The sequence below is a fragment of the Variovorax gracilis genome (assembly GCF_030317115.1).
Taxonomy (GTDB): Bacteria; Pseudomonadota; Gammaproteobacteria; order Burkholderiales; family Burkholderiaceae_C; genus Variovorax; species Variovorax gracilis.
The window spans coordinates 171,620-227,116 of the sequence record NZ_JASZYF010000004.1 but is presented as its reverse complement, the minus strand read 5'-3'; the positions used below and the strand labels follow the sequence as shown (position 1 = coordinate 227,116).

Here is a 55,497-nt window from a genome sequence, read left to right as displayed (position 1 = left end):
TGACTTCCCAACCGCTGATCGAGAACGCCGTCGGCGTCTGCAGCAGTTCGCGGCGTGTGTCCCCCTCGGCGTCACGCAGGTTGACCGCCACCACATGGATTTCCGCATCCGCCGCGAAGGCGTCGGAGCCGTCGCCGCGGTGGGTCTTGAGGTCCGCGCGCCACTGGCGCGTGATGTCTGTGAGGAACTCCTGCGTCTCGATGGTCGCGCGCGAGCCGGTACCGAAGAGCAGCGCGTCGCTGACCTGTGCGAGGCCGGGCACCTTGTCGTCCGCGTCGATGTTGTTGGCGGGGTCCCGCTCGGAGTTGACGGTGACCAGCACCAGCTTGCGGATGCTGCCGGGCGGCAGGCCCGCGTTGGACAGGCTCCGGCGCAGGCCGCCGCCGGCGAGCGCGCGATCGAGCATCCGGCGCACACCGAGGTTGTCCGCCAGGCCACCGTCGACCAGGTGGATATAGGGGCGCCGCTTCGCATCGAGGTAGCTCTTGGACTGCGAGCGGTACATGCGCGCGCGATAGTCGGTACCGGCTCCGAAGACCTCCGGTGTCCGCACGCCTTGATCGAGGCACTCGCCCGCGTAGTTCTTCAGCCCCATCGGGCTCAGCACGATCGGCACCGCCGAGGAGGCCGCCACCGCAAAAGCCAGCGGCACGCTGCGCAGGTCGGAGCAGATCAGAGCGAACTGCTCCCGCGTGAATTCGAAGGTGGTGCCCAGGGACATGTCGGTCGCCGCGATGATGAGTTGCGTGCGCGGCGGGTTGTCCTCGACGTCGGCGAAGGTGCGGCCCTCGTAGAGCTCGTCCAGCCGCTCCGCGAGAACGTTGCTGCGCCCGTACCAGGGCGAGGTCATCTTGTAGAGATGCACCGGGCGCAGCGTCTGGGTGATAAGGCCGTTCTGGAAGTTCTGCCGCAGGAAGTCGCGCTCGAAATCAGGCAGCCTCTCGACGCCGAAGGCCGCGTAGTACGCCGCCAGGATGCTGCCGCCCGACACGCCGGTGATGACGTCGGCCGTCGTCAGCAGGTCGGTTTCCCGGCCGTTCCAGCGGAAGGTGGTGCGATGCAGTTCCGTCAGCACCCCATAGCCGAAGGCAGCGGCTCGCGCGCCACCACCGGAGAGCGTCACCGCGACGACGATGCTCGGATCGGCCGAGGCGGCGATGGGTGGCGTGGTCGCACTATCGACGACCAGCGGCGCATTGATCCACGGCCGCACCGAGGAGCAGCCCGCCAGGCACGCGGCGATCAGCACGCCGCAGAGGACGGTGCGGATCGCGGCCAAGCGCTCAGCTCACGGGGCGCGGCCCGCGCTCATTGCGGCAGGACGCGGGCGCCCTCGCCGCTGCCTTCGATGTAGACGCGCTGCCCGACGCGCAGGCCCGGGTTGATCGGCTGGGTCACCGTCACCAGCACGCCGCTCTTGGTGCGGACGATGATCTGCTGGCCCGGCTGCGGGCGGTCATAGCGCTTGGCGACCTGCGCCCCGGCGATGGTGCCGCCGATGGTGCCGAGGACCATCGCAACGTCGCGGCCGGTGCCGCCCCCGATCAAGCTGCCGATACCCAGGCCGGTGAGGCCGCCGACGACGGCGCCCACGCCCGTGTGCGCATCACTCTGTATGTCCGCCGGCATGATCTGCTCGATCACGCCCTGGCGCACCTCCATCGACCCGGATTGGGAACCGGGCGCCGCGCAGGCTGCCAGCACGAGGGCCAAAGCGATGGCTGCGATGCGAGAGAAAAGTTGGCTCATGATGAGTTCGCTCCTTTTGAAGTTGTTGAATCAGCCAATGGGTTCATGGGCGTTTCAGCCGCAGACCCGTCACCAGGAACGTCAGCCCCAACGCCAGGGCGAAGATGCCGACGAGCATTCGTCGACCGTCGACGGTCGAGAATCCGAACATCAGGGCGACGCCGAAGGCCAGCGTGCATGCGCTCGCGATGGCAGCGGGCGTGGCCCCCGAGCGCGGCCCCTCGGGCGAGGCGCCGCGGTTCATCAGCACGAAGACCAATCCGACGATGCCCAGCGCAATGCAGACCGTGATGAGCGTGCCGAAGAATGCGACGGCGCCGACGATGCGCGCCTCGAGGTTCGGATAGGCGAAGAGCACCACGCCGACCACGACGCGCATCAGGGCGTCGGCCAGCACCAGGGCGAAGAGCCATCTCGCGGGTGGGTACCGGTTCAGGGCGAAGGCCAGCAACAGGCCGATGATGCCGTCGACGAGGCCATAGACGCCGTTGCGTCCGAGCAGGTGCTGCAACTGCGCCGATGCGGGCGCCGCCAACAGATACAGCGCGAAGAGCACGCCGAGGGCTCCCCGGGCCAGCAGGACGGATCGCACGTTCATGATGGCTCCCGCTCAGCCGGCATACGGCCCGACCACCTTCCAGGGCGTGGTCTTGACGGTGCTCTTGTCCGTGTTCCTGCAGAAGATGTATCCGCCCGCGTTGTGCATGGAGCCGTGGCGGTTCTCGATGCGCGCCAGCCTGCATCCGGCGCGAGCCTGCGGGTCCTTCTCCGGCGTGACGCTGCCGCTGTTGGGCGTGCCGGGGTTCTCCCATTTGACCGTGACGCCGTCCTGGCCGGTCTCCAGGGTGCGGTTGATCGTCTTCGTCATCAGGTCGATGTCGGCCTGCTTGAACTGGACGATCGGCGTGTCGCGCAACCCGTTGTAGATGGTCCACGGCCTGGCCGCGGACGGCACCGGGGCAACCGTCGCCGCAGCGGCAGCCGCGACGATGACCGCCCACTTCATTCCCTCGTTGACTCGCATGATGGGCTCCTCATTTCGGCAGAATGAAATTGATCTGGAAGCGCACGAACCAATCCGAGGCATTGTCCGGCCGGATGACGTTGTAGCCGGCACCGGCCACGAAATTCATCGGAACGAAGGTCTCGGGCTTGACCAGTAGCGAATACGACACGCCCAGCGGCACTGTCCAGCGTTGGCTCGATCGTTTTTCATCCCAGTTCGACGTGATGATGCCGATGTACCCGATCGACTGCTTCGAGTCCAGCCTGTAGCTGACGATTGGCTGCAGCGAGAAGGCGTTGACGTCGGGCCGGTTGCCGTCGCCCGCGAAGGACCACACCTGCGTCACCAGTGCGCCGACGCTCCATGGACCGGACTCCTTCAGCGCAACCACGGCCGGCCCGATGGACCACTTGCCCTGGCCCAGGCGATCGTCGGAGGCCGTGGGCATGACCAGGGCGGGCCCCACGCCCCAGATCAGCCCGCCCGCGCCTGGCGGCGGCGCCAGGAACCCCTCGTACGTGATGTCTCCCAGCCCGTTCACACGGTCCTGCCCCGTCAGCACGGCCGGATTCGACAGCAGCGGCACGATGGCGCGGTTGATCAGCGACCAGCCACCGTCGAGCTTGACGGGATAGACCGGCTGGATGTTGAGCGTGTGCTGCGGCCTGCTGAACGGCCCGGTGTTGAAATTGGTCGTCCACTGGAACGGCAGCGTGACGATGTCGGCGACCGGATTGACGAGTTGCTTTTGAAGCTCGTCGTCGCTCTGCTGGGCCCATGCACCGCAGCCGGCGACGAGCGATGCCATTGGCACGGCCATCCGCAAGCGGCGACCGGCGAGCGGCACGGCATTCTTCACGGCGAGGACAGTGTTCGATGCATGACAGACCCATCTTGGGGTGTGCCCGCGAAAGCTGCAAATTGGCCCGATGGGCAAGCGCTTCTGCACCTTGGGGCAACTCCTGCACGGTTTGCCGGACGCCGGAAGGCGGCATCTCCTTCGTGCAATCGCGACGCCTTGAATCGAAAGGCGAGCCTCGTCCGCAATAGTTCACATGGCCGATGGCGCGCCAGGCGGACGCCCGCTTAGGATGAAGCGCGCGAGCAAAGAGAGTTATCGGATTCAGGGGTCATATGAGAGCGCATCTCGAAATCGGAGCCTTCGTTGCAGTGTGGGCCATCGCCGTCCCGTTGACGGCCAACGCCCAGCCGGCGGGTGGCATGGTGCCCGTGCTTTCCGGCGAACAACAGGAGGCCGACTACCGCGTCATAGCCGCGCGCTGCGGCACGCCGGCGTACGAGAAGGCCTTCTTCAAGCAGTCGAAGGCTGCTGTCGCCGCCGGCCTGGTCTCGAAGAACCGCAACCCGGCGGAAGTCGAGAAGACCATCACGGCGCTCCGGCGCAGTCCCTTTGTCCTCGTCGCGGCGCCGGCCGATTGCGGCGATCAACTGAAGATGCTCGCGGAACTCCGCACGAGCCGCAGCAGCCTTCTCAAGACAAGACGCGCCCAGTGAGCCGGCCTCCGGCGGACCTGCACGCGAAGTCCGTGATGTAAGCCGCCGTGCGCGGCACGGATCGGCCACTTCCTACGCCCGAGATTCCCGCACCGGCGCATCAAGCTCCTGGCGCCAGGCACGTCGTCCGGCGCATCGGAAATCAGGAGGCATCCATGCGCATATCTCGCGGACTCGAATCTCGGGCAGGAACAACGCACACCTGGGCCTGGCTTGCGGCGGGCATCGCCATCGCCGGTGGACTCGCCGCCTGTGGCGGCGGAGGGCACGGGGGCGGCGGCTTCCCGATCGTTCCCCCGGGACAGGCCAAGCTCAGCTGCGACGATTCGATCAAGACGCGCTTCACGCCGGATCCGCTCACGCAGGTCCTGCTCGTCAAGTCGTTCAAGACGGGCGATCCGCTGCTGCTGTCGGGCACGGCCACGGCCAACACCCCCGTGGCGACGAGCGACGTATGCGTCGTGAAGCTCCTGGTCGGCCCCGGCAATCCGGGACCCTCGGATGCGCCCTCGACCTCGCAGGGCATCGGCATCGAGGTCTGGCTTCCCAGCGAGAGCAAATGGAACCAACGCATCCACGTGAAGGGCGGCGGCGGCTGGGCCGGCGGCGTGCACACGTCGCTGACAGCGCTCGCGGGCATCTCGGGCGGCACCTCCGGCGCACCGGCGACGACCGCGATGGTCGAAGGCGCAGTCTCCGCGAGCACCGACACCGGCCACGCCAACACGGCCAACGGCGGCTCGTTCGCCATGAACCCGGACGGCTCGATCAACACCGTGCTCTGGAACGACTTCGCGCAGCGCGGCATCCACGAGATGGCGGTCAAGACCAAGGCACTGACGCAGGCCTACTACGGAACGGCGGCGAAGCGCGCCTACTGGAACGGCTTCTCGACGGGCGGCCGACAGGGCCACATGGAGGCACAGGCCAATCCGGCGGACTTCGACGGCATCCTGGCCGGCGCGCCCGCCATCAACTGGACCAAGTTCATCACCTCGGAGCTGTATCCGCAGATCGTCTACCAGCGCGACCTCGGCGGCGTGGCCCTGACCAGCGGGCAGGCAGCCGCACTGGGCAACGCGGCGATCAACGCCTGCGACGCGGTGGGCAACCGGCATCTGGGCTACATCCCCGATCCGTTCCAGTGCCGCTACGACCCGACGCAGGACCTCAATGTGATCTGCCAGTCGAGCGGCGGCAACGCGCCGTCGGGCGACTGCGTCACGCAGGTGCAGGCCGTGGCCATGAACAAGATCTGGTACGGACAGACGGCCGACGGCTCGGTGCCCTCGCCTTCGACCGACAACGGCACCGCCCTCGAACCGCTGGGACCTCAGCGCTGGTACGGCCTCACGCGCGGGACGAACGTCGCCGGCCTCGCCGGACCGACGCCCTTCACCATCGCGAGCGACCTGGTTGCGCTGGAACTGCAGGACGCCAGCTACGCGTCGACCAACTTCATCAATGCCACCCGCAACGGCGTGGACCGCTGGAAGACGCTGTCGTACCTCGACCTGTCGAATGCCTACGACCGGGGCGTGGCGCTGCAGACCTCGTTCGCCAACATCAACACGGACGACAACAACCTGGCGGCGTTCGCGGCGCGTGGCGGCAAGATGCTCGTCTATCACGGCCTGTCGGACACGCTCATTCCGCCGCAGGGCACGCTCAACTATTACCACCGGCTGACGGGGCAGATGGGCGGCGATGCAGTGGTCAAGAACTTCTACAGGCTGTTCTTCGTCCCCGGCATGGCGCACGGCTTCTCGAACGGCACCACCAATCCGGCTGCGAATCCGCCGCTGCCGACCATCGACCAGCTCTACCTGGCCCTCACGACCTGGGTGGAACAGGACCAGCCGCCGAGCCGGATCGACATCTCGTCCCCGGTGAACGCTGCCAATCCGACCGCCACCTCACGGCCCATCTGCATGCATCCGCAGAAGGCCGTCTTCGTGGGCACGGACCCGCTGGTCGCGAGTTCGTACAACTGCACCTGAGGGCCGTGTCTTCGCGAACCGGCTAGAGCCCGCCGTAGACGCTTTCGTCGGGCTCGGCCCGGTCGTGTTGCTTGGCCGCCGTCCGCAGGCTCATGACCCACAGCCGCGCGTGGCGCTGCTCGCGGCTCTCGAAGCGTTCGGTGAAGCGCCGTATGCCCGGTCGCTCGATGGCGGCGATGGTCATCCAGTCCGTACCGCCGAACGAGTCGGCATCGCTGCTTCGTTCGACCAGCGCCGGCCGCAACGACATCACCCATTCCGTGGGAACGCGCGGATCGCGGTCCAGCATTCGCAATGCGATCTTTGCGGCCTTGGGGCTGAGCGCCTGTACCTTGTGCAGGTGGAAATCGACATCCATGGGGCACCGTCCTTTTGAGACACACTAGGATACATGTGTATCAAAATGACGCAATAGGGTGCCAACTAGGATCCGCCACCTTCCATGCGCTTGTATTCGTTGCGCTTCATCGTGAGGTAGTCATTCCGCTCTACCTCGTGGAGCTGACGAGCGTAGCGCTCGGTGCTGTCGAACCAGGTCGCGAGCCGCGCCGGCAGCTGCTTGGCATCCGGTGCGCCCAGGTAGGCATCGATCGCGAGGTAGTAGCGCATCGTGTTGCGCTCCACCACGCCGCGCACGCCGCCGACGTAGTCCTGCTCGCCCGACGCATTGGTGCCGGTGGTGGTGAAGCCGACCTTGTCGCTGCCGATCGTCGCGAGATAGCCCTGCATGGCGATGCGCGCCGCCGTGCCGTACGCATAGCTGTACCCGAGGTGGATGAAGGTCTTGCCGCCGTCCAGCGGGGTCGCCTCCAACTCGATGCGGTAGTCGCGGGTGGAGAGCGGGCCCTTGTCGGCGCTCAGGCGAGCGCTGAAGTAGTCCGGCGACACGGTCGCCGGCTGCCAGACGAAGTCGACCTTCTGCGCCTCCGACAACGGCTGGTCGAACTTGCGGCCGACCGCCACCGCCACGGTCTTGGCGCTGTCCGTCTCGCGCACCGCGCAGTGCTTGGTGTTCAGGTGCAGCATGAGCACTTCGCACCATCCGGCGGGCTTGCTGAGTGCGCCACTGACCTGGTCAAAGGGATAGGCCACCACGGCGAAGATGTTGCCGCTCAACTGGCCGGACGCCTCGGTGGATTCGAGTACCAGCGGGCGACCGAAGATGTTCTTCTCGAGCTGGCTCTTCACCGAGGCATGCTTGGCCTGCATGGCCGCGGCGCTTCCCAGTTGCGTCTGCGCCAGCGCCAGGGCCGGCAGCAGCAGCAACCAGACCCAGAGCACGGCCCGGCGAATCGTCGCGTGATTCATGATGCCGCGCATTGTCACGCGGTATCGCGCATCTGGCTAGCGGAACCTCGCGGACGACCGCCCGCCGTCAGACCGCCATGATCGACACGGCCTTGGTGACGAGGTACGCCTCCATGGCTTCCGGTCCGCCTTCGGAGCCGTAGCCCGAGTCCTTCACGCCGCCGAAGGGCATCTCGGGCGACGGGGCGGCCGGCTGGTTGATCCACAGCATGCCGACTTCCATCTGCTGCGACAGCAGGTGCGCGTTTTTGATCGACTGGGTGAAGGCGTAGCCGGCCAGGCCGTAGGGCAGGCGGTTCGCTTCCTTGATCGCTTCCTCGAGCGTGTCGAAGCCGCGGATGGCCGCGATCGGGCCGAAGGGCTCATTGTTGAACACGTCGGCTTCCAGCGAGACATCCGTGAGCACGGTGGGCGCGAAGAAGTTGCCGTCCGTTCCCACGCGCTCGCCGCCGGTGGCGACCTTGGCCCCGGTGGCGCGCGCATCGTCGAGCACCTTTGCCATCGCGCTGAGGCGCCGGGCGTTGGCCAGCGGGCCGAGCGTCGTGCCTTCGGCAAGGCCATCGCCGAGCTTCAGGCCTTCTGCGTGCTTGACCATCGCGCGCGCGAATTCGTCGCGGATGCTGTTGTGCACCAGGAAGCGCGTGGGCGAGATGCAGACCTGCCCCGCGTTGCGGAACTTGGCGCCGCCTGCCGCCTTGGCAGCGAGGGCGACGTCGGCATCGGCGGCGACGATCACCGGGGCATGGCCGCCGAGTTCCATCGTCGCGCGCTTCATGTGCGCGCCCGCCAGCGCAGCGAGTTGCTTGCCCACTGGCGTGGAGCCGGTGAAGGTCACCTTGCGGATGATTGGATGCGGAATCAGGTAGCTGGAGATTTCGGCCGGATCGCCGAACACCAGGCCGACCGTGCCCTTGGGCACGCCGGCGTCGACAAAGGCCTGCAGCAGCGCGGCAGGCGAAGCCGGGGTTTCCTCCGGCGCCTTGACGAGGAAGGAGCAGCCGCTCGCCAGCGCGGCGCCCAGCTTGCGCACGATCTGGTTGATCGGGAAGTTCCACGGCGTGAAGGCGGCGACCGGACCCAGCGGCTCCTTGATCACCAGCTGCTGTGCCGAGAGATTGCGCGAGGGCACGATCCGCCCGTAGACGCGGCGGCCTTCGTCGGCGAACCACTCGATGATGTCGGCGCCGGCCAGCACTTCGCCGCGCGCTTCGACGAAGGGCTTGCCCTGCTCCTGCGTGAGGATGCGGCCGATGTCGGCGGCGCGTTCGCGCAGCAGGCTGGCGGCCTTGCGCATGGTCGTTGCGCGCTCGTTGGCCGGGATCCGGCGCCAGGCTTCGAAGCCGCGCTGCGCAGCGTCGAGGGCGCGGTCCAGGTCGGGGATGCCGGCGTGCGCGACCTTGCCGATGGGCTTGCCGGTCGCGGGATTGATCACGTTCTGGGTCTTGCCGCTCGCGGCGTCGCACCACTCGCCGTCGATCAGGAGGCGGGTGTCGGGATAGCTGGGGGTCGTCATGCGAGGTCCTTGAATGCTCTGAGGGTGGATCGAATCGCACGATCCTAGCGCCCTTTCTCGAACGACCCGCCCGACCCGGACTAGCTGGGCCTGCGCCTTGCCTCGGCCGCCTGAGCCTCCGCCCGCACCCAATAGAACTGCCGCGGCACAGGCATGGACGGCGCCCTCATGCGCCGCGTCGGAGTGAGGCGGATCGAGCCCTCCACCGAGCAGTAGAGCGGCTCGCCTTCCGGAAGCGTCCGGTGGGCGTCGAGCATCGAGCGCAGCGAGATCTCGGCGCTGTCGCACCAGGGGTCCATCGACCGGACGATGAACAACTCGCGCGTGGCGATCAACTGGCTGGGAAAGGCCGAATCGGCTTCCAGGCCCGGCGAGCCGATGCCCTTCCACGTCGCATCGACGTCGAAGGCCAGCATCACCGCGTCGGGCGTCTCCATCCCATGGAGCGATCCGCTCTGGGCGGCGGCAAGCCACCCCAGCAACTGCGGGGTGAGGTCGAAGCGCACCGAGGCCGAAGCCTTGGCCCCGGGCACGTCAACGAACACGCTGCGCGACGTGCGCAGCGCGGCCTCGGCCTTGAGTTGCTGCCTCCGCCTCCGCGACGAGCGCACGTGGGCGACCGCCACCAGCCCGGCCACGGGGCCGGCTGCGGCGAGCACCTTGAGCGCGTCGATGCCATAGCCGGACAGCGTCATGCCAATGGTCCCGCCTGAATACCGACATGCCTCTTTCCGACTCTCACGCTCACTCCTCACGGGGCAGGCTCGTCCGATACGACGAGTTGCTTGCACGCGATGGGTATATCGGCGGGGTTTGCGGAAACTTGAGGCGAGACCGAACGGTGGCAGCGGCGACGCGGCGCGGGTCATTCCGCGATGAAGGCCACGGGCCGCGGCGTGATGGAATCCGCGATGTCCACCCAGCCGCCGCCCATCGCCTGGTAGACATTGACGACCTGCGTGTAGCGGTCGGTCGTCAACGCCACCGATGCGAGTTCGGCGGCGAAGAGTTCGGTCTCGGCCACCAGCACTTCGAGATAGCCGATCAGGCCGCTCTCGAACTTCAGCCGTGACAGCCGGGCGAACTCCCGCAGCGCACGCACCCGTTCGCGCTGCAGGGCCACGCCCTCGATCGTCTTCTGCGAGCCGGTGAGCGCGTCGTTGGTGTCGCGGAACGCGTTCAGGATGGTCTGCCGGTAGACCAGTTCCGCCTGCTCCTTCTGCGCCTCGGCCGACTTCACCTGCCCTTCGATCGCCCCGAAGGTGAAGATCGGACCGGTCAGGCCCGCTGCCACCTGCCACGCGGTTGCGGGGCCCGACAGGAAGTTGCCGGCAGCGGTGCTGGTCGATCCGTAGGCGCCGGTCAGCGAGATGCTCGGGTAATAGAGCGCACGGGCCGCACCGATGCTGGCATTGGCGGCCACGAGGTTCTGCTCGGCCTGCAGGATGTCGGGCCGCCGCCGCAGCAGCGTCGAAGGCAGATCGGCAGGAATGAGCGGCGCGGCGAGTTGTTCGATAGTCCTGCCGCGCGGAATCGGGCCCGGATTGCGGCCGAGCAGGATCGAGATCCGGTTCTCCACCGCGGCAATCTGCTGCTCGATGGCCGGGATGGCAGTGAGCGCCTGCTGGTACTGCGAGCGCACCTGGGCCACTTCGGTCTTCGACACCACGCCGGATTTGAAGCGCAGGTCGAAGATGCGCACCGTCTCGCCGAAATTCGCGGCAGTGGCGGCGGCGATCTCGCGCTGCCGGTCCAGGCCGCGCAATGCCAGGTAGCTGGTCGCGACGCCCGCCACCAGCGTAAGCACCACGCCGCGCTGCGCCTGCTCGCTCGCGTAGACCTGCGCCTGCGCGGCTTCGCTCAGGCGCCGCACGCGGCCGAAGAGATCGATCTGCCAGGTGGCGCCCAGGGCAGCCTGGTAGAGCGAGAAGTAGGGGTCGGCCCCGGCGGGGATCGGCGGCTGCCCTTCCCGGCTCGCCCGGGTGCGGCTCGCCGCGCCGCTGTAGCCGATCTGCGGGTAGGCCTGCGAGTTGGTCACGCCGAGCGTGCCGATGAACTGGTCGACCCGCGCCGCCGCGACACGCACGTCGAGATTTTCGCGCAGCGCCGTTTCGATCAGTTCGTTCAGCACGGGGTCGCCGAACTGCTCCCACCACTTCGTGTTCGCAACCTCGGCCGCCTTGGGGTAGTCGATGCGCCACGCCGTCGGCGGCTCCACCGTGGGTCGCACGTAGTTCGGGCCGACGGTGCAGCCGGTGAAGGAGAGAGCGGCGGCGACCAGCGCTGCGACCGTGTACGTCCTCATGGCGTTTTCCTCGATGAATCAGGGATGGTGGGCATGTCAGGCCAGGAGCGCCCAGCCGAACAGCAATGACACTGCCAGCAACGCGATGCTGGCGACGGGCCAGCGCCGAAGGAAGGTGTCGCTGCGTTCGAACTGCGCAGCCGTCGCGCCGCATGCCCCTTGCAGATGGCCCAGTGCGACGCCCAGGTCGCCGGCCGGAATTCGCGGCAGATGCCGGCCCACCCGGTCCAAGACGACGGCCAGCGCGGCACCGATCAGTACCGGCCACAGCGCCGACCAGAGCGCGGCCGGGGCCAGCGCGTCGGGCCGCACGTCGCCCGGGATCGCCAGGTAGAACGCCCACGGCAGCGCCACCGAAACCACCGCCATCGCAAGCCACGACACGATGAACACGGCCGGCGCACGCGCATCGGGGACCGGTGCCGCATCGGCGATCAGGCGGCGAACGAAATGGATCATCAGCAGCGCGGAGGCCACCGAGGAAACGATGGCCACGGTGCCGGCAAGGCCGTCGCCCAGGATGTCCTTCGCCGCGTACTTGGTCAAGGCGCCGCCGGTCAACGTCAAGCCGGCCAGCCCCAGCCCGATCACCGCGGCAGGAACGAGCATCGGCCACAGGCGCCGGCGGCCCGTGAGGGCAACCACGCCGACGGCCAGGAACAAGGCCCCCTTCACCAGCAGATGGTGCGCGGCGTAGAAGGCCGCGATCATCGGGGTCGAACCGTCGCCCACGGCCAGGCCCATGCCGATCAGCGCGACGACGAACCCCATCTGGCTCACGCTGGAGTACGCGAGCACGACCTTCGGGCGCGTCTGCGTGATGCCGATCGCGACGCCGTAGAGCGCGCCCACCATGCCGATCGCCGCGAGCGGAAAGCCAAAATCCGGAAGCGCGACGTCGAGCGGCAAGAAGCGGATCAACGCGATGACGCTGGCCTTGACCACGGCGCCGCTCATCACCGCGGCGCCCGGAATGGGCGCGGCGCCGTACGCCACCGGCATCCAGAAGTGCAGCGGCACCAGCCCCGCCTTCATGCCCAGGCCGATGAGCAGCAGCACGAGCGTAACGTCCCGCGTGGGTGACGTAGGCAATGCGGCTGCGGCATCGCGAATCAGCAGGCTCCCCTCCGGCGTGGCTTGCGCCAGGAGGATGAGGCCCGCGAGCAGGAATGCCTCCGCCAGCAAGGCGAGTCCCAGGTACAGCGCGCTGGCACGCAAGGCATCCGGCCCCTCGCCTTGCAGCACGAGCCCGCTCGCGCCCACACTCAGCACGGCCAGCAAAAAGTAGAAGGCGATCAGGTCGGCCGCCAGGAACACGCCGACGCAGCCGGTCAGCGTCATCAGCCAGCAGACGATGAACCCGTTGCCGTCCGGCCGGTCGCGCAGATAGCGCGCCGCGTAAAGCCCCGCCAGACTCCACAGCACCGCCGCGACGGCAAGCAGCATCGCGCCCGGGGCATCGAGCGTGAACGTCATCGCGTAGCCCGGGTTGCCGATGATCAGCGCGGAATCGTCGCCCGCGAAGAAGGCGGCCACCAGCGCGGGGAGCGGAGCCAGCGGCAAGAGCGCGGGCATCCGGCGGCGCAGGCCCGGCATCGCGCAGGCCAGCAGCAGCACCAGCGGAACGGCGATGGCGGCGGCCAGCAACCCCGCGGCACCGAGGAAGATGACGAGCAGGCTGGCAGACCCGATGATCATCGCGCCCCCGCCAGCGGCATGTAGGAACGGCCGATCTGCGTCATGTCGACCGGGCTCAGCGCTGCCACGCCGAGCAGGAATGAACACAGCGCCAACGCCAGCACGGCCAGTTGCTGGTAGCGCGGAACGCGCACCTTCGGCACCCAGCCGGCCTCCGCCGGCGTCATCGCGCGCACGACGACGAGGAACACGTAGGCGCTCGTCAACAGCCCCCCCGCGAGCATCACCAGCACCCACCACCATTGCGCGGTCGCGATCGCCGCCGACAGCAGCAGCCACTTCGCGAGAAAGCCACCCGAGGGCGGCAGCCCGATCAGCGACGCGCCGCCGAGCGCGAAGGCGACTATCGTCATCGGCAGCGCGCGCCCTGCCCCGCGCAGGTCCGCGACACGGTCGTGCCCGAGCGTCGAGTAGATGAGCCCGGCGGCCATGAACATCGCGGCCTTCGCCGTCGCGTGCGAGATGGCCTGCAGCATGCCGCCGCTGACGGTCGACGCGCTGTCGAGCTGCGCGGCGTCCATGCCGAAGACCAGCGGGAACATCAGGAAGAGATAGCCGATCTGCGCAACGGTCGAATAGGCGATCAGCAGCTTGAGGCGGGCCTGCCGCAATGCCACGACATTGCCGACCAGGATCGCCGCGCCGCCCAGCGCGGCCAGCAGCTGCGCGGAGGGCCAGGTCACGACATTGGCGAAGACGTCGAGCCACAGGCGCACCACCAGGAACCACGCGCCCTTGATCACCAGCGCGGAAAGCACGGCGCTTGCCGCAGCGGGTGCGCCGGCATGCGCGGGCGGCAGCCACAGGTGCAGGGGGAAGAGCGCGGTCTTCGCGAGCAGGCCGGCCGTCATCAGCGCGGCGGCGGCCCATGTCAGCGGCTCGGGGCGGACGCTCGCGGCCAGGAGCGAGATGTCCAGCGTGCCGTAGGCGCCATACAGCAGGAAGGCCCCCAGCAGATACAGCATGGAACCCAGCAGCGCATACACCAGGTAGCGCAGCGCGGCCTGCAGGGTCTCGCCCCGGCCATCGAGGCTGACCAGCGGAACGCCGGCGAAGGTCAGCAGTTCGAGCGCGACATAAAGCGTGAACACGTCGCCGCTCACGAAGACCAGGTTGAGCGAACCCCACACCGCGAGCAGCAGCAGCCAGAACATGAACGGCGCCCGCGCCTCGCGGACGCCCTTCGGTGTGCCGAGATCGCCGCAGGCATAGATGCCGATCACGCCGATCACGACCGCGACGGCCACCAGCATGACGACCGACAGCCCGTCCGCGCGCAGCGCCACGCCGAGCGGCGGCGTCCAGCCGCCAAGCAGGTAGACGAGCGCATCGCCGGTCTGAAGCAGTGCGTGGGCGATTCCGAACGCGATGCCGAGCCCGAGCAAGAGCGTGACCATGGCGACCCGCTGTGCATTGCGCCCCCCCAGGACCAGCCCGACGAGCACGCCCACGAACGGCACCAGCACCGCCAGCACGAGCCAGAGGCCGCCGGGTGTCGTCAGGTCCATCGACGCGGAAGCGGGCACCTAGACCTCCCCATCGGCAGCTTTCGCCTGGGGTGGCAGATCGCCGGACAACGTGACCGAACCCGCTTCCTCGAACAGCCGCAACAGCAGCGCCACGGCGAGCGCGGAGGCGGCGAAGGCAACGACGATGGCCGTGATCAGCAGCGCCTGCGGCACCGGATCGCCATTCATCCCGGCGGCCGCGCCCCGGCGCGCGATCACGGCGCACACGACGAAGATGCCGTTGCCGATCAGGTTGAAGGCGAGGATCTTGCGTAGCGGCTGCGGGTTGACGATGAGGCCGTACACGCCGAGACCGACGAGCACCGCGGCGCACAGTCCGAACAGCGTGGTCGGGCTCATTGCGCGACCTCCATGCTCGGCACTGCGGCGCGAGCTTGCCTGGAGCGGTCCGGCGCTGCGCTCATGGCGGTGTCGACCGTTGCGGCGCGCCGGCCAGCAGCAGGGCCAGCGTCATCGCCAGCGAGGGCATCAGCGCCACTTCGATGACCACGATGAGCGGCTTGGCGTAGCCTTCCGGATAGGCGAGGAACGCACCCGCGATGGCAACGCCCGTGAAGCCGATGGCGATGAACACCGCCGGCCCGGCCACCAGCACCGTGCGCAGCCAGGTGCGGCTGACGGGCGGCGCATCGGCCAGCCCCGCCATCATCACCAGCAGCCACATCGCCGCGAGAATCGTCGCGCCCTGGAATTTGCCGCCCGGATCATCGGCACCCACCCAGAGGATGTAGATGGCGACGACGATGCCGATGGGAGGCAGCACGCGTGCGAAGTACGCGAGGATGCCGTTGGGGTCCGCCGGCTGCGCAGGGCCGGGACGACCGCCCCACGCGCGGTCCGGCGCCAGCGACCACACGCCCACCAGCGCGAACAGCAGCACGACGGCTTCGAGCAATGTATCCATCGCGCGGAACGACAGCAGCACTGCGGTGATCGGATTGCCGACGCCGGTCGAGGCGATGTTGGCCGCCACCTGCGGTGCGAGCGTCGGCGAAGGCTCGGGCAGCGCGAGCACGCAGACTGCGATCACGCCGGCCACGGTGATGGCAGCCAACGCGGCCAGCACGCGCGTGGGCAGCCCCGGGAGATCGGCGCGCGCCGTGGCCTCCGTCCGGCGCAGCCGCGACGCGGCGCCGACCAGCAGCGCACCGGTCAGGCCGGCGCCGATCGCGGCTTCGGTCATCGCCACGTCGATCGCCGACAACTGGAGCCACACCAGCGTGAGGAGCAGTCCATAGGGAATGAATCCGGCAACCGCCGCGAAGGTGTCGCGCGCGAAGACGGTCCACGCCGCCAGCCCGAGGAACAGCAGTGCCAGCGCGGTGTTCAGGGTCAGGCTCATGGCTTGGGCCCCTCGCGGCGCACGGCGCGCGCAATGAGTTGGGACACCGTCGCCGACCCCAGGAGGACGAGGAACCAGACGAGCACCAGCTTGCAGGCGGTCGAGAGGCTGTCCACCTGCGGGAGCAACCCCAGCACGACGAGACCGAGCCCCAGGTTGTCGGCCTTGGTCAGCGCATGAAGCCGCGTGAAGGTGTCGGGAAAACGCAGCAGGCCCACACTGCCGGCAAGAAAGAAGAACGCCCCCGCGCAGATCGCGACGATGGTGAAGATATCGGCGACGACGTTCGTGGTCATCCGTCGCTCCCCGCATCGTCCCGCACGGTGGTGGCCCCGGCTTTCACGAAGGCGATGGCGGCGAAGGCCGCGAGGATCGACAGCGTCAGCACCACGTCGATGACCGCGTCCATGTCGATCGCCGCGCCCGCAAGCAGCAGGGCCGCGATGCCCCCGGTGCCGAAGAGCTGCACGGCCATCATGCGATCGACGTTGCCCGGCCCGCGCAGGATGCAGACCAGGCCCAGCGCGACCATCGCCAGCACGAAGGCAGTCGCGCCGATCAGGAAGCTAGTCATGGCCCTCCCCCACCACCAGCGCCTTGGTCAGCAACTGTTCCTCTTCGGCCATGTGCTGCGCGAGCGGCTGGTCCATGTCCAGGCAGTGATAGACGATGGCCGTTTCGGTCTCGCCGACCGGCACGGAGCCCGGCAGCAGGCTCATGATCGAGGCGAACTCGTTGCGTGCCAGCCCCGGCGGAAAGCCCACCGGCGCCGAGACGAATCCCGGCCGCATCGGCATGCCCGGATCGAGCGCGCGGCGGGCCACGTCAATGCCGGCCAGCACCGACTGCCACAGGAAATGCGGCACGAACCCCAGCAGCGCGCGGAAGCGCACGTGGCCCGCCTCGCGCGGGAGAAGGTGCAGGCTCGTCCAGGTCGCGGCGACGGTGGACAGCACGCCGAAACCGAGGTCGGCCGGCTTCACGCTCGGCATCAGCACGAGCCACAGCGCCAGGAACATCAGGCCACGCGTCAGCACGGTGCCGGCCAATGAGGGCGTGCGCGTCATGAGGGCCCTCCTTCGGCGCCTGCGCAGACCAGATGCACGTCCATGCGGCTCAGCCGCTCGTACAGCCGCGTCTCCTCGCGGATCGGCCACCAGTCGTACAGGAAGATCTCCATCGGCCGCCACAAGGCGACCCAGCCGCCGATCACGAGGCTCTCCTGCACGAGCCGCGTGTAGCGCTCCTTGTCGAAAAGGCCCGCGATGAACTCGCCGACGAAGAAGGCGATCGCCAGGAACACGAGCCCGATCAGCAGGCTGATTCGGCCCAGCCGCAGCAGTCGCCGCATCTGGCGCCGGGTGGACAGTGCGCGCTGGCGGAAGTATTCGCCCACCGCATCGCGCAGCATCGAGGCCGACTCGGGCGTCGCGGTCCGGCCGTCAATGCGAACCACCAGCGCCATCGGCCGTGGCGCCGGCACCTCGCGGGCCCAGTCGACGATGTAGTCCTGCGCCTTGGGATCGAGGTCGCGCTCCCGGAACGGCGCGGGGTCCATCGAGTTGAAGAGTTGCCGCAGTTCCGCAACATGCAGTTCGAGCACCGCACGCCCTTCTGCGGCCGGGCTCCCCCCGGAGGGCAGTCCACTGGTCGCGGCGGATGCGGGAGTCGGAATCAAGCGAATGCTCCTCGTCCGTCACGCCGGATCGGTCGCGGGATCGAAGGCCTCGTCGCGCGGCGGCGGTTTCTCCTTGCCGAACACCGCCACGTACACCGTCGGCAGGAACACCAGCGTCAGCAGCGTGGCCACCAGCAGCCCGCCCATGATGGCGAAAGCCATCGAACCCCAGAACACGGTCGGCGCGATCGGGATCAGCCCCAGCACGGTCGATATCGACGTCAGCATCATCGGGCGCATGCGCGATGTGCCGGAGGCCATCACCGCATCGAGGACGCTCTGGCCCTCGGCGCGGTAGGTCTCGATCTGCACGATCAGGATCACCGCGTTCTTCGCGATCATCCCGATCAGCGCCAGGATGCCGAGGATCGCGACGAAGCCCAGCGGCCGGTTGAACAGCAGCAGCGTGAGAACCACGCCAATGAGCCCCAGCGGCATGATGCAGACCACCATCGCCAGCCGCCGGAAGCTCACCAGCAGCACCATCATGCTCACGAGCATCAGCACGATCATCAGCGGGACGACGGCATACACCGAGGCGCTCGACGCGGCGCTTTCCTCGAACAGACCGCCGGTCTCGACCTTGTAGCCCTTCGGCAGCCTGGCGTTGAACTCCACCATCCTCGGCGCGAGCTTCTCGACCACCTCGTCCGGCAGCACGCCGTGCACGACGTCGGCGCGGACGGTCAGCGTAGGCAAGCGGTTGCGCCGCCAGATGAGCGGAAGCTCCTGCTCCTCGGTGAAGGTCGCGAACTGGCTCAGCGGCACCATGCGCCCGGTCGGCGTGGGCACCTGCAGCGAACTCAGCGTCTGGAAGGACACGCGCTGATCGTCCGTGGCGCGGGCCACGACGTTGATGAGGTAGATGTCGTCGCGCACCTGCGTCACCGGCGATCCCGTGACTGCCGCGTTCAGGATGCCCGACAGCGTGCGCGTGCTCACGCCCAGCTGCCGCGCCTCGTCCTGGTTGATGTGCACCCGGACCTGCCGCGCGGGCTCCATCCAGTCGTAGTTGACGTGGCGCACGCGCGCATCCGAGCCCAGGACATCGGCCAGTTCGAGCGCGTACTTGCGCACCTGGTTCGCGTCCGGCCCGGTCACCCGGTATTGCAGCGGCCAGCCCACCGGCGGCCCCAGCTCGAGCGGAGACACGCGCGCCACCACGTCGGGGAACTGCTCCGCCAGCGCCTTCTCCAGCTTGAGCTGAAGCCTGTCGCGCGCATCGAGGTCCTTGGCGACCACGACGAACTGCGCGAAGAAGGGGTTGGCGAGCTGCACGTTGAGCGTGAGGATGAAGCGGATCGCGCCGCGCCCGACATAGGTGCTGAAGTGGTCCACGTCGGCGTCTTCCTTCAGCAGCGCCTCGAAGCGCTCCGCCTGGGCCTGCGTCGCATGGATCGAGGCGTTCTGCCGCAGGGTCATGTCGATCGTCAGTTCGGGACGGTCCGACGCAGGGAAGAATTGCCGCGGCACGAACTGCAGCAGGAAGATCGTCACCGCGAAGGCGGCGATGGTCAGCCCGATGGTCAGCCACTTCGCACGGATCGCGCCTCGCAGGAAGCTCCCGTAGATCTTGACCACCTTGCTCGGCTCGGGCGGCTCGGCATCGGGCTTGGGCGCCTTCAGGATCGCCTTGCCGACCAGCGGCGAGAAGATCACGGCGCCGAGCCACGACACGATGAGAGCGATGGCGACGACGGCGAAAATCGAGAAGGTGTATTCGCCCGCGGAACTCCGAGCGAAGCCGATGGGAACGAAGCTCGAGATGGACACCAGCGTGCCGATCAGCATCGGCGCGGCGAGCGTGCGGTAGGCGAAGGTCGCGGCCTGGTCCTTGGTATCGCCGGCTGCGAGGCGATTGATCATCGCGTCGACAGTGGTCATCGCGTCGTCCACCAGCAGGGTCAGCGCGATGATCAGCGCGCCCAGCGAGACGCGGTGCAGGTCGATGTTCAGCACGTCCATGATGGCAAACACGATCGCCAGCGTGAGCGGGATCGACAGCGCCACCACCGTGCCGGGCCGCACGCCCAGGCTCACGAAGCTGCACACCAGGATGATGATGATGGCCTGCCACAACGAGGCCATGAAGTCGTTGATGGCGACGTCGACCGTGACCGCCTGGTCCGCGACCAGCGTGGGCTGGATGCCGTGCGGCAGGTTCGCCGTGATGTCGACCATCTCGGCGCGGATGTTGTTGCCGAGCGCCAGGATGTCCCCGGCATCGCGCATCGCGATCGCCAGCCCGATCGCCGGCTTTCCGTTGACGCGGAACATCGGCTGCGGCGGATCGACGAAGCCGCGCCGTACGGTCGCGATGTCGCCCAGGCGGATGATGCGGTTGCCGACGACGAGGTTGACGGCCTCGATGTCGCGCTCCGAATCGAAGGCGCCGGTGACGCGCATGAACACGCGCTCCTGCTCGGTCTGGATGGTGCCGGCCGGTCGCACGATGTTCTGCGCCTGCAGCGCGCCGACGATGGTCGGATAGTCGAGGCGCAGGCCCGCGAGGCGCTCGGTCGAGAACTCGATGTAGATCTGCTCGTCCTGCGCGCCCATGACCTCGATCTTCGAGACGTCGGGCACCTGCAGCAGGCGCGAGCGGGCGGACTCGACGTAGTCGCGAAGCTCGCGGAAAGTGAAGCCGTCCGCCGTGAACGCGTAGATGATCCCGAAGGTGCTGCCGAAGTCGTCGTTGAAGAAGGGCCCGACCACGCCGGCCGGCAAGGTCTGCCGCATGTCGCCGATGTTCCTGCGCACCTGGTACCAGATGTCCGGCACCTCGCCTGGCGGCGTCGACTGCTTCAGGTCGACGAATATCGTCGTCTGGCCGGCCACCGTGTAGCTGCGCACGCGGTCGAGATGGTTGGTCTCCTGCAGCGTACGTTCGAGCCGCTCGGTGACCTGCTGCAGTGTTTCGTCCACGGTGGCGCCGGGCCAGCCTGCCGCCACCACCATAGTGCGGAAGGTGAAGACCGGGTCCTCCGCGCGCCCCAGGCGGATGAAGGACAGCGTGCCCGCGATCACCGCGATGATCATCAGGAAGATCACCAGCGAGCGCTTGGAGAGCGCCCACTCCGACAGGTTCGGGCCGATCACTGCGCGGCCTCGAGCATCCGGACCTTCTGGCCGGGCCGCAGCGCCTGCACGCCCGCGGTCACGACCACATCGCCGGGCGCCAGCCCCGAGGTGACCTGGACCCGCGCGGCGTCATAGGCCCGCACCTCGATCGCGCGGGCCGAGACCGTGCCCGCCTTCGGATCGACCACCCACACGGAGGCGCTCTTGCCCGATCGCGTCAGCGCCGAGGCAGGTATGTCGATGGCGGGAGCGCTGTCGAGCTTCATGCGCCCGTTCACCGTCGTTCCCAGGCGCATCGCGGTGGGCGCGTTGATCAGCCGGACCCTGACGCTGAACGTGCCGGTCACCGGATCGGCGCGGGGCGAGACCTCGCGCACCTGGCCCTTGGCAATGATGTTCGGATCGCTCACCAGCGAGACGGTGATCTCGGGATCCGAAGGCGCGCTGTTCTTGACTTGCGCGGGCACGTCGAAGACCGCATCGCGCGCGCCCTCGCGCGCCACCTGGATGATCATCCGCCCCGCCTGCACCACCTCTCCCGGTTCGGGTCCGCGTGCCGTCACGATGCCGGACACGTCGGAGACCAGCCGTGTGTAGCTCAGCCGGTTCTGGGCGAGCGTGACCAGCGACTGGGCGGACTCGACCTGCGACTGCGCCACCTTCAGCAGCGCCTCGGCCTGCTCGAACGACGCGCGCGAAACCGCGTCCTCCTTGAGCAGATCCCGCAGCCGCCTGTGGTTGTTGCGGGCCTCCACGCTCTGCGCCTGCGCCGCCGTCAGTTGCGCCCTCGCGGATTGCAGGCTGCTTTCCTCATTCAGCGGATCGAGGCGAGCCAGCACCTGGCCGGGCTTCACCCGGTCGCCGATCTCGACGTTGCGCTCGACCAGCCTTCCATCGATGCGAAACGACTGGTTGATCTCGGTCTGCGCCTGCACGGTGCCCGTGAGGGTCACGATGTCACCGATCGAGCGCGTCTCGATCGTCATCACGCGGACTGGCCGGATCTCCGCCACCGGCGCCTCTTCGCCGCGCTTGCACGCCGAGAGCAGCGCCAGCGCCGCGAGTGCGAGGACGGTTGTCGTTCTGTGCAGATGGCCAACTCGCTGAACAGTGGATTTCACAGACACGGAGGTCGTCCTATCAATAAATGAACAGGGGCGGCTGCTTCCTGCCGCCCGGCAATCAGAAGTCCACCGGATCCCGGATGATCGGGCAGGTCATGCAATGGCCGCCGCCACGACCGCGCCCGAGCTCGGCGCCGACGATGGTCACCACTTCGATCCCCTGCTTGCGCAGCAGCGTGTTGGTGTAGGTGTTGCGGTCGTACGCATAAACCACGCCCGGCGAGGCGCACACCAGGTTCGCGCCACTGTCCCATTGGGTGCGTTCGCGCTGGTAGTCGCTGCCGCCGGCCTCCACGACGCGCAGCTTCTTGAAGCCCAGCGCCTGTGCGACCACGTCGACAAAGGGCTTGTTCTCGGCATGCAGCTCGACACCGCTCGGATGGCTGCTCGGACGGTAGGAGTAGGTCCGCGTCTGGTTCATGAAGTCGGGCGCGAGCAGCACGCAGTCGCGGTCGGCGAAGGTGAAGACCGTGTCCAGGTGCATCGCCGCACGGATCTTGGGCATGGCCGCGACGATCACGCGCTCGGCCGCGCCTTTCTTGAACAGCGTGGCCGCGAGCTGGCTGATGGCCTGGCGCGAAGTGCGCTCGCTCATGCCGATCAGGACGTTGCCCTTGCCGATGGGCATGACGTCGCCGCCTTCGAGCGTGGCGAGGCCATGGTCTTCGGTCGGGTCGCCCCACCATACGTTCACCTTGCCGGAAAAGTCGGGGTGGAACTTGTAGATGGCAGTGGTGAGGATGGTCTCCTCGTGGCGTGCCGGCCAGTACAGGGGGTTGAGGGTGACACCGCCGTAGATCCAGCAGGTCGTGTCGCGCGTGTAGAGGGTGTTGGGCAGCGGCGGCAGAAGGTACTCGGTGGCGCCCGCCGCTTCACGCACGACTTCGAGTGCCTTGCCGCCGTGGGCTTCCGGGAAATCGTTGGTCGACAGGCCGCCGATCAGGGTCTCGGCCAGCGTGCGGTTGTCGAGTCCTTCGAGGTAGCTGCGCAGCTCGTCGATGAAGCCCAGGCCGACCTGGTTGGGCACGACCTGGTTGTCGAGAATCCATTTCTTGCCCTCCGGCACCGCGACGGTTTCGGCGAGCAGGTTGTGCATCTCGACGACCTCGACGCCGCGATCGCGCATCTTGGTGACGAAGTCGAAGTGGTCGCGCTTGGCGTTTTCCACCCACAGCACGTCGTCGAACAGGAGTTGGTCGCAGTTGCTGGGCGTGAGGCGCGAATGCGCCAGGCCCGGCGCGCACACCATCACCTTGCGCAGTTGGCCGACTTCGGAGTGGACACCGAATGCGGCGGGCTTTGTCTCTGTTGCCATGACGTTCTCCTGTGTGAGTACCCAGCCGGAGTGGCTAGATGGTGATGTAACCCGTGGCGAGCCAGTACAGGCCGATGACGGCACCGATCACCGCGACGATGAAGATGATCCAGTCGATGGCCGTGAAGACCTGCTTGCCCTGTTCGCGGCGCGCCCAGATGTAGAGGATGGTTCCGGGCGCGTAGAGCACGGCGGACAGCAGCAGGAACTTGAGGCCGCCGGCATAGATCATGAAGACCGTGTAGACGCAGGCAATGCCCGCCATGATGAGGTCGCGCTTGCGTTCGCCGGGGCGCATCTGATAGGTCTCGCCGCGCTTCGACAGCATGAAGCCGTAGGCGGCCACGAAGAGGTACGGAATCAGCGCCATTGCGCTGGTGAGATTCAGCATCAGCGAGAACGCATCCCTCGACCAGTAAGTGGTGATGACGATGAGCTGCACGATGATGTTCGACAGCCAGAGCGCATTGGCAGGCACCTTGTTGGCGTTCTCCTTCGCGAAGAGCGCCGGCATGTCCTTCGTCTTCGCGGCAGTGAACAGCACTTCGGCGCAGATGAGCGACCACGCGAGATAGGCGCCCAGCACGGAAATGATGAGCCCGATGCTCACGAAGATCGCGCCCCAGGGCCCCACCACGGCCTCGAGCACCGTGGCCATGGAGGGCTGGCGCATGCCGGCGATCTCGGGCCGGTCCAGCACCGCGTAGGGCAGCATCGTGACGAGCACCATCAGGCCGGTGACACCGATGAAGCCGAGGATCGTGGCCTTGCCGACGTCCGCGCGTTCCTTGGCATAACGCGAATAGACGCTCGCGCCCTCGATACCCAGGAAGACGAAGACGGTGACGAGCATCGTCGCCCGCACCTGCTCGAAGATGCCGCCTTCCAGCCCGCCGCCGTAGAAGTTGCCGCGGAACAGGTCCATCTTGAAGGAGAAGATGAGGATCACGATGAAGACCAGGATCGGGATGATCTTGGCCACCGTGACCACGCTGTTGATGAAGGCTGCCTGTTGCACGCCCTTCAGGATCATGAAGTGGAAGAGCCAGATGCCGATCGATGCCACCACGATCGCGACCACGGTGTTGCCATCACCGAAGACGGGGAAGAACGCGCCCAGCGTGGACTTGATCAGCACCCAATAGGAGACGTTGCCGATGCAGCTTCCGATCCAGTAGCCGAAGGCGGAGAGAAAACCCGGGTAGTCGCCGAATCCGGCCTTGGCATAGGCGAAGACGCCGGCATCGAGATCGGGCTTGCGCTCGGCAAGAGATTGAAAGACTCGCGCCAGCATGTACATGCCCGTGCCGGCGATGAGCCATGCAATGACCGCGCCGAAGGGGCCGGTCGCATTAGCGAAGGTGCGCGGCAACGAGAAGATCCCCGCGCCGACCATGCCGCCCACCACCATCGCGGTGAGTTGCATTCGCGACATTTTCTGTTCAGTCGAAGCCATGGAATTTCCTCACTCGTTTGAATTGATTCGAACTTCAATCCCTGAAGGCCCACGTCGCGCTGGAGCACTGATGAAATGCCGCTTTCAGGGGAAGCAGCAACGGCTTTGCGCGCTCACGACTCATACCTCATACCCGGTGCAAATGAGCATCAGTGGCTCATGCACCTTTGTCAATAGCACCATCGGGCACCGCGCAGCACCCGCCTAGAAGGCCTTGCGCACGTTGATCCACACCTCGGTGGAGCTGTAGTTGAAGCCGACCGAATTGCTCTGGTCCCGGATCCAGAGAATCTCCGGGCGCAGTGTCCATGTCGGCACGAACTCCCAGACCAGATACGCGCCGACTTCGTACAGGTTGTCCCTGCGCCGCAGGATGACGGTGTTGTCGAGCGTGTCGGGATGGAAGTGAACGTTGTCGGCGTTGAAGGAGTCACGCTCCCACCACGCGAAAGTGCCCCAGCTCAGCTTGTTGTTCACGGTGAAGTCCAGGGATACCGTCGCACCATAGACGTCCGAGTCGCCGTCGGGACGGCTCGTCGCGTAGTTGTGCCCGGCGTGCCCCGTGACGGAAAAGCTGCCCTGGCCGTCCATGAACGACCGCACCCAGCCGGCAGTGGCCACGGCGGTGGTGCGGCTTCTGTCACGCAGGTTGCCTTCCGGGTACCGGCGTCGCCGCACGTCCGCGCCCAGCGTGAACTGGTTGTCGGGGTCGTAGCGTATGCGGTAGTCGGTGAAGATGGAGACGTCGTTGCGGTAGTCGCTGTTGCCGCGGTAGCTGGTCCTGCCCCTGAACCCGGCCGCGAGGTTGTTGTCGCCCAGCGTCTTGCTGCCTGCGAGGCTCCAGCGCAGGTCGGAATCGTTCCTGCTCTCGGAGTTGTCGTAGTACCTGAAGCGGTAGTCCAGGTTTGCGTCGATCGCGTAGCCGTTCTGCAGCGCATAGTTCGCGCCGCCGCCCACACGCGCGTTGTAGAAGGTGTCGCGCCGGTCGCCCCCGCCGAATGCATCGGTGCCTCGCGTGGAGTTGACTCGATAGCGGCCAACGCCTGTTTCCGCATAGCCGAAGCCCGTCAGCGCCCTGCCTTCGTCGAGAGACTGCCGCGCTGCCTGGTCGTAGATCTCCACTTGGGACAGAACGTCGGGCGGCAGGTTGTCGAAGCGCAGCACCGTCTCGAACTCGATCTTCGCCTCGGCGTACTGCCCGAGCGCGAAGTAGGCGCGGCCGAGGGCGAGATGCGCAGCAACGTTGTCCGGCTGTGTCGCGAGACTGCGCTCGAACAGCGCCTTGGCCTTTTCGCCGCGCTGGGTGCCGAGCGCGGCGCGGCCCAGCAGGTAGGTGAAGGTGGCATCGTTCGCGCTCGTGGCCTCGAACGGTGCGAGCAGATCGTAGGCTTCCTGGTACTTGCCATCGCGCACCAGTTGCTCGGCACGGGGGACATCGGGATCGGCGGCAAACGCCGGATGGGCGGCCAGGACCACCATCGAAACTGCCAGCATGCGGGCGGCGGAGCGCCACGGCGAATGCGATCGGGCACGGCGGTCGGAACGGATCTTGATCATTGTCAATGTCTCCTTGGACGCTTGGATCTCCCAGGAAAAACATTAAACACTCGACTCCGGTCCGCCCGCAACGCGACCAAAGTGAGGTTGTCAGGGCTGGCCGTTGCGCGACAGGAGCACGGCGAAAGGCCGGGTGCCCGGAAACTCCGAGAAGATGATCGTCAGCATCGCGGTGATCGGCACCGCCAGGAAGGCGCCGGGCACGCCCCACAGCGCCACCCACACCGCGAGGCTCACCAGGATCGCGAAGGGACTGAGATTGAGCGAGTTCCCCATGACGTACGGGTCGATGAAGTTGCCGATGACGAACTGGATCACGGTGAGCCAGAGCAGGATCGGAACGACATGCGACGCATCGCCGAACTGCGCCAGTGCCATCGCGCCGGGCAGCAACACGCTCAGGAACGAGCCGATGTACGGAACGAAATTCAGCAGCACGATCATCACCGCCCAGAACGGCGCGAACTCGAGCCCCGTGAAACGCATGACCACGTAGCTCAGCGCACCGAGCAGCACGCCCAGGAAGGTCTTGAGCGCGAGATAGGCGCCCACCCTGGAGTTGATGTCGGCGATCACCTGCCGGATGCGCTGCGCATGCTGCGGGCTGCTGGCGATGCTGGCGATCTTCGCGTCGAGGTGGGTCCGCTCCACGAGCAGGAAGCAGGCGTAGAGGGCCACGATGACCACACTGGCAAAGATCGACGACACGGACGACAGCGCCGATCCGACCAGTCGCTGAAGGCTCACCTGCGCGAGGAAGTCGCGCCGCAAGGTCGTCCATGTCGGCTCGGCCTCGACATGGAAGAAGACCGCCACCTGTTGCACCGCCGCCAGCAACGACTCCTGGTAGCGCGGTGCCTGGGCGATGACGCTGTCCTTGTTCGCGAGGATCGTGTAGACCACCATGAACAGGCCGAACGCGATGATCAGCACCGACAGGATGGAGATGACGAAAGGCGGAAGGGACGGTCCGACCAGCGGAATCCGTGCGATCAGCCGCGCGAGGCCGAGGATCACGTACACCACGATGACGCTGAACATGATCGGCACGAACACGTCCCGCCCGATGAAGAAGATCCAACCGATCATCAGCGCAATGGCCGTGCCATACACGAAGGTTTGAAACCGGTGGTTCATCTTGAGTGCAGCTCCGCGGGTCGGGGCAAGACCGGGTCGGCCTTGCCGGGGCGGGCCCATCTTATGTGAAGGGCCAGCAAGCGCGGAGCGCATCAAACAGGCAGCGGGCGCTGCGGGGGACGCCGGGCCGGCGCCGGCTTCACAGGTCCTCGATGACCAGCATGCGATAGCGTTGCGCGATGGAATAGGGGGCGCGACGCACCACCTCCATCATCCGTTCCGCCGTCTCCTCGTCCGGCGTCTTCACCAGCAGCGCGTGGTGACCGTCCTTCGCCAGCTTGGTGTAGGCGCGCACCGTGGCGCCCTCGGTGCCGGCGGAAGGAAGAGGGTCGTCGGCGTCGCTGACAGTGGGCGTGATTTGCGAGAAGATCGTCGCAGGGGTCAGCAGGAACACTTCGCTGTCCTGCAGCCGTGTGCTCAATTCAGTGCCCACCGAGGCCGCCGTGGCTTCGTCCGGAAACATCACCATCGAGTAGCCGGTCGGATAGAAGGCGCCGCCGATGGTGGCGACCATGGAAGGGTCGAGGCTGAAGGAGGTCAACATGAGGGATCCTGTTTATGCAACAGCCTTCATGGTCTCGCCGCGAGGCAGGCCCCCAAGTAGGAATAGCCCGGCATCGTGCGCCGGCCGCGACAGCGCCTAGTTGAGCGTCGCCTGCGGAGGCGGCGACGTGATGAAGAAGCGCATCGGCACCTCCCGCCAGACCACCCTGCCGTCGTCGGGCGTCGGCTTGAACTTCCATTTCCAGACCGTCTCGGTGGCCGAACGGTCCAGGCGTGCATAGCCGCTCGACTGCTTCACCTCGATGGCCACAGGCCGGCCGTCCGGCGTCGTTCGCACGTGCAGCAGTACCGTTCCCTGCTCACCCTTCTCTCGCGATTCAGCCGGATAGGGCGCGTTCGGATTCGGCGGGTTCGGCGCCCATTCGCCAGGTTGCCCGGCGGGCGGCGCTTCGCAAGCAATCAACAGCGCGGCGGCGCCGCTTGCAAGCAATGCCTTGCCGCATTGCCAGTGGCGGGTATTCATCGGATCTTCCCCTGCATCGTGAATGAATCTTCGGAGCCCCGAATGTCGTCACGCGAATTCAGGCGTGCGCCGATGCTACCCGGCGGGTACGGCGTGTTTCGATCATCGATCCTCGTCGCTCTCCATCGCCGCGTCGTACTTCCCCTCGCTCGCCGCCCCATTGAGCCGCGCGCGCTTGCGCAGCGCGTCCTGGGCCGGGCGAGCCAGATCGGCCTTGCCTTGCCAGGCCTGCAGTGCCGGGTCCTGCAGGGCGCGCCCGTAGGAGAAGCTCAGGTTCCAGGGCTGCGGCCCCAGACGGTTGAGGGCGTCCAGGTTGGCCGTCGCTTCGGAAGGCGACTGCCCTCCCGACAGGAAGTTGATGCTCGGCACCGCGGCAGGGACCGTGCGGCGCAGGACCCGAAGGGTTTGCGCGGCCACCTCGGGCGGCGTCGCCTGCCGGGCATGGCTCTTTCCGGGCACCACCATGCTCGGCTTGAGCAGGATGTGCTCCAGCACCACATGGTGCCGCTGCAGCGCATGGAACACCTCGTGCAGCACCTCCTGCGTGACCTCGGCGCAGCGGGCGATCGTGTGGTCCCCGTCGATCAGGACTTCCGGCTCGACGATGGGCACCACCCCCAGTTCCTGGCACACGGCGGCGTAGCGCGCGAGTGCTTCCGCGTTGGCTTCGATCGCTGCCCGGCCGGGCAGCGCGTCAGAGACGTTGTAGACGGCGCGCCACTTCGCAAAGCGCGCGCCCTGCTGCTTGTAGCCCTGGAGCCGTTGCGCCAGGCCGTCCAGCCCCAGCGTGATTTCGTCGCCCGGCGCCAGTGCCAGCGGAACCTTGCCGGCATCGACCTTGATGCCCGGCACGATGCCCTGTCGCGCCGCCAGTTGCGGCAAGGGCTCGCCATCCGCGGCATGCTGGCCCAGCGTCTCCTCGTACAGGATCACGCCGCTGACGTGCTGCCCGAGGTCCGGTGTCGAGAGGAGCAGACTGCGATAGGCGCGCCGGTTGTTCTCCGTGGACTCCACGCCGATCGACTTGAATCGCTTGGCGATCGTCGGGCCGCTTTCGTCGGCGGCGAGGATACCCCTGCCCTTCTGGACCAGCGCTTTGACTGTGGCTTCAAGTTCGCTCGTAATGGGCATGGTGTGTCTCCGTTCGGGAGGCCAGTCTCCCGCCGGGGGGCATCGGGATGCAAGTGCCCCTTCCCGGCGTGGTGCCAAAAAGAGAGGCTAGAGCGACGCGCGCGGCAGGTAGCGCGCCGACAGCACCCCGTCGATCGAGGCGATGTCGGCCAGCACGGCCGGGCTCACGGCGCTGTCGATATCGACCAGCGTGTAGGCCATGTCGCCACGCGACTTGTTGACCATGTTGTGGATGTTCAGGCCGGCATTCGCCATCGCGGTGGAAATCTGGCCGAGCATGTTGGGCACATTGGCGTTGGCGATGGCCACGCGATAGGCCGATTCGCGCCCCATGCTGACGCTCGGGAAGTTCACCGCGTTGGCGATGTTGCCGTCCTCCAGGAAGTCCCGCAGCTGGTCGGCGACCATGACGGCGCAGTTCTCTTCCGCCTCGCGCGTGGAGGCGCCCAGGTGCGGCAGGCACACGATGCGCTCGTGCCCCAGCAGGGCGGCGCTCGGGAAGTCGCATACATAGCGCCCCAGGTGCCCCGCGGCCAGCGATGCCAGCACCGCCTCGTTGCTGACCACGCCCTCGCGCGAGAAGTTCAGCAGCACCGCGCCGGGGGGCATCAGGCGGATGTTGTCCGCGTTGACCATGTTTCGGGTGGCATCCACCAGCGGCACGTGCAAGGTCACGAACTGCGCGTTGCGCAGCACGTCCGCCACGCTCGCGGCCTTCCGCACCTGCGACGGCAGGCTCCACGCGGCATCGACGGTGATGTCGGGGTCGTGGCCGAGCACGTTCATGCCCAGCTTGATCGCCGCGTCGGCCACCAGGCAGCCGATCTTGCCCAGGCCCGCGATGCCCAGCGTCTGGCCGGCCAGCTCGAAGCCGGCAAAGGCGCTCTTGCCGTTCTCGATCATCTTCTCCATGTCGGCGCGGCCGGGGCCCAACTCGTCGACGAAGCGCAAGGCACCGGAGAGGTTGCGCGCGGCCATCAGCATCGCCGCCACCACCAGTTCCTTGACCGCGTTGGCGTTGGCGCCTGGCGCGTTGAACACCGGCACACCGCGCTCGCTCATCGCCTTGACCGGGATGTTGTTGGTACCGGCACCGGCACGGGCGATGGCCCGCACGCTGTGCGGAATGTCCATCGCGTGCATGTCGGCCGATCGCACGAGCACCGCGTCAGGCGCCGTCACGTCCTTGCCCGTCACGTAGCGATCAGCCGGCAGTCGCTGCAGCCCCCTGGCCGAGACCTCGTTGAGCACCAGGATCTTGAGCCGGTCAGCCATGGCTGACCTCGAACTCCTTCATGTACTCGACGAGCGCTTCCACGCCTTCGATCGGCATTGCGTTGTAGATCGACGCTCGCATCCCGCCGACCGACCGGTGGCCCTTGAGTTGCACCATGCCGCGAGCCTGCGCGCCCTTGAGGAAAGACTCGTCGAGCGACTCGTCGCGCAGCTTGAAGGGCACATTCATCAGCGATCGGTCCTCGCGCGCCACCGGGTTGTAGAAGAAGGAGGTGGTCTCCAGGTGGTCGTAAAGCACCGCGGCCTTCTTGCGGTTGTGCGCTTCCATCGCCTTCAGCCCGCCCTGCGCCTTGATCCAGTTGAACACCAGGCCGGCGATGTAGATCGTGTAGGTCGGCGGCGTGTTGAACATCGAGTCGTTGTCGGCCTGGATCTTGTAGTCGAAGGCAGAAGGCGTGATCGGCAGCGCCTGCCCGATCAGGTCGTCGCGCACGATCACCATCGTGACCCCCGCCGGCCCGACGTTCTTTTGCGCGCCCCCGTAGATCAGGCCGTAGCGGCCCACGTCGACCGGGCGCGACATGAAGTTGCTCGACATGTCGGCCACCAGCGGCACGTCGCCGGTGTCGGGCGTCCAGTGGTATTCGACGCCGCCGATGGTCTCGTTCGAGCAGATGTGAACGTAGGCAGCATCCGGATCGAGCTTCCAGGTGTCCTGCCGCGGCACGCTGGCGTAGCCGCCCGCCTCGCTGCTGGCGGCCACGTTGACCTTGCAGTACTTCTTCGCTTCCTTGATCGATTTCTTCGACCATTCGCCGGTGTCGATGTAGTCGGCGCTCGCGCGGCCGCGCAGCATGTTCATCGGCACGATGGCGTTCTCGCCGATGGCGCCGCCCTGCAGGAACAGCACCTTGTAGTTGGCCGGCACTCCCAGCAACTCGCGCAGCAGGCTCTCGGCCTCGGCGTGGATGGAGATGAACTCCTTCCCACGGTGGCTCATCTCCATGACCGACATGCCGCTGCCTCGCCAGTCGAGCATCTCGTCGGCCGCCTGGCGAAGCACGGATTCGGGCAGGGTCGCGGGGCCCGCGCTGAAGTTGAAGACACGCGTCATGTATGAGTCTCCTGGAAATGGCGAGGAAGGTCGCCATTCGACAGGACGTCGACGCAAAAAGCAACGGCTTGCCCGGCCGGCTCCCGTAACAGCCGGCGCACGCTCGGGCGGGCGCGCGAGAAGCATCGCATCCGACGCAGTACGGGTACCATGAACGCGTACCCATTGACGACTTCGCTCCCGGTCCGCTTCCGCGTCGGCGTCGGCATCGCTGCCGAAGGCCTTCCGCGTGACGCGCCGCCGAAGCAATGACGAGGGCCGCGACAAAATGGTTCCAGCGCACTCCCGCGACCACCCGCTCGCGGATGAATCGGCCGACTTCTCGCTCTTCCTGGGCGGGCCCCTGCACCAACTCTGGCGACGCACCCGGTTGTCCGGCAATGCGCTGGAGATGTTGCATCGGCGCGTCTTCTGGATCGTGCTGTTCGCATGGGCGCCGCTGCTGTTGCTGTCGATCACCGAGGGGCAGGCCTGGGGCCGCAGCGTGGACATGCCCTTCCTGCGCGACATCGAAACGCACGTGCGCCTGCTGGTCGCGCTGCCGCTCCTGGTGGCCGCAGAACTGATCGTCCACCGGCGCATGCGATTGGTGACGAGCCAGTTCCTCGAGCACGGGCTGATACCGGATGCCGCGCGACCGCAGTTCGACGAGGCCGTTACCTCGGCCATGCGCCTGCGCAATTCGGTCGCGGCCGAGGTGCTGCTGATAGCGATCGTCTACACCGCCGGCCTGCTGTTCACCTGGCGGGCGCAGCTGGAGCTCGGTGTGTCGAGCTGGCATGGCGTGACGTCCGAAGCCAGGTTCCGGCCATCTCTGGCCGGCTGGTGGCTGGACTTCGTGAGCTTGCCGCTGTTCCAGTTCCTCCTGTTGCGCTGGTATTTCCGCTTGTTCATCTGGGCTCGCTTCCTGTGGCACGTGTCGCGCATCGACCTGAAACTGGTGCCCACCCATCCTGATCGCTGTGCCGGCCTGGGCTTTCTGTCGTTGGTGCGCGTCACGTTTGCGCCGTTCCTCCTGGCGCAGGGCGCTCTGCTCGCCGGCATGATCGCCGACCGCATCCTCTATGGCGGCGCCAATCTGCTCGATTTCGAAGTCGAGCTCATCGGGATCGTGGCCGTGATGGTGTTCGTCGTGCTGGGCCCGCTGCTCGCCTTCAGCATTCAGCTCGATGCGGCAGCGCGCGCGGGCAAGCGCGAATACGGCGCGCTGGCGCAACGCTACGTGCGCGAGTTCGACCAGAAGTGGGTGCGCGGCGAACCGCCCGACGAGTCGCTGCTCGGAAACAAGGACATCCAGTCCCTGGCCGACATCGGCCACAGCTTCGTCGTGGTGGAGGAGATGCGATGGGCGCCCTTCACCTGGCACACCGTCCTTCAGTTGGCGATCACCACGCTGCTGCCCGTGCTGCCGCTCACGCTGACGATGTTCTCGGCGACCGACCTGATCAATCGCGTGCTGAAGGTCTTCTTCTGACCGCCGGCATGGGCGAGGCCAGCCCCTTCAGCGCGTCGCCCAGAACGCTCGCTGCATCTCGATGGTCTCCGGCGCGATCTCGACCACCGGCCCGATCAGCTCCACCGGCTTCTGGCAGTGGTCGAAGACGTAGCGCGACGACACGCTCATCGTGGGGTTCTCGGCATGGCTGCCGGTCTCGGCGAGCAATTGCGCCTCCGTCATGCCATACACCACGCGCCCGATGTTGGCCCAGTAGGCCGTGCCCGCACACATGCAGCAGGGCTCGACGGCGGTGTAGAGCGTGCAGCCCCAGAGAAACTCGGGCGTGTAGTTGGTCGCGGCCACGCGCGCCAGCGTCGACTCGGCATGGTTGACGGTGTCGATGTTGCACTGCTCCAGCAGCACGGTCTCGTTGTCGGGTCCGACCAGCACGGCGCCGAAGGGGTGGTGGCCGAGGGCGATGGCGCGACGGGCCACCTCGTTGGAACGGCGCAGGTGGCGCACCATCTGTTCGAGCGTGGGGCGCGGGCCCTGGGGCGGCAGGGGATGGGTTTCGGACATGGCGGGTACTCCTCGGGGGGCGATGCTCTCACATCGGATTTCGAGGGCGTCCGCCCCCGTCGACGGACGCTTGCTTCGGATCATTAATTCGATTATTCTCGAATTATGGAAATCAACCAGGTCGTCCAGGCCCTCTCCGCGCTGGCCCATCCGCTGCGCCTCGAAGTATTTCGCGCCTTGGTGGTCGCCGGCCAGGGCGGCCTTACGCCCGGTGTCATGCAGGAAGCCATGGACGTGCCCCCGGCCACCTTGTCGTTTCACCTCAAGGAACTGGCGAACTCCGGGCTCGTGAGTCAGGAGCGAGCCAGCCGGAACCTCATCTACCGGGCCGAGTACGACAACATGAATGCACTGCTCGGCTACCTCACCGACAACTGTTGCCAGGGTGCAGCGTGCGCCGTGGACACCACTGGCAGTGCGTGCAAGTGCTGACGCTGCCGCCTGCTCCATGAGCACGCCGCCACTCTCGGTCGGGGGTGCGCCGGCCGCGAAGCCCGCCATCAGCTTCTTCGAACGCTACCTGACCCTCTGGGTCGGGCTTTGCATCGTTGCGGGCATCTGGCTCGGACAGGCATGGCCCAGTCTCTTCCAGGCCGTGGCGAGGCTTGAAGTCGCCAAGGTCAACGTGCCCGTCGGGGTCCTGATCTGGGTCATGATCATTCCGATGCTGCTGAAGATCGACTTCAGCGCGCTGGGCCAGGTCGCGTCGCAATGGCGGGGCATCGGCGTCACCCTGTTCATCAACTGGGCAGTGAAGCCGTTCTCGATGGCATTGCTTGGCTGGATCTTCATCCGCCACGTGTTTGCGCCCTACCTTCCCGCCGACCAGTTGGACAACTACGTGGCCGGACTCATCCTGCTCGCAGCCGCACCCTGCACCGCGATGGTGTTCGTGTGGAGCCAGCTCTGCAAGGGCGACCCGTACTTCACGCTGTCGCAGGTGGCCTTGAACGACGCGATCATGGTGGTGGCGTTCGCGCCCATCGTCGCGCTGCTGCTCGGGCTCTCTTCCATCGCAGTGCCTTGGGACACACTGCTCGCATCGGTCGGCCTCTACATCGTGGTGCCCGTCGTCGTTGCGCAGCTCTGGCGCAAGGTCTTGATGCGCCGAGGCGTCGAGCGCTTTCAGGCCGTGGCCGAGCGACTCGGCCCGTTCTCGATCTCGGCGCTCCTGGTGACGCTGGTTCTTCTCTTTGCTTTCCAGGGTGAATCCATCCTTGAGCAGCCGCTGGTGATCGCACTTCTTGCAGTGCCCATCCTCATTCAAGTCATCGCGAACTCGGGCCTGGCCTATCTGCTCAACCGCAGGCTCGGCGTCGCGCACTGCGTGGCCGGGCCGTCCGCGCTGATCGGAGCAAGCAACTTCTTCGAGCTGGCAGTGGCCACCGCCATCAGCCTGTTCGGCTTCCAGTCCGGCGCTGCGCTGGCCACGGTGGTCGGCGTGCTCATCGAAGTTCCCCTGATGCTCGCAGTGGTGGCCGTCGTGAACCGGACGCAAGGCTGGTATGAAGACGGCCAACGGCCACCCGAGCCGAAGTCGATCTGAATACCATGACTGAAATCACGATCTATCACAACCCGTCCTGCGGGACGTCACGCAACACGCTGGCGCTGATCCGGCATGGCGGCCTGGAGCCGCAGGTGATCGAATACCTCAAGACACCACCGAGCAAGGATCGTCTTCGGGCGCTCATTCAGTCGATGGGTATCCCCGTGCGTGCGCTGCTGCGCGAAAAGGGAACGCCCTACGCCGAACTGCGCCTGGAGGACCCGAAGTGGTCCGACGAGGACCTGCTCGACTTCATGCTCGCGCACCCCATCCTCATCAATCGGCCGATCGTCGTGACGCCCCTGGGGACGAGGCTCTGCCGCCCCTCGGAAGCGGTGCTGGAGATCCTCCCGACGCCGAAGCTCACGCCCTTCACCAAAGAGGACGGGCAGCTCGTGGTCGACGAGGGTGTGCGTCGTGCTTGAAAAGCCGCCCACCTTCCCCGCGCTCGACGCGGCGCTGTTCGAGGTCCCGACGCGGGAGCGACTCGTCGCCCGCGAGCCCTCCGTGCACCGCCCGCGTTTCCTCATGCTTTACGGCTCCCTGCGCGAGCGCTCGTACAGCAAGCTCCTGACGCTGGAAGCGGCGCGACTGCTCGAAGCCATGGGCGGCGAAGTGAGGATCTTCAACCCCGCGGGCCTGCCGTTGCCCGACAGCGTCCCGGACACCGACCCCAAGGTCCAGGAACTGCGCAAGCTCGCCGAGTGGTCCGAAGGCATGGTGTGGACCTCTCCCGAGCGGCACGGCGCCATGACCGGCATCATGAAGGCGCAGATCGACTGGATTCCGCTGGCCCTCGGAGCGGTGCGGCCGACGCAGGGCAAGACCCTGGCGGTCATGGAAGTCTCCGGCGGCTCGCAATCGTTCAACGCCATCAACCAGATGCGCGTGCTCGGCCGCTGGATGCGGATGCTGACCATCCCCAACCAGTCGTCCGTGGCCAAGGCCTACCTCGAGTTCGACGAAGCCGGCCGCATGAAGCCCTCGAGCTACTACGACCGTGTAGTCGACGTGATGGAAGAACTGTTCAAGTTCACCCTGCTCACGCGCGACCTCAGCCCCTACCTGACGGACCGTTACAGCGAGCGCAAGGAGAGTGCCGAAGCGTTGTCCAGGCGGGTCGGCCAACGCGGGATCTGACGCGCCGCGACGAATTTGACGCAGTTCGGAAGCGCCGTGCCGCGCACTTGTCATGCAAGTCGCCAAGTCGGACGTACACTGCGCCGGCATTTTCCCCGTGCGCTCCAGACCAACATCGCTGTCCATGAACATCCGCTTTGCAGACTCCGTTCCACAGGCCCTGACCGACGAGGCCGCCGCCGTTGCCCGGCAGAAGAAGGAACTACTCACTCGCCCGCAAAAGCTGCCCGCGTTTTCCATGGAACTCCGCGCGCGGGAAGGCCATGTCTTCAAGGTCGGGCAGCGATTGACGATGGCACTTCCGGCCATCGACCGCTATCTCGCAGCGCCGACTGCGGACGTTCCGCTGCATGCGCCCGATGGCGAGGAGGTGCGCGCGGTTCCCACGGCCACCCAACTCAAGGTGATGCTTCGCGCGCACTACAGCGGCGCCACTGTCAACGTGATCATCCTGTCGGTGGAACCGGCGCCTGTGCACGCAGGCAATCGCGAGGCGGTCTGGAAGGAAGCAGCGGCGACCGCGCGCGTCGTGTTCCAGTGAGGCGCGCGCGAGGAGCGCAGCCTTACCCGCCCTTCCTCGCCCCGATCAGACGGTCCGCATAAGCCTCCCAGGGGCTGTTGCCGTCCAAACCCTCGAAGACGCCGGCCCGCGCCTGCCGGGCAACCCAGTCCTGCTTGTTCGCGATGGCGGCCGCCATGAGAGGCTCGAAGCCCGCCTCGCTCACGGTCTGCGCCGCTTCGCGCATTTCCTCCGCACGGCGCTTGCCGTGCTGCACCACGCGGCTGAAGAAGTAGGCGCCTTGCCGATCCCAGTCGATCTGCGGAAAGGTCTCCTTCAGGGTGGGCAGCACGTGCGCCTCGACCCCAAGGCTGCGCGCCGTGGCGTAGCTCTCGATGACGAGCGCCTCCAGCCCCTTGATCATGATGCTGCGGCTCATCTTGATGGCCGACGCGACGCCGATGCGGTCGCTCACCGCGCGCGCATCCATGCCCCAGCTACCCAGCGTCCCCGCGAGTGCCTCTGCCTGAGTACCGCCCAACAGCATTGGCACGCGGATGCCGTAGGGCGGCACAGAGGTCATGACGCCGGCCTCGACGTAGCCGACGCCCGCGGCTTCGAGCGCGGCGGCTGCACGCTGCTTGGTGCCGGGTGATGCAGAGTTGAGGTCGAGGAAGCGGGCGCCGGCCCGTGCGTACCGCGCGGCTTCCTCGGCGACCGCGAACGTGTTGGACGCGGTCACCGCCGAGATCAGCAGGTCCGCATGGGCGCACAAGCCGGTCATCCCGTCCGCAGCACGCATGCCATCCGCCTCGGCGGCAGCTCGCGCGGCGGGATCGGCAAACCGCAGGTCCCATGCCCAGACGGCATCGATGCCCGCCTGCTTCAGCAAGCCGCGTCCGAAGATGCCGCCCACTTCGCCATAGCCGATGATTCCGAGCGTCAATCCCATGGGATGTTCTCCTTGGCGGTCGTTCAGAACGTTGCCTTTTCGCCCGGCTTGAGAGGCAGGACCCGCGTGCCGGTCTCGCCGAGCGCCTGGATGTATTCCGCGGGCGTTCCCTTGCCCAGCGGATTGGCGCCATAGTGCATCGGAATCACGGCCCTGGGCTTGAGCCACTCGCGGGTGGCGTAGGCCGCATCTGCGGGCCCCATGGTGAAGTGGCCGCCGATCGGCATGAGCACGAGGTCGGGCTTGTAGTGGTCGGCGATGAACTTCATGTCCATGAACAGCCCCGTGTCGCCCATGTGGTAGATGCGGAAGCCGTTCTCCAGCTCGATGATGTAGCCCACCGGTTCGCCGCCCGGATGCGCCTCGTCCTTGCCGGTCGCCGGGTTCTTCCACACGACGATCGACGAATGCTCGGCATGCACGGCCGTGACCTTGATGCCCGGCGCCGGCGTCACCGTGCCGCTCTTGTTGAAGCGCGGAACGAGGTTGGCGGGCAGGATGCCGAGCAGCCCGACCGTCTGGTTCATGTCACCCGGCGCATACATCGGCACCCTGTGCATGAGGGCCAGCTCGGGAGCATCCGCGAAGTGGTCCAGGTGCCCATGCGTCACGAGCAGCACGTCCACCTTTCCCAATGCGTCGAGGTTCTTGTATTCCGCGGGGGTCAGCGGGTTCTGCCGCAGCCAGGGATCGGTGACGATCACCTTGCCTCCGGGCGTGGTGATGCGGAAAGCCGACTGGCCCAGCCAAAGGACCTCTGTCTTGCCGGCCGCCGGCTGCGCCGTTGCCGCGGATTGCGCCATCGCCATCGGCAAGAGTGCCGCCAACGCCAGCGCGGACAGGAATCGACGCAATGCCTTCATTTCTTCTCCTCGTTCTTCTGGATCAATCGATGGTGATGCCGGCCGACCTGACCACGCGGTCCCAGCGCTTGATTTCGCTCGCGATCAGTTGGCCGAAGGCCTGCGGCGTGGCGGGCGTGGCCTCCGCGCCCTCGGCCGCGAGGCGCGTCTTGACTTCCGCCGACTCCAGCGACCGGTTGATCTGCTGGTTGAGCATCGAGACGATCTCCGCCGGCGTGCCGGCCGGTGCGGCGACGCCATACCACTGGTCGGCCTCGAAGCCCTTGGTGCCGGCGACACCGCTCTCTGCCACCGTCGGCACGTCCGGCAGCAGCGCGATGCGGCGCGGGCTCGAAACGGCCAGCGCGCGGATCTTCCCGGCCTTGATGTGCGGCAGCAGCGCCGGAGCGCCCGTGAAGAGCACCTGGACCTGCCCGGCCAGGAGGTCGTTCACGGCCGGCGCGGTGCCGCGGTAAGGGATGTGCAGGAACGAACACTCGGTCTGCAGCTTCAGGTACTCCATGGTGATGTGCGCAGCGCTGCCGTTGCCGCCGGAGCCGTAGGCGAGTTGGCCGGGACGCGCTTTCGCCAGCGCGATCAGCTCGGCCAGCGTGCGCGCCGGCACCGACGAATGGACCACGAGCACGTTCGGCACGCGCGCCACCCACGCCACGGGCGCGAAGCTCCGCACCGGGTCGTAGCCCAGCCTGGGATAGAGCGACGGATTGATGGCCAGCGTTCCGATGTGTCCCATGAGCAGGGTGTAGCCATCCGCCGGTGCCCTCGCGACTTTTTCCGCGCCGACCGATCCGCCCGCCCCTGGGATGTTCTCGACCACGACGGCCTGGCCCCAGGCGCGGCCCAGTTCCTGTCCGATGCTCCGGGCCAGCACGTCGGTGGAGCCTCCGGGCGTGAACGGCACGATGAGGTGCGGTGGCCGGGTCGGATAGGAGGCCTGCGCCATGGCGTGGCGGGCTGCCGGCAGCAGCATGCCGCCGGCGATCGACAGGCACGCCCGGCGGCGGTTGATCGGGAATGTCATGTTCAGGGACCGCGCGGGTGCCGGGCTCGGGTTCAGTCGGGCTTGATGTTGGCTTCACGAATCAGCTTGCCGTAGCGCGCGGCGTCGTCCTTGACCAGCTTGCCGAACAGCTCGGGTGCACCGGGCAACGCCACGCCGCCGGCCGCTGCCAACTGGTCTCGCACCTCGCTCGATTCGAGCGCCTTCTGCACGGCCTCGTGGACCTTCGCCAGGATCGGCTTCAGCAGGCCCGCCGGCGCGACGAAGCCATACCAGACGCTGGACTCGAATCCGGGATAGCCCGACTCCGCCACGGTCGGCACGCCCGGCAGCACCGCGGAGCGCTCGGGGCTCATGACGGCCAGCACGCGCAGCTTGCCGCCCTTCACCAGCGGCAGCGCTTCCAGCGCATTCACCGCCACGACGTCGACGTGGCCGCCGAGCACATCGGTGAGTGCCTGCGCGCCGCCCTTGTACGGCACGTGCCGCCATGAGAGCCCGGCCGTGTGCTGGAACAGTTCCATCGCCAGATGCGGTGTCGAGCCGTTGCCCGGCGTCGCGACGCTGATGGTGCCGGGCTTGGCCTTGGTCGCCGCCGACAACTGCGCCAGCGTCTTGATCTCCGAGCCCTCGCGCACGGCCAGCACCACGGGCACCCTTCCAACCAGTGACACCGGCGTCAGGTCGCGCTCCAGGTCGTAGGGCGCCGGCTGGAACAGCGATGGATTCACGGCGAGCGCGTTGGCCGCCAGCAGCAGCGTGTAGCCGTCGGGCGGGCTGGCGATGAGCGCCTTGACGGCGATGTTCGTGCCGGCGCCCGGCTTGTTCTCGACGATGACGGGCTGGCCGAGAGTGGCGGCCATGCGCTGGCCGACCGAACGTGCGATGGCGTCCACCGCGCCGCCGGCGCTGTAGCCGACAAGGATCTTGATCGGCTTGGATGGAAAGGCATCGGCCGCCGTCGCGCTCAGGGTGGCGAGGGGCAGCGATGCGACGAGCGCGAATGCGCAACGAAAGAGAAAGGATCTCATGGGTGGTTCCGAAGGTTCAACGAATGGAGGGCAAGAAACCCCGCGGAGCCGGCTCCGCCGGTCCGCAGGGGTTGCCCCCGGAGAGGGGGTAGGCGGCCACACGAAGTGGGCAAGCCTGGGGGTGGGTCATTTGTCCCAAACCTGTGCCTTGGCATCCTTGCCGGCGACCGAATAGAGGGCGCCGGGGGCATTGCGCGTCTGCTGGAATGCTTCCAGCGTCTGGCCGCGCATGGCGGCGTAGATGTGCAAATTCGATACGCCGATGACCGCACCGAGCTTCTCCAGCATGAAGAAGATGACGCCGTAGTGGATCAGGCCGCGCCAGTCGCGCCGGCGCACCAGGTCGCGCTCCTGCGGCGTCAGCCCCGCCGCCTCGAAGGCGGCTTCCTCATCCGCGAGGAACTGCGCCCGGTGTTCGGGACGCGTCATGCCGTGCAGGAACTTGTTGAGGCGGTAGGCGCGCACGCTGGTCTCCAGAGAGAACGGATAGGTGCCCTCGAGCGCTTCGACGCCCGCAAGTTGCTGGTCCATGTGGCGCCGATGCCGCTCCACCTCGCCGGCCATCGGCGGGCTCGCAAGGTTCTCGTAGATCTGGGTCGCGATGCCGGTCATCGACGGCAGGTAGTAGCTCTGGTGCGTCTTGCGCACGTTGGACGACAGGGCGCCGCGCATGACCAGCCACATGATGACTTCGGCGCCTTCCATGCCGCCGAGAGTCGCCAGCTCGGCCTGCGTCATCTCGGTGAGCCTCACCGGGTCGTTCTCGATCAGGTCGAGGAACTGCGCGTCCCATGCAGGGTTGTTGAAGCCCGCGCGCTCGCCGTGCACCTGGTGCGACAGCCCGCCGGTGGCGACGATGGCGACCTTCAGGTCTTCAGGATAGCTTTCGATGGCGCGACGCAGCGCCTGCCCGAGGCGGTAGCAGCGCCGCGCCGATGGCACGGGCGACTGCAGCACGCCGACCTGCAACGGGATCACCGGCACCGTCCAATCGGGCTTGTGAGGGCACAGCAGCGACAGCGGCGAGAAGACGCCGTGGTCCAGCGCGCGGTCCTGGAAAAAGGACATGTCGAACTCGTCCGCCACCAGCGAACGGCCGATGTGCCGCGCCAGCGCGGGGTGCCCGGCCACGGATGGCAGGTCGCGTGCGCCACCGCCCTCGTCCGCCACCGCATGACGCTCGCCCACACCCAGGGCGAAGGCCGAGTAGTGGTCGAAAAAGAAGGAGCTGACATGGTCGTTGTAGATGAAGAACAGCACGTCCGGCTGTTGTTCGGCCAGCCAGCGCTGCACCGGCTCGAAGTCCTTGAAGATGGGTGCCCAGACCGGGTCGTCCTGCTTGTTCTTGTCGAAGGCGAAGCCGATGGTCGGAGTGTGGGAGCAGGCGACGGCGCCGATGATGCGAGCCATGATGAGTCCTTGTTGGTTTCAGTCGAGCGAGACGTTCGCCTGCTTGATCACCGCGGCCATGCGCTTGGACTCGCCCTGCACGTACAGCTCGAACTTGTCGCGCGTGACCGGGAAGGGCTCATAGCCGAAGGCGACGAACTTGGCCTTGAAATCGGGATCGGCCAGCGCCTTCTCCACATCGCGCCGGATCTTGTCGCTCACGGCGCGTGGCAGTCCAGCGGGAGCGGCCAGCGTCGTCCAGCCGACGACCTCGAAGCCGGCGGGACCGCCGGATTCGGCCACCGTCGGCACGTCCGGGAACGCCGGATGGCGTTGCGGCGCGGCCACGGCCAGGTAGCGCAGCTTGCCGGCCCGCTGCATCGCGCCCGCCGAGCCCAGCGTGCCGAGCGCAAAGGACAGCTCGTTGGTCGCGACGCTGGTGTAGAGCTGCGTGGTCTCCTTGTAGATGACGTGCGTCATCTGGGTACCCGTCATCGTCTCGAACAGCGCCGACCCCAGGTGCACCGGATTGCCGATGGACCACGAGCCGTAGTTGAGCTTGCCAGGGTTGGCCTTGGCATCGGCCACGATCTGCCCGACCGACTTGTACTTGCTGTCCGTCGCCACGGTGAAGAAGAAGTTGGTGCGGAACAGCGGCGCAATCTGCTCGAAGTCCTTCACCGGGTCGTAGGGCAGCTTCTTGAACAGGTACGGATACGCGACGAGGTGGACGTTGTCGAGCTGGATCAGGTCGTGCCCATCGGTGGCGCCGCGCCTGAACGCATCGATGGCGATGAATCCGTTGCCGCCGGGTCGGTTCTCGACCGTCACCGGCTTGCCCCATGTGCGGCTGAGCTTGTCGGCCAGGAGGCGCACCACGCCTTCAGGGCCGCTGCCGACCGGGAAGGGCGTGATGATGCGCACCGGCCGGGTGGGGAAATCCTGCGAATGGGAAGGCGTTGCGGCCAGGGTCAGCACGGCGGCCGCGAGAGTCGCCAGGGCCGTGGATGCGTTGAGTTTCTTCATGGTGTCTCCAGTCAGTCGATGTAGCGCAGGCCGGCCTTGGCCAGCGGCTCGCGCATGGCGTACATGTCCAGCCCGAGTTCGCCCGCGGCAAAGCGGGCACGCTTGCTTGCCTCGTTGGCTTCGCGGGCTTCGGCCGCGTCGGCCACCTGCTGCGCGCGCGCGGCCGGCACCACCACCACGCCGTCGATGTCGGCCACCACCACGTCGCCCGGTTGCACCAGCGCGCCGGCGCACACCACCGGCACGTTGACCGAACCGAGCGTCGCCTTGATCGTTCCCTTGGAGTGGATGGCGCGGCTGAACACGGGGAAGTTCATCGCGCTGAGGTCGCGCACGTCACGCACCCCGCCGTCGATCACGAGGCCCTTGCAGCCGCGCGCCTTGAACGAGGTCGCCAGCAGGTCGCCGAAGAAGCCGTCGGTGCTGTCGGCGGTACAGGCCGCGACCACCACATCGCCGGGCTGGATCTGCTCGGCGGCCACATGCAGCATCCAGTTGTCGCCGGGCTGCAGCAGCACGGTGACGGCAGGGCCGCAGAAGCGCGCTTCAGGGAAGATCGGGCGGATGCGGGGCTGCATGAGGCCCAGGCGACCCAGCGCCTCGTGCACGGTCGAGACACCGAAGCGCGAAAGCTTCTCGACGGCGTCCGGGTCGGCACGCGTGATGCGGCGGTGGACGACGCCGAGTTCCTGGAGGGTATGGGATGAGGTCATGGGTTCAGAGTCCCTTGGCAGCCAGTGCGCGATCGAGGCGCGGGTACACGCGGCGGGCGTTGCCCTCGTAGACCTTGTAGCGCGCGGCGTCGTCGAGCATCGGCGTCGCGTCGATGTAGCGGCGCGTGTCGTCGTAGGGGAAGCCGGTCTCCGGATCGATGCCGCGCACGGCGCCGATCATCTCGCTGGCGAAGAGGATGTTGTCGACCGGGATCACGCGCGTCAGCAGGTCGATGCCCGGCTGGTGGTAGACGCAGGTGTCGAAGAAGATGTTGTTGAGCAGATGATCCTTCAGCAGCGGCTTCTTCAGCTCCTGCGCGAGGCCGCGGAAGCGCCCCCAGTGGTAGGGCACCGCGCCGCCGCCATGCGGGATCACGAAGCGCAGCGCCGGGAAGTCCTTGAACAGATCGGAAGTCAGGCACTGCATGAAGGCCGTGGTGTCGGCATTCAGGTAGTGCGCGCCGGTGGTGTGGAAGCAGGCATTGCAGCTCGTGCTCACGTGCACCATGGCCGGGATGTCGTGCTCGACCATCTTCTCGTAGATCGGATACCAGTGGCGGTCCGACAGCGGTGGCGAGGTCCAGTGCCCACCGGACGGATCGGGGTTGAGATTGATGCCGACGAAGCCGTAGTCCTTGACGCAACGCTCCAGCTCCGGAATGCAGGTGCGCGGATCGACGCCCGGCGACTGCGGCAGCATGGCCGCACCGATGAAGTGGTCCGGAAAGAGCTGCGCGACGCGAAGGCACAGCTCGTTGCAGATCGCGGCCCAGGTGGCGCTCGTCTCGAAGTTGCCGATGTGGTGCGCCATGAAGCTCGCACGCGGCGAGAAGATGGTCAGGTCGCTGCCGCGCTCGCGCATCTTCTGGAGCTGGTTGCTTTCGATGGATTCGCGCAGCTCGTCGTCGCTGATCTTGAGCGTCGAGGGCGAGGGCGTTTCCGCCGGATTGCCAAGGCTGGCGATCTGGCGGTTGCGCCATTCCTCCAGCGCCTTGGGCGCGGTGGTGTAGTGGCCGTGGCAGTCGATGATCATGCGGAGTCCAGTCTTCTCTTCGATTCAGGGGTTGCGCGGCACCAGCACCTGGCCGCGGAAGAGCGGGCGGGCGGTGCGCAGGAGTGCGGCGCCGGCGATGGCGAGGCCGCCCTCTTCCATCAGCAGGCGCACGGTGAATTCGCCGGTGGGGTGCTCCACCGACAGGTCGTGCCGCGGCGCGGGACCGAGGCGGCACAGCGGCTCGGTCACGGTGCCCGGCAGCACGCAGGCCGAAGCCACCGAGACGGCGCCCAGCACACCGATGGCGTCATGGCATTTGCGCGGGATGAAGGTGCGCGTGCTCAGCGATCCGCCGGCTTGCGCGGGCGACACCAGCGTCATCTTGGGCACGACCTTGGCGCTCACGTCGCCCAGGCCCATGCGCCGGCCGGCCTGGAGGCGGATCGACTCGATGCGTGCCTTGAGCGCCGTGTCGGCGTCCAGCTCGGCCGGCGTCTCGTTGCCGGTGCACCCGAGGTCGGCCGCGCGCATCAGGACGACCGGCATGCCGTTGTCGATACAGGTGACGTCGATGCCGTCGATGCGATCGCTGGCCTCGCCGGTGGGCAGCAAGGCACCGCAGTTCGATCCGACGATGTCGGAAAAGCGCAGCTCGATGGGCGAGCCTTGTCCTGGTACGCCGCTGATGGGCGTGTCGCCGCTGTAGGCCACGCGGCCGCCGGGCGTCTGCACGACGGCGTGGCAATAGGAGTTGGTGTTGACCATGCGGATGCGCACCACCGACTCCCGCGGCTGCGTTTCGACAAGTCCCTCCTCCAGCGCGAACGGGCCGACGGCCGCGAGGATGTTGCCGCAGGTCGGCGCATAGTCGACGCGCGACTCCGCGGCCACGACCTGTCCGAACAGGTAGTCGACGTCGGCGCGCGGATCGTGCGAGCGCGAAACGATCGCCACCTTGGTGGTCAGCGGATGGCCACCGCCGATACCGTCGATCTGCCGCGCATCCGGATGGCCCATCGCAGCAAGGATGAGCGCGTCGCGCGCGCCCGCTTCGGCAGGCAGGTCGCCCGCATGGAAAAAGGCGGCCTTGGAGGTGCCGCCGCGCATCCACACGCAAGGGACCGCATCGAGGGAGCTGAAGGAGATCGTCGACATGGGCGGTAGTCTCTGCCGAACCGGTCTCGCCCGGTGTGAGTTCTAATTTCCCTGCGTTCTCATTTGTTTATCGCCCAAGGGTTTACCCTTCATATCCGCGGCACCGCTTGTTACTTGAAGCCGCGCAGCAGGAACTCTCACCTTGCCATCGACAAAAGTTATCGAGATGCCGCGGGTTACGCAGCCGGACCCCTTGGCCATCAACCTGCGGCACCTGCAGGCTTTCGCGAGCGTTGCGACCAGCGGAAGCGTCACGCAGGCCGCGGAAAGCCTGTTCCGTGTGGCATCCGCGGTCACGCGAGCGGTGGGCGAACTGGAGGCATCGCTGGGTGTGCCCCTCTTCGAACGCAGGGCGCGAGGCATGCTGCTGACCGTCTACGGCAAGGCGGTGTTTGCACGCGCTGTCCGCGTGGAGCAGGAGTTCGTCTCGGCCAGCCAGGAGTTGCTGCCGAGCGATGGGTCGCGCAGGCTCGACGCGCGAGGCTTGTTGACCGCGATGTTCAGCGGGCGGCGGTTGGCACTCCTTGCGGGCTTGGCCGAAATGCACAACATGCCTGCCGTCGCGCGCGCCTTCGGGGTGACGCAGCCGGCACTGAGCGCACTGGTTCGCGATCTGGAGGAACGGTCCGGCTGCGCCCTCTTTACCCGATCGGCGCGCGGCGTGCGGCCGACGCGATCGGGCGAGCTGCTGGCGTTCCGCTGCAAGCGGGCGTTGGCCGAATTGCGCAGCCTCGACTCCGATCTCGCGGCGATCCAGGGCGTCGTGCAAGGCAGCGTGATGGTCGGCGCGTTGCCGCTGTCTCGGACGCTGGTGCTGCCTGCGGCCATCTCGGCGCTGCTGGCGGAGCATCCGCGGGTGCACGTCGGCACGGTGGAGAGCCCCTACGAGGTACTGGCCGCCGCGTTGCGCAGTGGCGAGGTGGACTTCATCCTGGGCGCGCTGCGGCCTGAAGCCGAGGCCAAGGATCTGGTCCAGGAGCCGCTGTTCGACGACCGCATCTCATTGATCGCCCGCGCCGACCATCCGCTCGCTGCGGCAGCGCGCATCAGCTTCGCGCAATTGCGGCAAGCGGGCTGGGTGCTGTCGCGGAGGGGCTCTCCGTCTCGCGAGCTGCTGGAGCGCTTCTTTCATCATTCGGGGCAATCGGCGCCGGAACCCGCCGTCGAGACGGGGGACCTGGCACTGCTGCGGGGCTTGCTGCTGCAGAGCAACATGGTGACAGCCATTTCCGCACATCAGCTTCACTACGAGATCGAGGCGGGGACGCTGGTGGTGCTGAGCTTTCCGCTGGCCGGCACACAGCGGCAGATCGGGATCACGCAGCGCGGTGGCGCCCTGGCGGCGCCCTGCGCGCTGGCGCTGATGGAAGAGATCCGCCATTTCGTGAAGCGGCTGCCATCCTACTGATGCGAAAGAAAGTGGGATCCGCCGGCCCTGCCGATCCTTCTGGCTCAATTTCGGAAGAATCTGATGTCTGCCCCATGGGACGGTCAGCACAATTCATTCGCTGCTGTCACGCATCGACTTGTGGGCCGCGGTCCTTGAGCGAACCCCTCAGGCCGCGGCCTCGACTTCATCCACTCCCACTCGTTTCCCGAATCTGCAGAGATCTCGATGAATCTCGCAACGGTGCAACGCGTCCCGCTTCTCAGGCTGCGACGAAGCGGAGATGCGCCTCGTGCGCCAGCCCGTCGCGGACGATGTCCCGGGCGTCGTCATCGGCAAACTCGAAGAGGGCATCGGGGATCTCGGCTTCGTCCAGCGCGAGCAGGATCTCGATGGCGTCCTGTTGCGCTTCGGAGAACACGCCGACCTCGGTCAGCCGGTTGAACTTTGCAGCCGTCTCCTTCGGCGCGAGCGGGGAAAGCTCGAGCAGCTCGAGCACGAGCTTGATCTGGGACGGTGTGAGTGGCTTCGGGGCGGCAGACGGCTTCATGGCGTGGATCCTTTGTCGGTCGGGCTCAGGACGATTCCCTTTGCCATGAAATCAGTCTCTGCCCCGATCCTTAAGCATTGCTGAAGACGGTCCCGGCGTGCCTCTCCTCCGCCGCAAAAACCAAAGCTCGGCGTGAGGAAAGTCTCGCGATGACGGGGCTATTGCATGTGCGCCAGATCGCGCACATCCGAGCGGATCGCAGCCCGATCCGCACCGTGCAGCGGCAAGCTGGTCAACAGCTCCAATCGGCGACGCAACGCGTACAGCATCTGGAGGGCCGCGCGATCGATTTCGTCCGCCTTGCCGAGGTCGGCAATATCCGCAAAGGCCCACAAGGCGGAATCGGGTTGCCCGGGCCAGTTGGGCTGGGCCGGCAACGTGGTTTCGTCGAGCGTGATCACGAAATTCGCCTGCGGTGAACTCCCTCGGATCATGTCGTCCCAGCCATGAGGCCGTGACAACGGCACCCGCATGCTTGCACTGCGAAGCGCTCTGATGGCGGCGGGATGGATCTGGTCGCCGACATGGGCCGGGTGGCCGCACGAGTACGCGGAAAAGCGGTCCTCGCCGAGGTGCGCCAGGCAGGCCTGGGCCAGGATGCTGCGCAAGGAATTGCGGCGCGAGACGAAGATCACCACGAAGCGCTTTGCGACCATTGCCAACTGATTGAAGCGAACGACAAGACGTAGCGTAGAGGCGCGGAGGCCATCTCCGCAAGCGCATAACACCTGCTACGCGCAGATTGAAGGCATCCACCAATCGGTGGATGTCAACGTGGCCACGACAGGGCTACGATTCCGCGTGCGCTCGGGTCGCGGAGGTTCGGTGCGCACGCCCTGACCCCTCCGCATGTCCGATTCGGAGGCACCCATCATGGCAAGCTCGAAGAAGAAGGGCCAGCCGGCCATCGAGACCTTCGTGGCGCACGCCAGCGTCAAGGCGAATGCGAGCGCGGCCGCCATCAAGTCCGCCTACAAGATCGAGGTTCGATTCGTCGCCGGGCTGACAGCCACGCAGAAGAATGCGTTCAAGACCGCGGCGAAGCGCTGGTCCAAGGTCATCATCGGCGACCTGCCGAGCGTGAACGTCAGCGGCGAGGTCATCGACGACCTGCTGATCATGGCTCAGGGCGTCGCGATCGACGGGCCTGGCAAGATTCTGGGGCAGGCGGGCCCGACGCATCTTCGGCCCGCCTCCGCGGGCGCCAATGCGTTCCTTCCCGCCAAGGGCCTCATGTCGTTCGACACGGCCGACCTCGCCGCGATGCAGGCGGACGGCACGCTCGTCGATGTCATCACGCATGAGATGGGCCATGTGATTGGCATCGGGACTGTCTGGGAGCTCAAGAAGCTGCTCGCCGGAGCAACCACGACCAATCCCCGCTTCACGGGAACCGCGGCGAAGAAGGAGTACGGCGCGCTGAAGGGAGCCGGGCCGACGGCCGTCCCCGTGGAGAACACGGGAGGGCCGGGAACCATGAACAGCCATTGGCGCGAGACCGTGTTCAGGAACGAGCTCATGTCGGGTTTCATCGCAGCGCCGAACAATCCCCTGAGCCGCGTCACCGTCGCGAGCCTGCAGGACCTGGGGTACGTGGTCGACCTGGCTGCAGCCGAAGCGTACGCGCTGCCCAACCTGCAGGCCTTGGCGGAGGCCGGCTTGATGTCGGCCCATGACGGCGAAGAGCCTTTGCACGCGCTTCCGATCTTTGCACCCAGGGTTCTGCCGGACGACAGCCTGATCTAGATGCCGGATCACGGCGATGCCCAGGATGCTCCGCCCCCCGATGACGGTTCTGCCGGACTCGGCGCTCATGTCCCGCAAAGCCGCCAAGGAGGAACCCAAGGTGCATCCCTTCGACCCAGGCTACACGGCCGAGCCCTTCCTCACGCTGTGCGCGAACTACCCTGAGGAGACGGTCTACCCCCCGGATCAGTTCAGGGTCGAGTGGGGCCCGATCTTTCACCGGGGCCGGCTCGACGGGTCGGCGCGCGTGCTCGTGATCGGACAGGACCCGGCGCAGCACGAGACCGTCATCCGACGCATCCTCGTCGGCGAGGCGGGGCGGCGCGTGCAGGGTCTTCTGGCCAGGCTTGGCATCACCAAGAGCTACGTCTGCATCAACACCTATCTCTACAGCGTCTTCGGAACCGTGAAAGCCGCGACGTCCAGGAATCCGGCTCTGGTCGACTATCGCAACCGTTGGCTGAAAGCCTTGCTGGTCGGCCAGAACATCGAAGTCGTCATTGCACTCGGCCAGGCCGCCAGCACCGCATGGACGATGTGGAAGGCCAGCCCGGATGGACAGGCCTCCCAGGTTCCCTTTGTCGCGGTCACGCATCCGACTCAGCCGGAGAGTTCGTCGAACAACGACAAGGTCAAACTCGCCGCCGCGACGAAGAAGATGCTGCAGAACTGGAACGCGGCATTGCAGCAGGTCCACCAGAACGTCATTCATCCGGATGTCGTGACTCCGCTCGTACCGTACGGCGACACCTGGGGCGCCGACGACCGCCTGAGGATTCCGGACGACGACTTTCCTGCCGGCCTTCCGCTGTGGATGCGCGAGAACGACGGCTGGGCGCGACGCACCGGCGCCGATGCCCTGGCCAAGCGACGCAACATCACGATCACGGTCAGCTCGGGAGTCGTCTCATGAAGCACGTCGAGCGCCGCTGGTATCCCTTGAGCGGCCACCAGACCACGGCACCGCCGCGAGGTGCCGTCGCCGCGGCCAAGAAGCCGCCGCCCATCGATCCGCTGACCGGCCCCCGGTTTGCCTTGGCGGGACGCATCGTGACGATGGACGATTCGTTCACGGTCCTGGACGACGGGGTGGTGTACGTCGATCAGGGGACGATCGTCGCAGTCCAGGACAGGGCCAGGAAGCCGCCGGCGGAGTTCGTCGGCGTCCAGGTCGTAGAGACCGGCGGAAGCATCTACCCGGGGCTCATCGAACTCCACAACCACTTGAGCTTCAATGCCCTGACGCTCTGGAGCCCGGTGCCCAAGCTCTATCAGAACCGGGGCCAATGGCCGAAGCACCCCGACTACCGGCGCCTGATCAGCGGGCCGATGACGGTCATCGGCGAGCACCGCGACGCGAAGGGGAATGCCGCGCTCATCGCGCCGCTCGTGCGTTACGTCGAATGCAAATGCCTCCTGGGCGGCGTGACGACCAGCCAGGGGATCATGCTCAACAGCAACGCCGGCATCCGGCGCTACTACCGCGGCATCCTTCGCAACGTGGAGCAGACCGACGACCCGTTGCTGTCGGAAGCACAGGCGAGGATCGACGACGTGGATGCGAAAAGCGCGCGATCCTTCCTCAAGCGGCTCAACAAGGAAGACAGCTGCTTCCTGCTGCACGTGAGCGAAGGCATCACGCCCGACGGCGAGACCGAATCCCCGGCCCGCAAGCATTTCCTGGCGTTGGAGGTGGCACCCGATGAGTGGGCCATCAACGACCGCCTGGCGGCGATCCACTCGGCCGGCCTCTTGCCGGAGGACTTCGAGGTCATGGGCAAGCTGAAGGGCTCGATGGTCTGGTCACCCCTGAGCAACATGCTGCTCTACGGCGCCACCGCGCGCGTCGACGCCGCACGCGCGGCAAAGGTCCGCATCGGGCTCGGAAGTGACTGGTCGCCTTCGGGCAGCAAGAACCTTCTCGGCGAGCTGAAGGTCGCCTGGCTCTACTCCCAGCACATGCTCGGCAACCTCTTCACGGCGCGCGACCTGATGGCCATGGCGACTCGGGACGCCGCCAGGATCCTCAAGTGGGAGGATGCACTCGGCTCCATAGAGAGCGGAAAACGCGCCGACCTGGTCGTGATGGACGGCGTGGCGGGCGAGCCCTTCGAGGCCTTCATCCGGGCCAAGGAGACCGACATCCGCCTGGTGGTGATCAACGGGGTCGCCCGATACGGCACTCCGTCGGCGATGCAGGCGCTCGGCGTCAAAGGCGAGGCGCTCAAGGTGGGCGGTCAGAGTCGGCAGGTGTTCCTGGCGCAGGCGACCGGCGATCCGGACGTCGGCCAGGTCAGCCTGAAGGCGGCAACCGCTGCGTTGAAAAAGGCATTCAAGAATCTCAAGAGCCTGGCGCGCGAGATCGAAAAGCCGAAGGTCAGGAGGGCGTCGTTGCTGTCGGCGGATGCTCCGAGACGCGCAGTCTGGGCGTTGGCGCTCGACGAGATCAAGGACACGGGCGTTGACCAGCGGCCGCGCCTTCCATTCGCCGGGCCACGCGACTTCACGGGTCCGAACCTGCAGGCTGCCAGCGCCAAGTCACCGCCCCTCTCGACCATCCTGGGCCCGATCGAACTGGATCCGCTCACCGTCGCCGACGATCCCGACTTTCTCGCTCGCATCGCGAGCGAACCCAACGTGCCGGAGGCGATTCGCGCAGGCTTGCCGCACCTCTACTAGCGGCGCCGCCGCCTGCCCAGGTCGGCCGCAATGCATTGCACAACGTTCGTCGCGCAGTCAATGAGTAAATCAACGCGGTTGTCGCATTGACGCGGACGGAGCCAAATGGCGCGAACACCCATTCGCCCCGCCGAGGAGAGAACATGGATTCGAGCAAAGACGAAAGCCGATTCACTCGCTCGGACCGCGAAAGATTCGATCCTCAGGGCTACCGGCGCACGACTTGGCTCCGCGAGATCTTGCGGGTAGTGACCTTGCTGGTCGCCGGTGTCGCACTGGTGGCTTCATTCCCCTGTTTGAGCAGCGCCAGCTTTCCGGTGACGAGCCTGGTCATCTACTCGGCAGGAATGGTGTTCATCACCATGCCTCTTTGCCTGGTCTATGAAAGCTCCCTCCAGATCCACGAGCTGACGGTTGCACAGGGGCTCGGGGAGCTGACACCCAGCGCCATCTAGAGTTGCCTGGCCGCGATCGGCCCCGGGCCTGCGCTGGCGACTTGGCGCAATGCGGCCAGCGCAGGGTCGACGATCCGGGTATCGGCCCCGACCGCGTAAACCGCGTAGGCCGGATACAGGAACTCGGGGGTGTCCGGCACTCGACGAAGATGCCCCGACTCCAGATAAGCGCGGACCACATCGAGTCGAAAGTAGCCCGTGCCGCCAGCAGCCAGGAGGAACTCGCGACCGAGGGGTCCCAAGCCAGCACTCACTGCGGCATGGGCGAGCTCCGGGAACGCAAGGTCGTGCTGCGTTGCAAACTCCGGGCCCCAATCGACATAGACGTAGTCCGCAGGTTGCGGAATTCGCGCCGGCTTGGCCGTGGTCACCATGACGAGCTTTTCCTCGATGAGGAGCTCCACGCGCAGGCCGGGCCGTTGCTGCGGCGCGTAGACGATCGCGATGTCGAGCACCCCGGCCGCGACCTTGTCGAGCAGATCGTGAGGGAAACCCACCTCGGTGCGGATCGCCAGGCTTGCATCGTCGGCGCGCAGTTTCAGCAGCCATCGCAGCAGCAAGGGGTCCCACAGGCTGATCTCGCACCCCGCCGCGAGCACGGCACGGCTGCCGACCGGCACCGCCACCTGGTGGCGTGCGCGTTCCCAGACTTGCACGAGCATGGTCGCGTGCGGGAGGAACTGCTCGCCGGCCCGGGTGAGTGCCGCGCCCGCCTTGTTGCGCACGAAGAGCCGGCGCTCGAGCAACTGTTCGAGCGTGCGCACCCGCGCGCTGACGGAGGTCTGGGTGACGTTCAGCTTCTGCGCGGCGCGCTGGAAGCTCTGCGTCTCGACGATCTCCAGGAAGGTCCGGGCTAGAGTGATATCCATGTTGCCCCCTTCAGTGCAATATTTTTGCATTTAAATGGCAATAAATCTCGTTTTACTTATCGACAATCAGCATTGAAGATGGCATTCACGTGGAGGCCCGAACCTTGCAAAGCGGTCCCGGTCACTTGAAAAGGAACTCCTTGATGTCCGTCGTTCGCCGATCAGTAAAAATCGTGGGTATGTCCGACCGCCTGCTCCGCGCACTCAACACCTTGTCCGAAGAAGCCCAGGCGCTTGCCCAAGCGCTGTTGAGCCCGCGCTCGGTCATCGAAGAGGTGGAGGAAATGCGCGCCCTGCAGGTGAAGGCGAATGCCATCGAAGCCAAGGACCCGGCGCGCGCCGCGGTGTTGCGCTGGCACGCCTCGCGCGTCGGCTTGCGCTGAGCCCCAAGCCACGTCGGCCGTGGCGATTCAAAGGCCCGGAACCGGGACGATCTGGGAGATCAGCGCGGTTCCGTCGCTCACGAGAAAGTCCTTGAAGGCCTGCGCCACCGGAGGCAGGCGCTTGGTCCGGCGGTGCACGACATACCAGTTGCGGATCAGCGGAAGACCTTGCACATCGAGAACGCTGAGGCTGCCCGAGCGCAACTCCTGGCTGACCGTGTGCGCGGACACGAAGCTGACGCCCATGCCGGCGATCACGGCCTGCTTGATCGTCTCCGTGCTGCGGATCTCCATGGCAACGTGGACCCCCGCCAGTTGGCCATTCAGGGCTTCTTCCATGGAGTTTCGGGTGTCCGAGCCCTTCTCGCGGATGACGAAGGGCTCATGCATCAGCCTCGCCACCGGGATTTGCTTCACGGCGGAGAGAGGATGTTCGGGCGCTGCCACGACCACGTAGGGATGCGGCGCAAAGGGCTGGTTGACGGTGTCGAGGTCGGCAGGCGGCCGCACCATGATCGCGAGGTCGGTCAGGTTCTCGGTGATGTGGATCAACAGCCCTTCCCGGTTGTGAACCGTGAAATTCAGCTTCACGCCCCGATGGCGGCTCGCGAAGTCCACGAGCAGGCGCGGAAAGAAGTAGTCGCCGGCGCTGATGACGCCCACATTGAGCCGCCCGCCCGAGACCCCCTTGAACTGCGTCATCGCGCTCTCGGCCGCCTCGAATTGCAGGATGATCGCGCGGCCGATCTGAAGCAACTCCGCGCCCGCCGCGGTCAGGTAGATCTTCTTGCCGAACTGCTCGAACAGCGCATGGCCCGCGTGCTCTTCCAGCTTGCGCACCTGCGTGGACACCGCCGGTTGAGTCAGATGGAGTTCCTCCGCCGCGCGCGAGAAGCTCAGCAGCCTCGCGACCGCCTCGAAGACCTTCAACTGCCGCAGCGTGGCGTTCTTCACCCGGACCAGGCGAGATCAGGCGAGTTCGCGAAGGCGGACGTGGCCCCGTTGATCCGCCATCGACCGGGCGAGCAACTTGACCAGCGAATGCACCGTGTCGATATGGGGCGTGGGCGTATCGGTCAGGCGCGCCAGCTCGACCACGGCGCCTACCAGCGCATCGATTTCCGGGGCCCGCCCCGCCTCCACGTCCTGCAGCATGGAGGTCTTGTGCTTGCCGACTTTCTCGGCACCGGCAATGCGCTTTTCCAGCGACACGCGGAACTCGATGCCGAGCTTGCCGGCCACGGCCTGCGCCTCCCGCATCATCGAGGTGGCCAGTTCG

59 protein-coding genes (2 of these 59 only partly in view) are annotated in these 55,497 nt (G+C 66.8%); 15 read left to right on the top strand and 44 right to left on the bottom strand.

The genetic code is table 11. The features are described from left to right. The 5 genes in view from QTH97_RS10950 to QTH97_RS10930 are tightly spaced (at most 43 nt apart) and all read right to left on the bottom strand, a layout consistent with a single transcriptional unit that may run on beyond the window. Positions 1-1,279: the 5' portion of a patatin-like phospholipase family protein gene (locus QTH97_RS10950; RefSeq protein ID WP_286568164.1), read on the bottom strand. Its footprint begins 89 nt before the window's first position; the window shows 1,279 of its 1,368 coding nt (coding positions 1-1,279); it begins with the start codon at positions 1,277-1,279; its stop codon lies beyond the left edge, outside the window. Positions 1,280-1,308: 29 nt separating this feature from the next. Then, positions 1,309-1,749 (bottom strand): outer membrane lipoprotein, encoded by a 441-nt coding sequence (locus QTH97_RS10945; protein WP_286568163.1) that lies wholly within the window; start codon positions 1,747-1,749, stop codon positions 1,309-1,311. Between the two features lie 43 nt (positions 1,750-1,792). Further along, a complete protein-coding gene (locus QTH97_RS10940) occupies positions 1,793-2,347 on the bottom strand; it encodes a hypothetical protein (RefSeq protein ID WP_286568162.1) in 555 nt (184 codons plus the stop codon). A 12-nt stretch (positions 2,348-2,359) separates the two neighbouring features. Continuing rightward, positions 2,360-2,773 carry a hypothetical protein gene (locus tag QTH97_RS10935; protein ID WP_286568161.1) on the bottom strand — a complete coding sequence of 138 codons (414 nt, stop codon included), beginning with the start codon at positions 2,771-2,773 and terminating at the stop codon, positions 2,360-2,362. A 10-nt stretch (positions 2,774-2,783) separates the two neighbouring features. After that, the gene (locus QTH97_RS10930; protein ID WP_286568160.1) at positions 2,784-3,563 is read right to left on the bottom strand and encodes a transporter family protein; all 780 of its coding nucleotides are present in this window, start codon (positions 3,561-3,563) and stop codon (positions 2,784-2,786) included. Between the two features lie 326 nt (positions 3,564-3,889). Between QTH97_RS10930 and QTH97_RS10925 the strand changes: the two genes are divergently transcribed. Together QTH97_RS10925 and QTH97_RS10920 are read left to right on the top strand one after the other, a co-directional pair. Further along, positions 3,890-4,270: a hypothetical protein gene (locus QTH97_RS10925; RefSeq protein WP_286568159.1), complete on the top strand. Its 381-nt coding sequence runs from the start codon at positions 3,890-3,892 to the stop codon at positions 4,268-4,270. 155 nt (positions 4,271-4,425) lie between these two features. Then, the gene (locus tag QTH97_RS10920) at positions 4,426-6,270 is read left to right on the top strand and encodes a tannase/feruloyl esterase family alpha/beta hydrolase (protein WP_286568158.1); all 1,845 of its coding nucleotides are present in this window, start codon (positions 4,426-4,428) and stop codon (positions 6,268-6,270) included. Positions 6,271-6,292: 22 nt separating this feature from the next. On the opposite strand, the gene QTH97_RS10915 is transcribed toward QTH97_RS10920, so the two are convergent. From QTH97_RS10915 to serC, 24 genes are all read right to left on the bottom strand, one after another. Continuing rightward, positions 6,293-6,628: a hypothetical protein gene (locus QTH97_RS10915; protein WP_286568157.1), complete on the bottom strand. Its 336-nt coding sequence runs from the start codon at positions 6,626-6,628 to the stop codon at positions 6,293-6,295. Between the two features lie 65 nt (positions 6,629-6,693). Then, entirely contained in the window at positions 6,694-7,578 is an 885-nt protein-coding gene (locus tag QTH97_RS10910; RefSeq protein WP_286568156.1) for a hypothetical protein, read from the bottom strand. 67 nt (positions 7,579-7,645) lie between these two features. Continuing rightward, positions 7,646-9,091, bottom strand: a complete 1,446-nt coding sequence (locus QTH97_RS10905; RefSeq protein WP_286568155.1) for an NAD-dependent succinate-semialdehyde dehydrogenase — start codon at positions 9,089-9,091, stop codon at positions 7,646-7,648. Between the two features lie 80 nt (positions 9,092-9,171). Continuing rightward, the gene (locus QTH97_RS10900) at positions 9,172-9,786 is read right to left on the bottom strand and encodes a hypothetical protein (RefSeq protein WP_286568154.1); all 615 of its coding nucleotides are present in this window, start codon (positions 9,784-9,786) and stop codon (positions 9,172-9,174) included. Between the two features lie 170 nt (positions 9,787-9,956). Beyond that, a complete protein-coding gene (locus QTH97_RS10895) occupies positions 9,957-11,396 on the bottom strand; it encodes an efflux transporter outer membrane subunit (RefSeq protein ID WP_286568153.1) in 1,440 nt (479 codons plus the stop codon). Between the two features lie 36 nt (positions 11,397-11,432). Next, positions 11,433-13,094: a complex I subunit 5 family protein gene (locus QTH97_RS10890; protein ID WP_286568152.1), complete on the bottom strand. Its 1,662-nt coding sequence runs from the start codon at positions 13,092-13,094 to the stop codon at positions 11,433-11,435. After that, a complete protein-coding gene (locus tag QTH97_RS10885; protein WP_286568151.1) occupies positions 13,091-14,620 on the bottom strand; it encodes a complex I subunit 5 family protein in 1,530 nt (509 codons plus the stop codon). The genes QTH97_RS10890 and QTH97_RS10885 overlap by 4 nt, the downstream gene beginning before the upstream one ends. After that, complete coding sequence (locus QTH97_RS10880; RefSeq protein WP_286568150.1) at positions 14,621-14,962, bottom strand: NADH-quinone oxidoreductase subunit K; 342 nt, start codon at positions 14,960-14,962, stop codon at positions 14,621-14,623. Positions 14,963-15,023: 61 nt separating this feature from the next. After that, positions 15,024-15,965 (bottom strand): hydrogenase subunit MbhD domain-containing protein, encoded by a 942-nt coding sequence (locus QTH97_RS10875; RefSeq protein WP_286568149.1) that lies wholly within the window; start codon positions 15,963-15,965, stop codon positions 15,024-15,026. After that, the gene (locus tag QTH97_RS10870) at positions 15,962-16,261 is read right to left on the bottom strand and encodes a cation:proton antiporter (RefSeq protein WP_286568148.1); all 300 of its coding nucleotides are present in this window, start codon (positions 16,259-16,261) and stop codon (positions 15,962-15,964) included. Before QTH97_RS10870 ends, QTH97_RS10875 begins: the two co-directional genes overlap by 4 nt. After that, positions 16,258-16,539, bottom strand: coding sequence for an MrpF/PhaF family protein (locus QTH97_RS10865; RefSeq protein ID WP_286568147.1), 282 nt, complete (start codon positions 16,537-16,539; stop codon positions 16,258-16,260). Before QTH97_RS10865 ends, QTH97_RS10870 begins: the two co-directional genes overlap by 4 nt. Continuing rightward, complete coding sequence (locus QTH97_RS10860) at positions 16,532-17,032, bottom strand: Na+/H+ antiporter subunit E (protein WP_286568146.1); 501 nt, start codon at positions 17,030-17,032, stop codon at positions 16,532-16,534. The genes QTH97_RS10865 and QTH97_RS10860 overlap by 8 nt, the downstream gene beginning before the upstream one ends. Then, a complete protein-coding gene (locus QTH97_RS10855; protein ID WP_286568145.1) occupies positions 17,029-17,643 on the bottom strand; it encodes a hypothetical protein in 615 nt (204 codons plus the stop codon). Before QTH97_RS10855 ends, QTH97_RS10860 begins: the two co-directional genes overlap by 4 nt. Before the next feature lie 18 nt (positions 17,644-17,661). Next, the gene (locus tag QTH97_RS10850; protein WP_286568144.1) at positions 17,662-20,742 is read right to left on the bottom strand and encodes an efflux RND transporter permease subunit; all 3,081 of its coding nucleotides are present in this window, start codon (positions 20,740-20,742) and stop codon (positions 17,662-17,664) included. Further along, a complete protein-coding gene (locus QTH97_RS10845) occupies positions 20,739-21,851 on the bottom strand; it encodes an efflux RND transporter periplasmic adaptor subunit (RefSeq protein ID WP_286568143.1) in 1,113 nt (370 codons plus the stop codon). Before QTH97_RS10845 ends, QTH97_RS10850 begins: the two co-directional genes overlap by 4 nt. A 55-nt stretch (positions 21,852-21,906) precedes the next feature. After that, positions 21,907-23,097 (bottom strand): arginine deiminase, encoded by a 1,191-nt coding sequence (locus tag QTH97_RS10840; protein ID WP_444813422.1) that lies wholly within the window; start codon positions 23,095-23,097, stop codon positions 21,907-21,909. A 100-nt stretch (positions 23,098-23,197) separates the two neighbouring features. Then, positions 23,198-24,619, bottom strand: a complete 1,422-nt coding sequence (locus QTH97_RS10835) for a basic amino acid/polyamine antiporter (RefSeq protein ID WP_286568141.1) — start codon at positions 24,617-24,619, stop codon at positions 23,198-23,200. 204 nt (positions 24,620-24,823) lie between these two features. Continuing rightward, entirely contained in the window at positions 24,824-26,176 is a 1,353-nt protein-coding gene (locus QTH97_RS10830) for a tetratricopeptide repeat protein (protein ID WP_286568140.1), read from the bottom strand. 90 nt (positions 26,177-26,266) lie between these two features. Next, positions 26,267-27,313: an AI-2E family transporter gene (locus QTH97_RS10825; RefSeq protein WP_286568139.1), complete on the bottom strand. Its 1,047-nt coding sequence runs from the start codon at positions 27,311-27,313 to the stop codon at positions 26,267-26,269. 139 nt (positions 27,314-27,452) lie between these two features. Then, positions 27,453-27,857, bottom strand: coding sequence for a hypothetical protein (locus QTH97_RS10820; RefSeq protein WP_286568138.1), 405 nt, complete (start codon positions 27,855-27,857; stop codon positions 27,453-27,455). A 96-nt stretch (positions 27,858-27,953) separates the two neighbouring features. Continuing rightward, a complete protein-coding gene (locus QTH97_RS10815) occupies positions 27,954-28,340 on the bottom strand; it encodes an energy transducer TonB (protein ID WP_286568137.1) in 387 nt (128 codons plus the stop codon). Positions 28,341-28,442: 102 nt separating this feature from the next. Next, positions 28,443-29,471: a class I fructose-bisphosphate aldolase gene (locus QTH97_RS10810; protein ID WP_286568136.1), complete on the bottom strand. Its 1,029-nt coding sequence runs from the start codon at positions 29,469-29,471 to the stop codon at positions 28,443-28,445. Between the two features lie 87 nt (positions 29,472-29,558). Then, positions 29,559-30,746, bottom strand: coding sequence for a phosphoglycerate dehydrogenase (locus tag QTH97_RS10805; protein ID WP_286568135.1), 1,188 nt, complete (start codon positions 30,744-30,746; stop codon positions 29,559-29,561). After that, on the bottom strand, positions 30,739-31,821 hold the full coding sequence (gene serC, locus QTH97_RS10800; RefSeq protein ID WP_286568134.1) for a 3-phosphoserine/phosphohydroxythreonine transaminase: 1,083 nt from the start codon (positions 31,819-31,821) through the stop codon (positions 30,739-30,741). Before serC ends, QTH97_RS10805 begins: the two co-directional genes overlap by 8 nt. A 268-nt stretch (positions 31,822-32,089) precedes the next feature. Here serC and QTH97_RS10795 point away from each other — a divergent pair, with 268 nt between their 5' ends. Beyond that, positions 32,090-33,295 (top strand): hypothetical protein, encoded by a 1,206-nt coding sequence (locus QTH97_RS10795; RefSeq protein WP_286568133.1) that lies wholly within the window; start codon positions 32,090-32,092, stop codon positions 33,293-33,295. 27 nt (positions 33,296-33,322) lie between these two features. Here QTH97_RS10795 and QTH97_RS10790 read toward each other — a convergent pair whose 3' ends face one another. Continuing rightward, on the bottom strand, positions 33,323-33,838 hold the full coding sequence (locus tag QTH97_RS10790; RefSeq protein ID WP_286568132.1) for a nucleoside deaminase: 516 nt from the start codon (positions 33,836-33,838) through the stop codon (positions 33,323-33,325). Between the two features lie 105 nt (positions 33,839-33,943). On the opposite strand from QTH97_RS10790, the gene QTH97_RS10785 reads away from it, so the two are divergent. From QTH97_RS10785 to QTH97_RS10765, 5 genes are read left to right on the top strand one after another with little or no spacing between them, the layout of a single operon-like run. Beyond that, positions 33,944-34,270 (top strand): ArsR/SmtB family transcription factor, encoded by a 327-nt coding sequence (locus QTH97_RS10785; protein ID WP_286568131.1) that lies wholly within the window; start codon positions 33,944-33,946, stop codon positions 34,268-34,270. A 16-nt stretch (positions 34,271-34,286) separates the two neighbouring features. After that, entirely contained in the window at positions 34,287-35,384 is a 1,098-nt protein-coding gene (gene arsB / locus QTH97_RS10780) for an ACR3 family arsenite efflux transporter (protein ID WP_286568130.1), read from the top strand. 5 nt (positions 35,385-35,389) lie between these two features. Then, entirely contained in the window at positions 35,390-35,812 is a 423-nt protein-coding gene (gene arsC / locus QTH97_RS10775) for an arsenate reductase (glutaredoxin) (protein ID WP_286568129.1), read from the top strand. After that, positions 35,805-36,527 (top strand): arsenical resistance protein ArsH, encoded by a 723-nt coding sequence (arsH, locus tag QTH97_RS10770; RefSeq protein ID WP_286568128.1) that lies wholly within the window; start codon positions 35,805-35,807, stop codon positions 36,525-36,527. The genes arsC and arsH overlap by 8 nt, the downstream gene beginning before the upstream one ends. A 52-nt stretch (positions 36,528-36,579) precedes the next feature. Next, positions 36,580-37,068, top strand: a complete 489-nt coding sequence (locus QTH97_RS10765; RefSeq protein ID WP_286568127.1) for a hypothetical protein — start codon at positions 36,580-36,582, stop codon at positions 37,066-37,068. 22 nt (positions 37,069-37,090) lie between these two features. Here the strand turns inward: QTH97_RS10765 and QTH97_RS10760 are convergent, their stop codons facing one another. The 9 genes from QTH97_RS10760 to QTH97_RS10720 all read right to left on the bottom strand — a co-directional run bounded on the left by QTH97_RS10760 (position 37,091) and on the right by QTH97_RS10720 (position 46,149). Then, entirely contained in the window at positions 37,091-37,978 is an 888-nt protein-coding gene (locus tag QTH97_RS10760; RefSeq protein WP_286568126.1) for a DUF1932 domain-containing protein, read from the bottom strand. A 23-nt stretch (positions 37,979-38,001) separates the two neighbouring features. Beyond that, the gene (locus QTH97_RS10755) at positions 38,002-38,841 is read right to left on the bottom strand and encodes a metal-dependent hydrolase (protein WP_444813416.1); all 840 of its coding nucleotides are present in this window, start codon (positions 38,839-38,841) and stop codon (positions 38,002-38,004) included. A gap of 22 nt (positions 38,842-38,863) precedes the next feature. Continuing rightward, positions 38,864-39,862, bottom strand: a complete 999-nt coding sequence (locus tag QTH97_RS10750) for a Bug family tripartite tricarboxylate transporter substrate binding protein (RefSeq protein WP_286568125.1) — start codon at positions 39,860-39,862, stop codon at positions 38,864-38,866. 32 nt (positions 39,863-39,894) lie between these two features. Beyond that, positions 39,895-40,872 (bottom strand): Bug family tripartite tricarboxylate transporter substrate binding protein, encoded by a 978-nt coding sequence (locus QTH97_RS10745; protein ID WP_286568124.1) that lies wholly within the window; start codon positions 40,870-40,872, stop codon positions 39,895-39,897. A gap of 126 nt (positions 40,873-40,998) precedes the next feature. Then, positions 40,999-42,282, bottom strand: a complete 1,284-nt coding sequence (locus QTH97_RS10740; RefSeq protein ID WP_286568123.1) for a gallate dioxygenase — start codon at positions 42,280-42,282, stop codon at positions 40,999-41,001. Between the two features lie 18 nt (positions 42,283-42,300). Beyond that, a complete protein-coding gene (locus QTH97_RS10735) occupies positions 42,301-43,287 on the bottom strand; it encodes a Bug family tripartite tricarboxylate transporter substrate binding protein (RefSeq protein ID WP_286568122.1) in 987 nt (328 codons plus the stop codon). Positions 43,288-43,298: 11 nt separating this feature from the next. After that, the gene (gene ligK / locus QTH97_RS10730; RefSeq protein WP_286568121.1) at positions 43,299-44,000 is read right to left on the bottom strand and encodes a 4-carboxy-4-hydroxy-2-oxoadipate aldolase/oxaloacetate decarboxylase; all 702 of its coding nucleotides are present in this window, start codon (positions 43,998-44,000) and stop codon (positions 43,299-43,301) included. A 4-nt stretch (positions 44,001-44,004) separates the two neighbouring features. Beyond that, positions 44,005-45,033, bottom strand: a complete 1,029-nt coding sequence (locus tag QTH97_RS10725) for an amidohydrolase family protein (RefSeq protein WP_286568120.1) — start codon at positions 45,031-45,033, stop codon at positions 44,005-44,007. Positions 45,034-45,057: 24 nt separating this feature from the next. Beyond that, positions 45,058-46,149 carry a 4-oxalomesaconate tautomerase gene (locus QTH97_RS10720; protein ID WP_286568119.1) on the bottom strand — a complete coding sequence of 364 codons (1,092 nt, stop codon included), beginning with the start codon at positions 46,147-46,149 and terminating at the stop codon, positions 45,058-45,060. A gap of 166 nt (positions 46,150-46,315) precedes the next feature. Between QTH97_RS10720 and QTH97_RS10715 the strand changes: the two genes are divergently transcribed. Then, positions 46,316-47,557: a LysR family transcriptional regulator gene (locus QTH97_RS10715; protein WP_286568118.1), complete on the top strand. Its 1,242-nt coding sequence runs from the start codon at positions 46,316-46,318 to the stop codon at positions 47,555-47,557. A gap of 241 nt (positions 47,558-47,798) precedes the next feature. Here QTH97_RS10715 and QTH97_RS10710 read toward each other — a convergent pair whose 3' ends face one another. Both QTH97_RS10710 and QTH97_RS10705 read right to left on the bottom strand, forming a co-directional pair. Further along, on the bottom strand, positions 47,799-48,086 hold the full coding sequence (locus QTH97_RS10710; RefSeq protein WP_286568117.1) for a hypothetical protein: 288 nt from the start codon (positions 48,084-48,086) through the stop codon (positions 47,799-47,801). Positions 48,087-48,244: 158 nt separating this feature from the next. Next, positions 48,245-48,667, bottom strand: a complete 423-nt coding sequence (locus QTH97_RS10705) for a low molecular weight phosphatase family protein (RefSeq protein WP_286568314.1) — start codon at positions 48,665-48,667, stop codon at positions 48,245-48,247. Here QTH97_RS10705 and QTH97_RS10700 point away from each other — a divergent pair. From QTH97_RS10700 to QTH97_RS10680, 5 genes are all read left to right on the top strand, one after another. After that, a complete protein-coding gene (locus QTH97_RS10700; protein WP_286568325.1) occupies positions 48,593-48,775 on the top strand; it encodes a hypothetical protein in 183 nt (60 codons plus the stop codon). The genes QTH97_RS10705 and QTH97_RS10700 overlap by 75 nt on opposite strands. 184 nt (positions 48,776-48,959) lie before the next feature. Next, the gene (locus QTH97_RS10695) at positions 48,960-49,832 is read left to right on the top strand and encodes a leishmanolysin-related zinc metalloendopeptidase (RefSeq protein WP_286568116.1); all 873 of its coding nucleotides are present in this window, start codon (positions 48,960-48,962) and stop codon (positions 49,830-49,832) included. Positions 49,833-49,899: 67 nt separating this feature from the next. Beyond that, a complete protein-coding gene (locus QTH97_RS10690; RefSeq protein WP_286568115.1) occupies positions 49,900-50,745 on the top strand; it encodes a uracil-DNA glycosylase family protein in 846 nt (281 codons plus the stop codon). Continuing rightward, a complete protein-coding gene (locus QTH97_RS10685) occupies positions 50,742-52,511 on the top strand; it encodes an amidohydrolase family protein (RefSeq protein WP_286568114.1) in 1,770 nt (589 codons plus the stop codon). The genes QTH97_RS10690 and QTH97_RS10685 overlap by 4 nt, the downstream gene beginning before the upstream one ends. Before the next feature lie 143 nt (positions 52,512-52,654). Then, positions 52,655-52,966 carry a hypothetical protein gene (locus QTH97_RS10680; RefSeq protein WP_286568113.1) on the top strand — a complete coding sequence of 104 codons (312 nt, stop codon included), beginning with the start codon at positions 52,655-52,657 and terminating at the stop codon, positions 52,964-52,966. Here the strand turns inward: QTH97_RS10680 and QTH97_RS10675 are convergent. Beyond that, entirely contained in the window at positions 52,963-53,835 is an 873-nt protein-coding gene (locus QTH97_RS10675) for a LysR family transcriptional regulator (protein WP_286568112.1), read from the bottom strand. The two genes, QTH97_RS10680 and QTH97_RS10675, sit on opposite strands and share 4 nt — an antisense overlap. 143 nt (positions 53,836-53,978) lie before the next feature. On the opposite strand from QTH97_RS10675, the gene QTH97_RS10670 reads away from it, so the two are divergent. Beyond that, positions 53,979-54,218 (top strand): hypothetical protein, encoded by a 240-nt coding sequence (locus QTH97_RS10670; RefSeq protein WP_286568111.1) that lies wholly within the window; start codon positions 53,979-53,981, stop codon positions 54,216-54,218. Between the two features lie 27 nt (positions 54,219-54,245). Here QTH97_RS10670 and QTH97_RS10665 read toward each other — a convergent pair whose 3' ends face one another. Together QTH97_RS10665 and QTH97_RS10660 are read right to left on the bottom strand one after the other, a co-directional pair. Further along, the gene (locus QTH97_RS10665) at positions 54,246-55,172 is read right to left on the bottom strand and encodes a LysR family transcriptional regulator (protein WP_286568110.1); all 927 of its coding nucleotides are present in this window, start codon (positions 55,170-55,172) and stop codon (positions 54,246-54,248) included. A 15-nt stretch (positions 55,173-55,187) separates the two neighbouring features. Then, on the bottom strand, positions 55,188-55,497 hold the 3' end of the coding sequence (locus QTH97_RS10660) for a 2-dehydropantoate 2-reductase (RefSeq protein WP_286568109.1). 701 nt of this gene lie beyond the right edge of the window; the window shows 310 of its 1,011 coding nt (coding positions 702-1,011); the start codon falls outside the window, past its right edge; the stop codon is at positions 55,188-55,190.

Coding starts and splice junctions, on each gene's coding strand:
- QTH97_RS10945 (WP_286568163.1), bottom strand. CDS start 1,749: ATGAGCCAACTTTTCTCTCGCATCGCAGCCATCGCTTTGGCCCTCGTG.
- QTH97_RS10940 (WP_286568162.1), bottom strand. CDS start 2,347: ATGAACGTGCGATCCGTCCTGCTGGCCCGGGGAGCCCTCGGCGTGCTC.
- QTH97_RS10935 (WP_286568161.1), bottom strand. CDS start 2,773: ATGCGAGTCAACGAGGGAATGAAGTGGGCGGTCATCGTCGCGGCTGCC.
- QTH97_RS10930 (WP_286568160.1), bottom strand. CDS start 3,563: ATGGCATCGCTCGTCGCCGGCTGCGGTGCATGGGCCCAGCAGAGCGAC.
- QTH97_RS10925 (WP_286568159.1), top strand. CDS start 3,890: ATGAGAGCGCATCTCGAAATCGGAGCCTTCGTTGCAGTGTGGGCCATC.
- QTH97_RS10920 (WP_286568158.1), top strand. CDS start 4,426: ATGCGCATATCTCGCGGACTCGAATCTCGGGCAGGAACAACGCACACC.
- QTH97_RS10915 (WP_286568157.1), bottom strand. CDS start 6,628: ATGGATGTCGATTTCCACCTGCACAAGGTACAGGCGCTCAGCCCCAAG.
- QTH97_RS10910 (WP_286568156.1), bottom strand. CDS start 7,578: ATGAATCACGCGACGATTCGCCGGGCCGTGCTCTGGGTCTGGTTGCTG.
- QTH97_RS10905 (WP_286568155.1), bottom strand. CDS start 9,091: ATGACGACCCCCAGCTATCCCGACACCCGCCTCCTGATCGACGGCGAG.
- QTH97_RS10900 (WP_286568154.1), bottom strand. CDS start 9,786: ATGACGCTGTCCGGCTATGGCATCGACGCGCTCAAGGTGCTCGCCGCA.
- QTH97_RS10895 (WP_286568153.1), bottom strand. CDS start 11,396: ATGAGGACGTACACGGTCGCAGCGCTGGTCGCCGCCGCTCTCTCCTTC.
- QTH97_RS10890 (WP_286568152.1), bottom strand. CDS start 13,094: ATGATCATCGGGTCTGCCAGCCTGCTCGTCATCTTCCTCGGTGCCGCG.
- QTH97_RS10880 (WP_286568150.1), bottom strand. CDS start 14,962: ATGAGCCCGACCACGCTGTTCGGACTGTGCGCCGCGGTGCTCGTCGGT.
- QTH97_RS10875 (WP_286568149.1), bottom strand. CDS start 15,965: ATGAGCCTGACCCTGAACACCGCGCTGGCACTGCTGTTCCTCGGGCTG.
- QTH97_RS10870 (WP_286568148.1), bottom strand. CDS start 16,261: ATGACCACGAACGTCGTCGCCGATATCTTCACCATCGTCGCGATCTGC.
- QTH97_RS10865 (WP_286568147.1), bottom strand. CDS start 16,539: ATGACTAGCTTCCTGATCGGCGCGACTGCCTTCGTGCTGGCGATGGTC.
- QTH97_RS10860 (WP_286568146.1), bottom strand. CDS start 17,032: ATGACGCGCACGCCCTCATTGGCCGGCACCGTGCTGACGCGTGGCCTG.
- QTH97_RS10840 (WP_444813422.1), bottom strand. CDS start 23,097: ATGGTGTGCGCGCCGGGCCTGGCGCATTCGCGCCTCACGCCCAGCAAC.
- QTH97_RS10835 (WP_286568141.1), bottom strand. CDS start 24,619: ATGGCTTCGACTGAACAGAAAATGTCGCGAATGCAACTCACCGCGATG.
- QTH97_RS10830 (WP_286568140.1), bottom strand. CDS start 26,176: ATGATCAAGATCCGTTCCGACCGCCGTGCCCGATCGCATTCGCCGTGG.
- QTH97_RS10825 (WP_286568139.1), bottom strand. CDS start 27,313: ATGAACCACCGGTTTCAAACCTTCGTGTATGGCACGGCCATTGCGCTG.
- QTH97_RS10820 (WP_286568138.1), bottom strand. CDS start 27,857: ATGTTGACCTCCTTCAGCCTCGACCCTTCCATGGTCGCCACCATCGGC.
- QTH97_RS10815 (WP_286568137.1), bottom strand. CDS start 28,340: ATGAATACCCGCCACTGGCAATGCGGCAAGGCATTGCTTGCAAGCGGC.
- QTH97_RS10810 (WP_286568136.1), bottom strand. CDS start 29,471: ATGCCCATTACGAGCGAACTTGAAGCCACAGTCAAAGCGCTGGTCCAG.
- QTH97_RS10805 (WP_286568135.1), bottom strand. CDS start 30,746: ATGGCTGACCGGCTCAAGATCCTGGTGCTCAACGAGGTCTCGGCCAGG.
- serC (WP_286568134.1), bottom strand. CDS start 31,821: ATGACGCGTGTCTTCAACTTCAGCGCGGGCCCCGCGACCCTGCCCGAA.
- QTH97_RS10795 (WP_286568133.1), top strand. CDS start 32,090: ATGGTTCCAGCGCACTCCCGCGACCACCCGCTCGCGGATGAATCGGCC.
- QTH97_RS10790 (WP_286568132.1), bottom strand. CDS start 33,838: ATGTCCGAAACCCATCCCCTGCCGCCCCAGGGCCCGCGCCCCACGCTC.
- QTH97_RS10785 (WP_286568131.1), top strand. CDS start 33,944: ATGGAAATCAACCAGGTCGTCCAGGCCCTCTCCGCGCTGGCCCATCCG.
- arsB (WP_286568130.1), top strand. CDS start 34,287: ATGAGCACGCCGCCACTCTCGGTCGGGGGTGCGCCGGCCGCGAAGCCC.
- arsC (WP_286568129.1), top strand. CDS start 35,390: ATGACTGAAATCACGATCTATCACAACCCGTCCTGCGGGACGTCACGC.
- QTH97_RS10765 (WP_286568127.1), top strand. CDS start 36,580: ATGCAAGTCGCCAAGTCGGACGTACACTGCGCCGGCATTTTCCCCGTG.
- QTH97_RS10760 (WP_286568126.1), bottom strand. CDS start 37,978: ATGGGATTGACGCTCGGAATCATCGGCTATGGCGAAGTGGGCGGCATC.
- QTH97_RS10755 (WP_444813416.1), bottom strand. CDS start 38,841: ATGAAGGCATTGCGTCGATTCCTGTCCGCGCTGGCGTTGGCGGCACTC.
- QTH97_RS10750 (WP_286568125.1), bottom strand. CDS start 39,862: ATGACATTCCCGATCAACCGCCGCCGGGCGTGCCTGTCGATCGCCGGC.
- QTH97_RS10745 (WP_286568124.1), bottom strand. CDS start 40,872: ATGAGATCCTTTCTCTTTCGTTGCGCATTCGCGCTCGTCGCATCGCTG.
- QTH97_RS10740 (WP_286568123.1), bottom strand. CDS start 42,282: ATGGCTCGCATCATCGGCGCCGTCGCCTGCTCCCACACTCCGACCATC.
- QTH97_RS10735 (WP_286568122.1), bottom strand. CDS start 43,287: ATGAAGAAACTCAACGCATCCACGGCCCTGGCGACTCTCGCGGCCGCC.
- ligK (WP_286568121.1), bottom strand. CDS start 44,000: ATGACCTCATCCCATACCCTCCAGGAACTCGGCGTCGTCCACCGCCGC.
- QTH97_RS10725 (WP_286568120.1), bottom strand. CDS start 45,033: ATGATCATCGACTGCCACGGCCACTACACCACCGCGCCCAAGGCGCTG.
- QTH97_RS10720 (WP_286568119.1), bottom strand. CDS start 46,149: ATGTCGACGATCTCCTTCAGCTCCCTCGATGCGGTCCCTTGCGTGTGG.
- QTH97_RS10715 (WP_286568118.1), top strand. CDS start 46,316: ATGCCGCGGGTTACGCAGCCGGACCCCTTGGCCATCAACCTGCGGCAC.
- QTH97_RS10710 (WP_286568117.1), bottom strand. CDS start 48,086: ATGAAGCCGTCTGCCGCCCCGAAGCCACTCACACCGTCCCAGATCAAG.
- QTH97_RS10700 (WP_286568325.1), top strand. CDS start 48,593: ATGGATCTGGTCGCCGACATGGGCCGGGTGGCCGCACGAGTACGCGGA.
- QTH97_RS10695 (WP_286568116.1), top strand. CDS start 48,960: ATGGCAAGCTCGAAGAAGAAGGGCCAGCCGGCCATCGAGACCTTCGTG.
- QTH97_RS10690 (WP_286568115.1), top strand. CDS start 49,900: ATGTCCCGCAAAGCCGCCAAGGAGGAACCCAAGGTGCATCCCTTCGAC.
- QTH97_RS10685 (WP_286568114.1), top strand. CDS start 50,742: ATGAAGCACGTCGAGCGCCGCTGGTATCCCTTGAGCGGCCACCAGACC.
- QTH97_RS10680 (WP_286568113.1), top strand. CDS start 52,655: ATGGATTCGAGCAAAGACGAAAGCCGATTCACTCGCTCGGACCGCGAA.
- QTH97_RS10675 (WP_286568112.1), bottom strand. CDS start 53,835: ATGGATATCACTCTAGCCCGGACCTTCCTGGAGATCGTCGAGACGCAG.
- QTH97_RS10670 (WP_286568111.1), top strand. CDS start 53,979: ATGTCCGTCGTTCGCCGATCAGTAAAAATCGTGGGTATGTCCGACCGC.